The following is a 57,671-nucleotide window of genomic DNA, read 5'->3' as shown; positions in this document are numbered from 1 at the left end:
CGAGCGGCTGCCGGAGCTGCGCGTCCGGGTGGTCAACGTGGTCGACCTGATGCGGCTGCAACCGCAGGACGAGCATCCGCACGGCCTGCCCGACCTCGAGTTCGACACGCTGTTCACCCGGGACCGGCCGGTGATCTTCGCCTTCCACGGCTATCCGTGGCTGGTGCACCGGCTGACCTATCGGCGCACCAACCACGGCGAACTGCATGTCCGTGGTTACAAGGAGCGGGGCACGACGACGACGCCGTTCGACATGGTGATGCTCAACGACCTGGACCGATATCACCTCGTCATGGACGTGATCGATCGGGTGCCCAGTCTGCGTGAGCGCGCCGCCGGGCTGCGGCAGGAGATGGTCGACGCGCGCTGGACGGCTCGCGCGTGGACCAGGGAACACGGTGCGGACATCCCCGAGGTGGCCGACTGGAGCTGGCCCCACCGGAGTGACCGCGAGTAAGTACGATCGACCGTATGGAAAGTGGCCCGCGCACCGCCGAGATCACCGACAAGCGACTGCTGCGCGGTGCGCGAACTCGCGCCACGGTGCTGCGGCGGGCGGTGGACATCGCCTCGCTGGACGGATTGGACGGCCTCAGCTTCGGCAGGCTGGCCGCCGACACCGGGCTGAGCAAGGCGGGCATCCAGACCCTGTTCCGCACCAAGGAAGCACTGCAACTGGCCGCCGTCGACCACGCGCGCGACCGGTTCGTGGAAGCGGTCGTCGAACCGGCCCGTTCCGCGCCGCACGGTGTCGCCCGGCTGCGAGCCTTGCTCGACCACTGGATGGTCTACGCCGAGACACCGATGTTCCCGGGAGGCTGCTTCCGCGTCGCGACCATGGCCGAATGCGACAGCAAGCCGGGCCCGGTGCGCGATGCCCTGTTCCGCGATCAGCGCGCGTGGGTAGGGCTGCTGGCACGGGAGCTGCGCTCCGCGGCGTCCGCCGGTGAGATCGCCGACCTGGACGCGGATCTGGTCGCGTTCCAGATCGATGCGGTGCTGTGCGCCACCAATACCGCGCTGCGACTCGGCGATCCGGAGGCCGCCGACCGCGCTCATCGCATCGTCGAAGGCTTTCTGCGACCGCTCTGAGCGAGCGCCATACGTTTCGGGTATGACACGGACCAATTGGTCCCTACTCCAGCGCATTCGGAAATCTCGGACAGATGGCGCCGGCACCTTGTATCTTGCGGACAACGCGTTCCACCGTTTCCACAGCAGTCCCCCATCCGTCGCCGTTGCCGGAGGGCGCGCAGAAGGGCGGTTCTCATGAACCACACAGCCGAAGCGACCGGGTCGGAAATCCTAGGTGCGATCTTGATGGTGGCCTGGATGGTCGTCATGTGGGCGGCCGTCGGCGTACTCGTCGTCGCGTTGCGTAAACCTCTGCGACCGTGGATGTTCCGTACCGCACTCGGTGTCGTCGCACTGGGCGTGGTGGCCCAGATCGGACACTTCCAGGAGCACGTGGCACAGGTCGGGTACTGGATCCAGCACCCGAACTCACCGGCGTGGATGACCCCGTGGGGCACCGGCCTGGCCAACGGATTCGGGCAGGTCGACCACATGAAGCCGGCGCTCGGCATGGAACTTCTGCACTTGGTGGGCAATTTCCATTTCCTCGCCGGACTGGTCGGCGTCGCCCTGGTCACTCACCACGCCCTGGAGAGCAAGGCGCGCAAGTGGGGTCGTATGGGCGTGCTGATGCAAGGCATCCACGGGCTCGAGCATCTCGCGCTCACCCTGACGGTCGCCTTCGGCACCAAGGCGATCGGGCTGTCGACCATCTTCGGCCTGCTCGATCCCGGCCCCGGCGCGGCGACGTACCGCATCTGGTGGCATTTCCTGGCCAACGTGATCGGCACGACCATCTTCGCCGTCGCGTTGTATCACCTGTGGCGCGAACGCGCGGTGATCGAAGCCCCATTCCGCGATCCCGCCGCCGCGAAGCAGAAGCGCGCCCTGGCCGAGGGTTCGGGGGCTCCGGCATTCGCGGCGGTGACCGAAGCCTGATAGACAGACCGATCTCGCACGCCTCGACGCGGCGCACCAGCGGCGTAGCGGCGTAGCGGCGTAGCGGCGTAGCGGCATTCAGACCCCGAAGCAAAGGGCGTCCGCCTACCGGCGGACGCCCTTTTTCGCGCATAGAGCAGTCCTCTGGGCCCACTGCCGACCCGAAGCGAGGAGCGCGGCCACCGAAGCCCGTCCTGCGCACGTGCCGAAGCCACCTCTCCGGTAATCGCCGACCCGGAAAAGTCTCAGCCTGAAAATTCTCCGCGGACCGAGCGGTGCGCAGCGGCGCCGCCGCTGGTCAGGCGCCTGCTCCTTCCCCAGGGAGACAACAACTCTTCCCATACATGGGAAAGCACTCGACAAGATATCGACCCGTCGATTAATGTGACGTTATCCAACGGCACGATAGACAGGGACCCGCGGATCGGACCACACCGGACCGATCCCGATCCCGAGGTGGCGAGATGAACGGACGCGAACGATGACCGGCATCACGCCGCACCAGCGACGGACACAGACCTGGCTCGTCCGCCCGCTGATCGTGAGCGCGATAGCGGCCACACCGGAAACCCCGGCGTCGACCGAAGCGCTGGCCGGGCCCGACACGACCGTCGCCCCGCGCCCCGCAGCAGACCCGGGCCGCCACGGATACGACAGGCCGGGCTCTCCCCATTCCGACAACCGGGACCGAGCCGATCGGCACCGCCCCGCGGACGACATGTCCGCGACGGATGCCACCCCGATCCCCTCCCCGCCCCCACCTCGCGCGGCAACCCCGACCACCGACGTTCGCCGCACCGCCGCAGCTCGCGCCGTACCGCCGTGCACAGCGCGAAATCCGAACGGAGACTTACCATGACCGCCAACACCACTCATCTCGCCGCCAGACTGCTCGCTTGTGCCGCGATCGTCGGCACGCTCACCGCGGGCGCCGCGGGCATCGCGGGAGCGGAGTCGCATTCGGGTCCGTCCAACCCGCGCAACGGCACGGGTGACACCACCGGCTGGCGTCACATCGACCCCATGGGCTACCACCACCGCAACAGCGACCGGCTGGACGCCGATGAGGCCGACCAGGCCATCCGCGACTACCGCCAGCGGCAGAACCAGGCGGCACCGGCCGACGTCCCCACCGGCGACGAGTCCGACGGCTCGAGCTGGTCGCGGGTGGCCCGCCCGGACGGCACCGGCTACACCGTCTGCCGGGCGCAGGCCACCTGGTGCCGGTGACCGCAGGACCGGCACACCCTCTCGCACTCGAAACCTTCCGTGACGTCCCTCTGGACTGATCGTCCCGCTACATAGCGGCACATTACTTGAAGTATCACCATTCCCGGAAATCCACTCCGACCGGGATGACGCACGAAAGAGAAACACTCATGATCAAGATTAGCGGGCTTCGCCGGCCGACCGCGTGTGACGACAAGCGCGGCGGCACGGTACGGACGCTCACCCTGCTGGCGGCGGCAGCGGTGGCGGCGGGCGGCCTGAGCCTCGGCGCGGGCACCGCCGAGGCTCAGGGCGCTGCCTGCCTCTGGGCGGGGGGCGCCTACGGCCAGGGCACCACGGTCGTGGCAGGGGGCTGGACCTTCGCCTGCGGAACCGACGGACTGGGCGCGCCGTACTGGCATCGGGGAGCCCCCGCGCGGCAGGCCAGCACCGTGCCGAACCCGGGCGCCTACGCCCACCCCGCGGGCCTGTTCAGCCCCGGCGCACGGCAGTACGGCACGGAGTACAACGACTACTGCGTCGGCAGCCAGCTCATCGAGGGTTCCGAGGACGTCTACCAGGTGGTCTCGGACGGCCGCGGATCGCTGTGGTGGAAGGCCGCCGGCTCGATCGACCAGTGGTCCTTCGATCCCGGTAGCGGCCCACAGCGGTCCTGGCGGTCGTCGAGCCTGTGCTACGACGGCTCGCTGACCTGACCTGACCTGCCCGATACCGGCTACCGCACGCCCGTGACCGTCACGACGGTCACGGGCGTGCTCGCGTTCGCGCGGGCCGCCGCTCCGATTCCAGCCGGATCCGCTCGGCGAGGTGATCCGGCACGTGCCAGCTGATGTCGGCCCTGGTGGCCGCCATCAGTTTCCGGCGCACGGACGCCACCTGGGCATCGACCGTCCGGATCGAACTACCCCGGCGCGCGGCGATGGCGCTGTTGGCCCAGCCCGCCGCGGCCAGCACCGCCACCTCGCGTTCCGCCGGCGTCAACTCCTCCCAGCGCGAGGCGGTGGACCTGGTCTGCGGACGCGGGTTCGGCAGCTTGTCGACCGGCAATCTGCCGAGCAACAGCAATTGCAGCTCGTCGCGTTCGGGACGCAACCGGGCGCCGCGCTGGACCGCCGCCGCGTGGGCCTCGGCGCCGATGACCGCGGTGACCGCCGCGACGGCTCGAGCGGTGCCGCGAGCCACCAGCGTCACCCGGTCGGCGACGATGCCCATCGAGCGGTGCAGGGTGGCGATTCCGCCTTGCAGATGGGCGATCTCGGTGGCGGCGGCGATCGCATCGGCGCTGCCGGTGTCGCCCGCCTCGATCCGGGCGGACAGCAGATAGGTCAGCGCCATCATGCTGAAGTGCGCGACCCAGCCCGCCGTCCAGGTGTCCCCGGTGATCAGCAGGCGCTCCAGGGTCGACTGCCCGAGTTTCACCGCCTCCCGCGGATCGCCGTGCCGGGACACCGCGATCATCCAGGCCAGCTCCGCCCAGGAGGTCGCCCAGCCCGCGTCGGAAGCCACGGCCCGGTCCAGATGCCTGCGCGCGGCCCCGAGCGCGACGTCCGCGTCGCCCAGGTTCGCGTAGGTGAGGGCCTCGAACAGTTCGCTGCGCTGCTCCCCCGCCCGGTCGCCCAGAACGGCGAACTTCCGGCGCGCCCTGGCCAAGACGTCCACCGCTCGCAGGTCGAGGTGGATCAGCAGGAGTTCGAGGCCCCAGGTGAATTCCACCGCGGCGGGCAGGCCGAGGTCGGTCGCCGTCGTCGCGCGCCAGCCCGCCCGCAGTTCCGAGGGCAGGCACTCCGCGGCGCATTCGTCCAGCAATTGCGCGGTGTAGGCGTGCCTGCCCTGCCAGATGGCGATCCAGCCCACCAGCGCGGTCGCATTGATCCGCAGCCGGGTCGGCGGCGGCTCGACCTGCGCGGTGACCTCCAGGGCCTGCTCGGTCAGACTGGTGATGGCCCGGTTCGAGCCGGTGATGAACGGCACGCGCAGCGCCATCAGCGTCGCGGCGGTCTCCAGTCCGACCACCGCCTCCTCCGGATCGGTGAGGCTGGTCTCGACGGCGATGAGAATGTTGTCCCACGCCGCTCGCGCCCACGCGATCCACTCCTGCTCTCGCGGGCCGTACCAGGTGGCGGGCCCCGCGGCGACCCGGTCGCGGTAGTGCCGTCGATGCCGGGCGAGCAGTCGCGCTTCGTCCAGGTGGTCGCCGCGGCTGGACAGCCGGTCGCGCACGAAGACCCGGACGCTCTCCAGCAGGTAGTAGCGCACCGTGGCCGCGGTGATGTGGGCCGACAGCAGCGAGCGTTCGACCAGGCGCTCGAGCAGCCCCTCGATCCGCTCGGGGGGTAGCGCCGGGTCCGCGCACACCGCCACGATCGCGTCCACTTCGGCCCCGCCGGACTGCGTCTCGTCGTTCTCGGCGTCGCAACCGGTGGCGAAGACCGACAAGCGCTCCAACAGCAACTGTTCGGGCGCGGTGCACAGACCGTAGGACCAGGCGATCACGTCGCGCACGCTGCGGTGCCGTTCGCCGACACCGCCCCTGGCGCCGTGCGTCCATTGCAAGCGGCGATCGTCGGTGTCGCCGGACAACTCGCGCAACACGATCGCGGGTGGCCGGTGCAGCAGCCGCGCGGCGGCCAAGCGGATGAACAGCGGGTTGTTGTCGACGTGCCCGCAGATCCGGGTGGCGATGGCCAGTTGCCCGGGGTCCTCGGGAATCGGCCGTCCGGTGCGCTCGGCTCGCCGCCGGAACAGTTCCAGGGCGTGCACGCTGGACAGCGGCGGCACTGTCACCAGCTGCTCATCGATCCAGCCGACCGGCTCCCGGCTGGTCACGACGATGGTCAAGCCGGGGATTTCCTGCAGCAGGCCGACGACGAGCGGACCGACGCCGCCCAGCACGTGTTCGCAGTTGTCCAGCACCAGGATGGTCCGGTGTGTCTCGTCCTCGGCGCCGGCATCGGTGAGGGTCTCCAGCAAGCCGTCCCATGCGGAGCGGCCCACTATGCCGTTCTTCGCGACGGACAAGAGCACTTCCTCGGCGACCGCTCCCGTCTCCGCGCCGGGCGCGAGACGGGCCAGGCGCGTCCAGTACACCGTGTGCCGTGCCCCGCCGCGGTATCTGCGCACGGCTTCCACCGCCAGCGTCGTCTTGCCGATGCCACCGGGCCCGACCAGGGTGATCAGCCGGGCGCTCGACGAGTTCAGCAAGGCGTCTATCCGCCGCATTTCGGCATGCCTGCCCACGAACTCCGCGGGCGCGACGGGGCCGTTGCCGCCGCCGCTGCTCACCTCCGACATGCCAACGCACCTACCGATCCGGAAAACCACTGCTCGAGCAGCCTAATGGGCGCGTCCCGTCCTGCCTTTGCGGCTACGGCTGGGCCGCCGCTCGGATTCGTACCGGACCCGGTCGGCGAGCTCGTCGGGAATGTGGGCCGCGATGTCGGCGCGGGAGGCGATCATCAGCTTCTGCCGGATGGCGGCCACCTGCGCGTCGACCGTCCGGATGGAGCTGCGCCTGCGGTCTGCGATGGCGCTGTTGGGCCAGCCCGCCGCCGCGAAGACGGCGACGTCGCGTTCGGCCTCCGAGAGGTCGCTCCAGCGTGTGGCGGGCCGCCGCGACACCGGCCGGGAAGTGGCCTGCCGGTCCGGCCGCCGGGCGGGCGGCGCCGGATCCGGGGCTGGAGACCACAGCGCGTCGAGCTCGGGACGCAGCCGCGTCCTGCGTTCGGCGGAGGCGTAGGCGCGGTCGCCGAGCACCGTGCGGGAGACCTCCGCGGCGCGGCGCATCTCGGCGGCGATCAGCGGAACCCGGTCGACGGATATGCCCACCGATCGCTGACGCGTCTTGAATCCGCCTACCAGATAGGCGATTTCCCGCGCGGTGTCGGCGATCGCGGCGGGATCACCGCCCTCGGCCCGCTGCGCGACGAGGACCTGGGCCAGCGCGACGATGTGCGCGCCCACCGCCCAGCTCGCCGTCCAGGTGTCCGGTTCGCCGCGGTAGCGGGTGAGCACCCCGTGGGTCAGCGTCAGCGCCTCGGTGGCGGACCCGTGTTTGGCCAGCGCCACCGCGCGCGCGATCTCGGCCCAAGCGCGCGACAATGTCGAGCCGGACGACACCGACCGCTCCAGGAATCGCGCCGTGTTCTCCAGCGCCTGCCGCCGGTCGCCGACGAGCGCGGAACAGAACGCCGCGAACACGTCGCTGCGTTCGGCGCCGATGCGATCGCCCTGTTCGGCGAATTTGCGGCGGGCCCGAGCAAGGACGGTGACGGCGCGCGCGTCACCGCGCACGAGCATGAGCTCGAGCCCCCACAGCCACTCGACCGGGGCGGGCAGCCCGAAATCGATGTCGGTGTAGCGCGGCCCGGCTCCCGGGGGGTGGGTGGCGCAGTCCGCGACCAGTTGCGGGATGTGATCGGTCCGCCCCTGCCACAGCGAGATCCAGCCGAGCAGCGCGGTGGCCAGGTCGGCCAGCCCGGAAGTGCCCAGCCCGGAGGCCCTGGTGGCCTCCAGCGCGCGTTCGGTCAACCGGGTCAGCGCGCCCGCACCGGACTTGACGTACGGCACCTTCATCGAGAGCAGGACGGTGGCGATCTCCAGGGCGACCACGGCCTCCGCCGGGTCGGCCAGACCGGATTCGATGCCGAGCACGATGTCGTTCCACGCCGAGCGCGCCCACGCCAGCCAGGCCTGATCCTGCGGTCCGAGCCAGATGGCCTGCCCGGCGACCACCTTGTCCCGGAAATACCGGCGGTGGCGCGCGGCGAGCCGGTCGAACTCCCCACGGTCCCGGCGGCGCAGCCGCTCCCGGGCGAACACGCGGACGCTTTCCACCAGATACCAGCTCACCGTGGTCGCGGTGAGATGCGCCGACAGCAGCGACTGCTCGGTGAGCCGCTCCAGCAGGTGTTCGATCGCACTCGCGGGCAGGGCGTCGTCGGCGCACACCGCGATCGCGGCGTCCAGCTCGATGCCGCCGCGCAGCGACTCGTCGTCGGTCTCGTACCCGGCGGCGAAGACCGACAGCCGCTCGAGCAGCAACTGCTCGGAGGCGCCGCACAGCGCGAACGACCAGGCGATCACGTCGTAGACGCCGCGGTGGCGCTGCTCGGCGCCCGCCCGTGCGCCGTGGGTCCAGTGCAGGCGTTTGTCGTCCGCGTCGCCGGTGAGCTCGCGCAGCACCATGACCGGCGGCTGGTGCCGCAGACGCGCCGCGGCCAGGCGGATGAACAGCGGGTTGTGGTCGACCCGGCGGCAGATCCGCGCGGCGACGGCCATCGCCTCGCGGTCGTCGGGGATCGCCCGCCCGATGAGTTCGGCGCGCTGCCGGAACAATTCGAGCGACTGCCGCGGCGACAGCGGCGGCACGGGCAGGATGTACTCGTCGGCCCAGCCGATCGGTTCGCGGCTGGTGGCCAGGACGGTCAGGCCGGGTGCGGATTCCAGCAATTCGGCGATCATCGTCGCGACCACGCCGAGCAGGTGTTCGCAGTTGTCCAGGACGAGGACAGCGCGCTCGGTGGAACGGTCTCCGCTGGTGAACGTGCGTACCAGCGCGTCGCGGGTCGGTGGCGAACTGAGGTCGGTGCGCACGGCGGACTGCATCACGTCCTGCGCGGTGGCGGTGCTGTCGGCCTCCAGCCCGGCCAGCCGCGCCCAGTAAACCGGCCTGCGCCGGGCGTGCGCGCCGCGGCACAACGCCTCCGCGGCCAACCGCGTCTTGCCGATCCCGCCCGGGCCGACCAGGGTGATCAGGCGGGCGCCGCTGTCCAGCAGCGCGCCCAGCCGGTCCAATTCCGTTTCCCGGCCGCAGAATTCACTGGTGGATGCAGGCAGCACGTCGCCACGTGCCTGAACCAGGGACATAAAACGAAAGTTAGCCGACGACGCGGCAACGCGCTCGACAATCAGAGGTTACGCAAAGGTCAAGCCCCTGTTTACCCGGGCAGCGGACCCCGTTTCCGCGCCGATTGCTACCTCGCGGAGGCCATCTGCTGGTAGTGCATCTGGACGACCGCGCTGTCGAAGGTCATCACGTCGACGAGTTGCAGCCCCGAGACCACCGCGGGCGTCGGGAACAGCGGAATCCCGCCACCGAGCAGGATCGGGTGCACGAACAACCGGTACTCATCGATCAGGTCGTGCTTCATGAACTCCGACGCCGTCTCCGCGCCGCCGAACAGGACCATGTCGCATCCCGGCTGCGCGCGCAACGCGGTGATCTCCTCGACGAGGTCGTCCCGGACCACGCGGGTGTTCCAGCCCGCGGAGGACAGGGTGCGGGAGAAGACCACCTTGGGCGTCTGTTTCCAGCACCGCGCGAAATCCACGTAGAACTCCGAGATCGCGGGATCCACGTCGGCGGTCGGCCAGAACGACGCCATGATCTCGTATGTTTTGCGGCCGTAGAGGAACAGGTCGGCCGAGCGTAATTCGTCCAGGAACGACTCGCACAGTTCCTCGTCCACCACCGGCCAGTGGATCTCCTGATCCGGCCCCTCCGCGAAGCCGTCGAGCGACATCTGCATCCACAGCGTCACGCTTCCCATGTGCCCACACCCATCTGCTGCCCTTGTGCGACTTCCAGATTGTCGGGGAGAGCGACACTTCGGCGCATCGGTAGGTCGCCGGAAGACATACTTAAGTAGACGAGCGTAGGTAGCCGCGGCACGCGAACGCGCGCCGGATGACTCCAATATACCGTTGATCAACGGCACGTTACTGCTACGTATCGCCAATGATGGGAATCTGAAACGTAAATATTTCGACCCAAGGGGTGCGCGACGCCTCCGGTCAGCTCTCCGGCAGCGTCTCCGCCAGCTCGGCGTCCTGGTCGAGATACCTTGCGATGAGCCGATTCACGAGTTCGGCGGTGGTCTCCGCCGGGACCGCCCTGGTCGCCTCCAGCCGCTGCGCGAGTTCGGCGACCTGCGCCGGGCCGCGATCGGAATCCTGGAACGACGCCCACGCGGTCCGCCGGAACAGATCCACGTAGCGCCGGGCGATCCGCTCGGCGTCGGCGCGCAGCTTCTCCAGTTCGCCGAGCACCTCGTCGGCCGGGATGCCCACGGCCGCCATCTGCTCGAGGCTGTGCGCCAGACGGCGATCCGCGATGCGGTAGGTCGCCGCGTCGACGGGTTCGTACAGACCCGCCGCGACGACCCGGGCCAGACCGCTGGGCACGTCGCGATAGCGCTCGGCCAATTCGGTCGCCGCGATCGTTTCACCCGCGTCGACGGCGGCCGCCTCGGGCGAGCCGGGCTCGGCGACACCGAGGATGTCCCCCAGATCGTCGCCACGATCCCAGGCGTTGAGCAATTCCCTGATGCCGTTGAGTTTGATCCCGCGATCGAGCAACCTGCTGATGGTCCGCACCCGGTTGAGGTGGTCGGCGCCGTAGAAACCGGTACGCCCCTTGACCTGCGGGGGCGGCAGCACGCCCCGTTCGTGGTAAACGCGCAGGCTGCGCACGGTCGTACCGGCCTCCCGCGCCAGCTCGTCGATCGTGTACTCCACACCCGCAGTCATACCTCAAGGAAACCACATCGCAACACGGGACGGCCGCCGGTGCGCGGCCATTGTCGGGGCGACCGACCGGTCCATAGCGACATTTCAGCAAACATCGTCCGCGCGGGGCGTCGCCGCCTTCCGGGCGCACGCCCGCCACCGGTCTTCCCGCCTCTGGAAATCCCCTCGATGCCGGTTCCCGCCGCCGCGCCTATCCTTCCGGCATGGGTGAATCCGCGGGCCTTCCGGCCAGTCTCGCCGACCGCGAGCGCGCGATGCGCGAGCTGACCCACCACCTGGGCACGGGCCGGCTGAGCCTGGCCGAATTCGACGAACTCAGCGCGGCCGTCGCTGCCGCGACCCAGCGGAGTCAACTGGCCGAGTTGTTCGCCGACCTGCCGGGCAGTACACCGCCCCCGGCCGAGGTGACGCCGACCAACCCGCTGCCGCGCCTGGTCGTCCTGGCCGGCGCGGCCGTGGTCTTCTCGGTGGTGCTGGCGGTGACCACCGGCAACTGGCTGTGGCTGCTGGTGATCCTGGCCGCGCCCGCGCTTTTCATGCTCACCGCGCGCACCACCTGAGCCCGGTTCACCACCTCGACTTCGGCCGCACGTAGTTGGCCAGGTCGACCAGGCGGTAGCGGTGCAGACGATGCGGGGCGATCCGGGCCAGCGCCCGCAGGCTGGACTCCAGCCCGCGTTGCAGACCGAGCAGGGTGAACGGGAAGCCGAGCAGGGTCGCGTCCGGATCGGCCGACCGGCCGCCGCCGCGCACCCATTCCAGCGCCGCACCCACCACGATCACCTGCAACTGCAACGCCCTCGGTTCGTCCGGCGCTGCGTCCAGCCGCGCGGCCGCCTCGAGCAGGTCCGCCTCGGTGGTCTCCGGGATCGGCTGGGAGACCAGCAGCAGGCATCCGGTCATGCGCGCCACGCTTTGATACCGCGATGCCTCCGGCACCTGATCGAGGACCTCCACGGCCTCCAGCAAGCCGCCGTCGGCGGCGAGTCTGCGGGCCAGTCCGAACGCCGCGCTCACCACGCCGTGATTGGTCCGCCACACCGTGCGGTAATACTCCTCGGCGAGCCGATGCCAGCGGTCGTCGGCGCGGTCGCCCAGATGCTGCAGGGTGAGTTCGGCGGTCGCCGCCAGCGCCAGCGCGGGGGCGATCTCGCCGGGCAGCATGCTGTGCACCAGATCGAAATACTCGTAGGCGCGCTCGTACTGGCCGTCCAGCAGAGCGGCGACCGCCGAATACCACTCCAGGCGCCAGTCCGTGCCGTAGTCGGGCCGCAGATCGGCGAGCCGATCGCACGCGGGCACCACCTCACCCAGGTCCAGATGCGCGCGCACCGCCGTCAGCGTGCCCTCCAGCTCGAACGTCTCCGGCTCCGGAATGGTCCCGGAGACGATCCGATCGGCGGTGCGGCGCAGGGCATCCAGGGCATGCCGGGGATCGCCGTGCAGCAACGTGGACAGCAGGTCGGCGCTGGGGTCCTCGCCGTCGATCATCGGCACCGGCAGGGCCGCGACGACGCTCGGCGCGTCCAGCGCGGGCAGGCGATGGCGTCCGTCGGTCATGCCGTCGGTCTGCCCGATCAATGTCTCGATGCCGAAATCACCGCGCATGGCGCCGAATTCCAGCGACGCCTGCGGATGTTCCTTACCGGTGTCGTAGGCGAGCACCATGCGCAGGACGCCCGCGAGCTGGCCGTACATCGCGTAAGCGGTGGGGAAGCGGCGGCGCGGCTCCGGATGGGTCGCGCGGCACAGCAGTCGGTGCAACGCCGGATAGTCCCGTAGCAGCGGCTCGTCCTCGGGCGAGGGAATGCCGGGCAGCTGATGTCCGTCGGCGTTCTTGGGCATGTCCAGCACGAGGGCGGCCAGCGTCCGCCCCACGGTGTAGATGTCCGAGGCGACCGTCGGGCCGGTCTCGGTGATCTCGGGCGCTTGATAGCCCGGAGTGCCGTAGATACTGCCGTAGGACTCCATCGCGGCGACCGCGCCGAGATCGATCAGCTTGACCTCGTCCTCGCTGACCATGATGTTGTCCGGCTTGAGATCGTTGTAGGCCAGCCCGAACGAGTGCAGGTAGTCCAGCGCGGGCAGGATCTCCATCATGAAGGCGATCGCCTCGGAGACCGGAATGCGTTCGGGCGCACGCAGATCCAGCATCCTCTTCAGCGAGCGCCCGCCGACGTACTCCATGACGATGTAGCCGTCGGCCACGTCGCGCCCGGAACGGTGCTTGACGAAGTTGTGGATCTTGACGATGCCGGGATAGGCCACCTCGGAGAGGAATTGGCGCTCGGCGAGGGCGACCACGTGCGCTTCGAAGTCGAGTGGGTTCTGCAACCCCTTCAGCACCACCCAGCGATCGCTCACATTGCGATCGACCGCCAGGTAGATCCATCCGAGTCCGCCGTGGGCCAGACAGCCCTGGACTTCGTACTGGTCGGCGACCATCTCCCCCGGCTGGAGCAGGGGCCGGAAGTTGAACGGCGAGGCGCAGCGGCCGCACTCGCCTTCCACGGCGCCCGACCCGGCCGCACTGGTGCGGCCGACCGGCTGCTGGCATTTCCAGCAGAACCGTTTGTGCTCGGGCACTTCCGGGTTCTGCATCACCGCGGTGCGCGGATCGAGCGGGCTCACCTTGGGCATGGACACCAGCCCGCCGCCCAATCGTCGCGCGCTCGGCCGCGAGCGCGCGCTGCGCCCGGAACCGGGTTCGGACTCGGCCTCGAGTGCGCCGAGCAGCAGCCGCTCGGCGGTGCCGATGGTCTCCTCGCCGACGACGGCGGGGCCGGTCGGCGGTCCGCCGTCGTTCGGCGCCGGGTCGACGGCGCCGGCACGTGGTTTATCGACGTACCGCGGTGTTGACCACGGATTTGGTAGTCGTGGGGCCACCTCGGTTTTGAGCAGATGCCGAGTGGCCCAAGGGTGGGAAGTTCGCCGAGGCACCTCGGTGCCGCGCATGCGCCGATTCGCCCACGGATGCGCAAGTGGACGGTCGGATGCGCTGGGGTGCTCCGGCATACGAACCTCTCAGACCCGCCGTTGAATCGCGGTTTCATTCTGGTCCGCCGCCTGTCGATGCGCGCGTGTATTGTTCCCGACATTGGGAATATATCCGCCCCGGGCGAATGGCCCGGGGCGGATACTGCTTCACTCTTCGTCGGGCTTGTCGAGGATCACCACCGGGTCGCCCGATTCGCGGCGCGGCCGCTCGGCCAGGACCGGGAACTGCCCGGTGATGCCCTGGCGGATCTCGGCGATCTGCAGCACCCGCTTGCGGGCGAGGAACCAGCCGCCCACCAGTGCGGGAACCATGATGACGACCATCGCGAGCACCGCACCGCGCTGCACATGGTCATCGCTGCACGCCATCAGCACGACCACGGTCGCGAGGAACACCAGCGTCGCGAAGCTCGTGTACGGCGCGCCGATCAGCCGGAAGGACGGACGCTCCGCACGGCCGGTGCGCGACCAGCGCCACAGCTGCAGCTGGCAGACCACGATCGCGGTCCAGGCGAAGATGGTGCCCAGCGCCGACATGTTCAGCACGATCTCGAAGGCCTGCTCCGGCACCACCGCGTTCAGTCCGACGCCGATCAGCGCCACCGCGCCGGTGGCGAGGATGCCGACGTAGGGCACGCCGCCGCGGGACATCCGCGCCGCGATGGTCGGCGCGCTGCCGTTCATCGACATCGAGCGCAGGATGCGGCCGGTCGAGTAGAGACCGGCGTTCAGGCTGGAGAACGCCGCGGTCAGCACCACGAGGTTCATCACGGAACCGGCGCCGTCCACACCGAGCCGCGAGAAGAACGTCACGAACGGGCTCTCACCGTTCTTGAACGCGGTGTAGGGCAGCAGCAGGGCGAGCAGCACCAGCGAACCCACGTAGAACAGCGCGATCCGGGCGATCACCGAGTTGATCGCGCGCGGCATGATCTTCTCGGGGTTCTCCGCTTCACCGGCTGCCGTACCGACCAATTCCACTGCGGCGTAGGCGAACACGACTCCGGTGGTGACCAGGACCAGCGGAAGCAGCCCGGCCGGGAACAGCCCGCCGTGATCGGCGATGACGCTCGGGCCGGTGACCTGGCCGTCGATCTTGAAGCGGCCCGCGAGGAACACCGTGCCGACGATCAGGAAGGTGACCAGGGCGATCACCTTGATCAAGGCGGCCCAGAACTCGAGTTCACCGAACCACTTCACCGAGACGAGGTTGATGCTCACCACGACCGCGAGGGAGACCAGGGCGATCAACCACTGCGGGATGGCCTCGAACGCTCCCCAGTAATGGACATATGTCGCGATGGCGGTGATGTCTACGATCCCGGTCATGCACCAGTGGAAGAAGTACATCCACCCGACCGCGAACGCCAGTTTCTCGCCGTAGAACTCGCGGGCGTAGGAGACGAACGATCCCGAGGAGGGGCGATGCAGCACCAGCTCGCCGAGCGCCCGCAGGATGAAGAACACGAACACGCCGCAGATGGCGTACACGATGAACAGGCCGGGGCCCGCGCTGGCCAGCCGGCCACCCGCACCCAGGAACAACCCGGTGCCGATCGCCCCACCGATCGCGATCATCTGCAGCTGACGCGGGCGCAGCGACTTGTGATAGCCCGAGTCCTCGTCTTCGAGCGCGGCAGCCTGCGCGGGCGCATCCGCTGGTGGTCGAACTGTGGTCATGGCGATGGCCTTTCAGGTGACGGCGATCATAACTTCGCTCAATGTACCGTTACATAGCGGCACGTTCAATAGCGATCGGCATGTTGTAACACGCTGGACATCAAGAACTTTGAGAAAAGGGCATCCGAGCAGCGGCGATCGCGACGAGATTCGTTGATCGTGCCACCAGATATCGGTACGCTCAGTGGGACAAAACGGGACGAGGGAGCGCAGATGGCCTGGTTCGAACGGGAATTCATCGCGGTCCCAGAGGACCGCAAGAATCAGCTGGTCTATAAGTGGCCGGACGTCAACATCCGGCGCTACAGCCGCGCGATGGTCAACGCCGACCAGCTCGCCCTCTTCGTCAAATCCGGGCGGGTCGTGGCCGCGATGGGCCCCGGACGCCACCGCATCGACGCCGACGAGCTCCCGGTGCTCGGTGCGCTCGTCGACACCCTCACCGGCGGCAACTACTACCGGGCCGAACTGTATTTCGTTTCCACGAGGGAGTTTCCGGGCATTCGCTTCGGCGGCCGGCTGGACGACATCCTCGATCCGGTCAGCGAGCAGGTGGTGACGCTGCGCGTCTTCGGCGAGTTCGCCCTGACCGTTCGCGACCCGGCCGAGCTGCTGACCGCGCTGGCGGGCACCGCCGATCTCACCGACCCGGACCGGGTGCAGAGCTGGTGCGCCGACCTGCTGCTCAAATCCATGAAGATGGCGGTGACCCAAGGGGTCGCGCGCCGCGACTGGCCGGTGCTCGGGCTCTCGGCACAATTGCAGCCGATCGAGCAGGCGGTGCTGCACCAGACCAACACCGCGCTCTACGAATACGGGCTGCGCATCCCGCGGATGGGTAACTTCGACATCAGTCTGGCGCCGGAGGACGCCGACCGGCTGAAGCGACTCGCCAAGGACGTCAAGTACATCAGCCTCACCGGCGATTTCCAGCGCTACGCCGCGGGCGAGCTCGCGCTCGGCGCGAGCCAGGGTTTCGCGCGCGGACACCACGGCATGGAAGGCGGATTCCTCGGCGCGGCACTGAGTCTGAACGCCATCGGCCACCAGGTCGGCAACCACTCCCCCGCCCCGCAGCTTCCCGCCGCGGCGCCGGAGATGGCTCAGACGTCATGTGCCGCTTGCCAGGGCGCGAATCCGGCGGGCGCGAAGTTCTGCATGAACTGCGGGGCGCGCCTGGCGACGCAACTGAGGCACTGCACGAGCTGCGGCGCGGAGTCGAGCCCCGGCGCCAAGTTCTGCGGCGAGTGCGGAACGCCGATGCCCGGGGGCTGACGCCGAGCGCCTGCCCCCGGGCATCGTGTGGTCGATCAGCCCGCGACCGCCGGTGCGACGGCCGTCGCATCACCGCCGCTCACCATGCCGCGGACCTGCCGCGCCGCCACCGAGAGCGCGGCGAGATCGTGCGTTTCGGCGGCGAAGATCTGCGCCAGCGACGCACCCGCGCGGGCCAGCCGCGAACGGTTGGTCGACTCCCAGTACGCGATCTTCTCGACCGTGCTGTCCTGCGGCTCGGTGGCGGTCAGCACATCGAGGGTCAGCGACCGCAGCGAATCGTAGAGATCCTCGCGGACCGCGAGCCGGGCCAGCGCCCGCCAGCGCCCGCCGCGCTCCAGCTTGCCGACCGCGGTCAGCAGCCGCTCGATCTGGAAGTGCTCGTTGAGCGCGTAGTACAGCACCGCGACCTCCGCCGCGTCGCGGTCGGCGATGTCGGCCAGGTCGAGCACGTCCAGCAGCGGGAAGCGGTGGATCAGCCCGAACGCCTCCTCGGCCAGCTCCTTGGGCGCGCCACGGCTGATCGACCGCCGCGAACGCTCGGCGAGATCCTCGGTGAGGTAGCCGGTGAGCCACGTGGGCACTCGGCCCGACAGGGCGCGCACGCCGTCGCGGTACCTGGCGATGTCGGCGCCGATCGCGATGGGCTGCGGCCGGTTGGACAGCAGCCAGCGTGCGGCCCGGTCCAGGGTGCGCTTGGTCTCCAGCTCCAGTTCGTTGCGCGCCGCCGTGGACATCGGTGTCTGCCTGATCCGCTGCCAGAGGTCGTACAGGTCGAAGATCTCCACCGCCGCCCGGTACGCGCGCACCGCGTCGTCGGTTGTCGCGCCGGCCTCTTCCGCGAGCCGGAACGCGTAGGTGATGCCGCCGTAGTCCACCATCTCGTTGACCACGACGGTGGCCACGATCTCGCGCCGCAGCGGGTGCCTGCCGATCGCCTGCGCGAACCGCTCCCGCAGCGGCGCGGGGAAGTAGGCGGGCAGCACCGACGCGAACGCCGGACCGTCGAGCAGATCACCGGCCAGCAAATCGGCCTTGAGCGAAAGTTTCACGTGCGCCATGAGATTCGCCAGCTCGGGCGAGGTGAGACCGGTGCCTTCGGCGGCGCGGCGGGCCAGTTCCGCTTCCGTCGGCAGTGCCTCCAGCTCACGGTCGAGACCGCGACGCTGTTCGAGGTCGTTGATCATCCTGCCGTGCACTCCCGACATGCCCGCCGCGTCGGCCCGCGACATCCCGAGCCGGAAGTTCTGCGAGATGTTGTCCCGCAGCACCAGGTCGGAAACCTCGTCGGTCATCGAGGCCAGCAGCGGATTGCGCTCGGCGACGGCGAGTTCACCGCTGGAGACGACGGCATCGAGCAGGATCTTGATGTTGACCTCGTGGTCGGAGCAGTCCACGCCCGCGGAGTTGTCCAGCGCGTCGGTGTTCATCCGTCCGCCGTTGCGGCAGAACTCGATGCGGCCGAGCGCCGTCGCACCGAGGTTGCCGCCCTCGCCGATCACCTTGACCCGCAATCGGTCGGCGTTCACCCGGACCGCGTCGTTGGACTTGTCGCCCACCTCGGCATTGGTCTCGCTGCTCGCCTTGATGTAGGTGCCGATCCCGCCGTTCCACAGCAGATCGACCGGGGCCTGCAGAATGGCCTTCATCATCTCCGGCGGCGAGAGGGTGGTCACGCTCGCGGGCAGGTCGAGTGCCGCGCGCACCTCCGGAGTCACCGGGATCGCCTTGGCGGAGCGGTCGTAGACGCCGCCGCCGGGGCTGATCAGCGACGTGTCGTAATCCGCCCACGACGACCTCGGCAGCGCGAACATCCGCTGCCGCTCCCGGTAGGAACGCGCCGAGTCGGGAATCGGGTCGAGGAAGATGTGCCGGTGGTCGAAGGCGGCCACCAGGCGAATGTGCTCGGACAACAGCATCCCGTTACCGAAGACGTCGCCGCTCATGTCACCGACGCCCACGACGGTGAAGTCCTGGGTCTGGGTGTCGAGTTCCATCTCGCGGAAGTGGCGTTTGACGCTCTCCCACGCACCCTTGGCGGTGATGCCCATGGCCTTGTGGTCGTAGCCGGCCGAACCGCCGGAGGCGAACGCGTCACCGAGCCAGAAGCCATAGCTCTGCGCGACGTCGTTGGCGATGTCGGAGAACGTCGCGGTGCCCTTGTCGGCCGCCACCACCAGGTAGGTGTCGTCACCATCGCGGCGCACCACCTGCGCGGGCGGAAGCACCTCCCCGGTCGCGCGGTCCACGTTGTCGGTGACATCCAGCAGGCCGGAGATGAACGTGCGGTAGCAGGCGACGCCTTCCGCGCCGAGCGCCTGCCGGTCGGCGGCCGGATCGCCCGTTGCTGCCGGCGGTTGCTTCACCACGAAGCCGCCCTTCGCGCCGACCGGCACGATCACCGCGTTCTTCACCGCCTGCGCCTTCACCAGACCCAGGATCTCGGTGCGGAAGTCCTCCAGCCGGTCCGACCACCGCAATCCGCCACGGGCCACGGAACCGAATCGCAGGTGCACGCCCTCGACTCGCGGCGAGTACACGAAGATCTCGAACTGCGGCTTCGGTTTCGGCAGTTCGGCGATCGCGTGCGGATTCAGCTTGACCGACAGGTAGTCCAGCGCGTCGCCCGCCTCGTCGCGCCGGTAGTAGTTGGTCCGCAGGGTCGCCTCGATCAGGCCGAACAGGGCGCGCAGGATGCGGTCGGTATCCAGGCTGACCACCGCGTCGATCTCGGCCTGCAGCCGTTCGGCGATCTCCGCCGCCCGGTCCGCGGCCTGCGCGCCGACGCCGTCCGGGTCGAAGTACGCGGCGAACAGGTCGGTGCACGACCGCGCCGTCGCCGGATGGGTGAGCAGGACGCGGGTGATGTTGCCGAAGGTGTAGGCGAAACCGGCCTGCTGCAAGTACTTCGCGTAGGCGCGCAGCAGGGCCACCTCACGCCAGTGCAAGCCGGCGCGCAGCACCAGTTCGTTCAGGCCGTCGACTTCGGCGCGGCCGAACCACATCGCGGTCACCGCATCCGGAAAGCGCCGCCGCACACTGGTTTCCGGCAGCGACGCCGCGTCCATCGAGTGCCCGAGCTGCTCCGCCGGCTCGCTGTCGAGCGCTTCGCGCAGCGGCGCGGCGGTCACCCGAAGCCCGAAGTCGTAGATCCAGCGGTCCGGCCGGTCGGCCAGCGTGATGCGATAGGGCCGCTCGTCGACCACTTCGACGCCGAGGCTGTGCAGCACCGGCAGCACCCGGCTCAGCGAGACGCCCTCACCCGCGACGTAGAGCGTGAATCTCCATTCGGCGGCGCCCGGGTCGCCCTGCCGGTAGAGGTCGGTGTCGATCGCGCCGTCGGACAGCCGCTCGAGGCGGCGCAGATCGCTGAGCGCGTGCGCGGGCTCGTGCTCCTGCTGGTAGCTCGCCGGGAAGGCCGTCGCGTACTCGGTGACCAGCGCCTGCGGCACGTCGGAGGCGCCCGCCGCCTCGGCGACCAGACGGTCGCTCCAGGTCCACGTCGTCGCCAGCAGCAACTCCTGGATCCGCTCGCGATTCTCCTCGGAGATGTCGGCCGCCTCGGCGCCCGGCTTGCGGTGCACCGTGAAGTAGACGACGGCCAGTTCCGATTCGGTGGCCCGCGCCGAGTACGCGATCTGCTCGGCGTCGAATTGCTCGCGCAGGATGTCGCCCATGCGCACGCGGACCTCGGTGGAATAGCGGTCGCGCGGCATGTAGACCAGGCAGTAGATGGTGTCGCTGCGCGAATCGCGCCGGATGAACAGCCGCACCTGGCGCCGCAGGCCCAGATTCATGACCGCGGAGACGGTTTCGAACAGCCTGCGCGCGTCGGTGGAGAACAGCTCCACCCGCGGGAACGACTGCATCATCTCCAGCATGGCCTGGCCGGAGAACGAGTCGAGGCCGAAGCCCGCCCATTCGATGACCTGCAGCACGCGCCGCGAGATGACCGGGATGTCGAGGATGTTCTCGTGCAGGCCCGCCACGGTGAAGGTGCCGACGAAGACGTGTTCGCCCTTGACCATCTTGACGGTGTCGCCCCAGGCCGCGCGGCCGCTCGGGTCGCTCGCGCCGTAGTCGGCCACGCTGATGAAGTACAGGTCCCGAGACCCGGGCAGCAGCGAGTCCACCGACCCGTTGGCCATCCGCAGGACCGTGCGCTTCGCGCCGACCACGGGCACGCTGATGTCGGCTTCGGCGCCGTTGCCGAGGACGCCGAGCCCGGTGCCCGGCAGCTGCCACGGTTCGAAGTCGGCGTTCGCGCTCGGCGCGGAGCGGCGGAAGTGGTAGTAGCCGTAGCCGAGCGGCGTGAAGTGCCCGTCGGACAGCCAGCGCAGCAGCCCGGCGGTCTGCGGGATCTCCGCGTCACCGGCCCACTGCGCGGCCTGATCCAGCTGGTCGGCAACGGTATTGAGCACCTCGACCATGGTCGGCGTGTCATCGGCGACCCGGCGCAGGTCGGCCAGCAGCGGTGGCAGCGCCTGTTCGATCCGGTCCACCAGTTCGTCGGACAGGCCCGCGCCCAGCTGCACGTGGATCCACGACTCGCGCAGCGTTTGTCCGTCCGCCTCTCCGGCCGGCTCGGCGACGCCGTCACGCGGCGCGATGGACAACACCCGGCCGTCGGCATCGCGCGAGACGTCGAACACGGGATGCACGACTTCGGTGACCGTCGCGCCCAAGCGCCGCAGCGCGGCGGTCACCGAGTCGACCAGCAACGGCATGTCGTCGTTCACGATCTGGATCGCGGCGCCGACCCCCGCGCTGTCGTCCGGACGGTAGACCCTGGTGGTCGCCGAACCGGGCGCGCGGGTGGCCGCCAGCTCCAGATGCTGACGGAAGATCCGCTCGGCCCGGTCCGTGATCGCCGACGCCGAGGGACCCGGCTGGATCCACCGGAAATAGGCCGCCTCCAGGTCGGTCGGATCATCGCGGAACCGCTTCGGTGAAATCGTCTGCTGGGTGGTTGCCACCATCGATCCGTTGCCTTCCCGAGAACTGCGCTCGTACGTGTTTCGTACTTCACATAACGTACCGCTGGATAACGGCACAATCAACAGTGTAACAATAATTTGGCAGGACGGACATGGGTAACGCCGTCCGGATCAGGGATTTTCTGGAGTCCGGCGGAAGAGGCGCGATCAGGTCAGCGGACCAGTCCCGCCCGCGACATGAAGGTCTGGGCGCCGGCTCGACCGGCGAAGGTACCCGTTTCCAATCGCAGACCCGTCCGGGTATCCGCGTACCAGACGGTTGCCGAAGGACCGATCGCGGCGTAGACGGGTCCGTCGACGAGGGCGGAACCGCCCGCGCCGCGCCATCGAGAAATGCTGTCGGCCAAACGATCCTGCGCAACCAGTTCGGCGTAGAAGGTCACGTCCCTGCCGCCCGCGATACCACCGAAGAGCATCGGGTCCGTGGCGGCGATGACGCACTTCTCCCGCTGGCCGCCGGAATCCAGCGGCTGACAGGTCGCCGCCGTGCGCAGCAGATCCGGCATGGCTCGCACCGGCGCGGTGCCCTGGAGATTCGAGGGCAGCGATAGCGAACAGGACCGAACCGCCAGAACCGCGGCGACCACCATCACCAGCGCGATCGCCCCGACCGCGTACCACTGCCAGCGCGGATAAGCCTTATGCACAAGGCTTTTCGCCTCACCGCCGACCTTTTCCGCGATTTCGGCGACCTGAGTGGGCAGCTTCTCCGCGACGGTTCGCGCCGTGTCCACGGCACTGCGCAGCGGCGCTCCGCAGTGCCCGCAGCGGGAATCCGCGCCGGTGTTGCGATGCGAGCAGTACTGGCAGACCAGTTCGGGCAGCGTGGACACTTCAGCGCCCCGTGATGACGATGGAGGAGATCGCGGTGGTGTTGATCGACGGATCGCCCTTGGACTCCAGGACGGTCAGCACAATCTTCGAGGCGCTCACCGCCGGCTCGGTCTTGGTCACCACCAAGGTCCGTTGATCGAGCGTCGGCTGCGTGTAGACGGTCTTGTTGCCGTCGTCGAACTGGTACGAAACCCGGCTCACCGTGCGGTATTTCGCCCACTGGTCGCTGCCGTCCGCACCGATGTGATCCCAGCCGGGCACGATGCCGATCGAGTCGATCTGATAGGTCTTGCCCAGGTCGATGGTGATGACCTGGCCGTCGACCTTGTAGGCGCGCACACACGACCACGCCTTGCCCGTCTGGCTGCCGAAAGCGTCCATCGCCGACGTGCTGCCGGGCGGGCATTTCGACGTCGCGGACTTCGGCTGGATGATCGAACTCGCCGGCGGTGCGGCCGAGGTCGAGGGCGCCGCCGAGGTCGGCGGCGTCGTGACGACCAGAAGCTGATCGTTCGCCGTGTTCTTCTCCTGGCCACCGGTGGTGACCAGCAGCAGCACCAGCAGTACGGCGACGACGGCGGCGACGATCAGCGCGACCCGGGGTTTACGCAGCTGGACGAGCACGTCCTTGGCCACCTGCTGCACGGGCGCGAGCCGCTCGGACGGCGCGGCGGACGCGCGCGAGGGTTCCGGTTCCGGTTCGGCCTGCGCGTTCGATCGGGCGGCGACCGAGGAGTAGTCGTTCCCCAGTTCCATCGCCGGAGCCGATTCCTGGGCCTGCCCGTTCAGCAGCGCGAGGATTCGCTCGCTCGCCTTCGGGCCGTCACCGGTCCGACGCCGCGGCGCGACCTGCTGCGGCTCCGAGTCGAGGTCGGGCAACCCGAGCGACGCGGTGGCGAAGTCGACGCCCTCGCTGTGCTCGGTACTGCCGCTGAGCTCCATGCCACCGGTCGACGGCGCGGCGGAAGACCCGAACGAAGAATCGGAGAGCAGTGCGTCGAGGACCGCACCTCGATGACGGAGAAAAACATCTCCCGGGTCCTCGGCGGGCATGGTCCGGATCGTATCCGGACCGACACGGCCGCCGAGCCGATGCTATTCCCGCTGGAGAGAACAGCCGCCCGGTCGGGTCAGCGCTTCTTCTCCTCGGTCACGAAGTACTCCGGCGGCACGTCGAACACCCGGGCCAGCGCGATCACCAGATCCAGCCGCGGGATCGCGTCACCGTGGATCAGCCGGTACAGGCCGGACTGCGACACCGGCACGTCCGGGTAGGCCAACTCCAGGTGCTGCGCCAGCGAGTAGAGCGTCAGCGACCGCGTCGACCCGTCCTCGGTCGACACCACGGATTCGGCGATCAGCTCCGACAACCGGCTGGAGAAGATCGCCGCCGCCGCCTGTCTGGGGGTTAGCGCGTCCCCGGCGTCCTGATGAGTCAGATCGCCGCCATCGGAATGGGTGTCCGCTACCACGGTGATAGACATTAACCGACCGCTCCCATCAGCTCACGCGACGGCCACCGGGTTGCGGAGGTGCAACCACGGGTCCCGATGCTCCCGCGTTGTGCGCGGGCGGTCCGTCGACGGTTTCGAAATATCGTGTTTCGCCTCTCGGCTCGATCAGCTCGACACGCACCGTGCGCATCGGAATGCTCACGTCCACCGCGGTCGCGCTGACCTGGTTGATCGCGAGATCGACCGCACGCCTGCGCGGACCGCCGGGCTCGCTGATGGTGACCGTCGTGTGCGCGCTCGACGCACGCGGCGGCAGGTGATCGAAGACCGCGATGGTGGCCGGTGTCTCCGCCTCGGTGGTTTGCGTGCCGGTATGCCCGTCACCCGGATCGGCCAGGCGCATGGACCGCGGATCGCCGACCGCGCTCACCAGTTGGCGCCAGCTGTCCGGACGCGCCGAATGGATCTCCACGTCCGCGCCGACCACCATCGCCCGCAGGATGATCTGCTGGGCCACGGGCAGCCTGGCGTGCACATCGATGGTGCGCCTGCGCGGGTTGAACCGGGCCGGATCGAACAGCGGCAGCGCGAGAGTGTGGCGCGGCTGGCCGCTGATCGCGCCGAGGATCTGGCCGTTCGGACCGATCGCGATGGCCAGATCGGCGACGAGTTCCTCCGGTGCGATGTCGGCGCCGGACTCGAAGCCGCGCAGCGCTCGGATGGAGGAGCCGGTCGGCAACGACGCCAGCAGGGCGTCGGACTGGTTGCCGCGCAGTAGCCGCAGATAGTCCGGCGGTTCGGTGGTGACCGCAGGGCCGATGAACCGGACGATGGCGCGCGGCCCCCCGGTGTCGTCGGTCAAGCTCACCACGAGAGTGGTGCGGCCGCGGTTCCAGGTCCAGCAGTCATCGAGGGTCTCCCCGCCCAGCCGGGTCCAGTCGATCAGGAAGCTCGTCACACACCGGCCCGGCACCGACGACTCCAGATTGCTCCAGGTTTCCCGGAGGTCGGACAGTTCGACGCCGGCGTGCAGCAGGCGCGTCGCGTCCCGCAAGGCGGCGGCGGGCAGCGCGTGCGCGGCGATACCCCGCTCGCGCAGGCGGCTCGCGATCCGGTGCGTGGCGCTGGCCAGCGCTTTGGGGGCGACCACCGCGCACGGACCGCGCTTGCTCAGCGCCGCCAGGTTGCGTTCCTGGTCGAGCCGGACAACCAGCCAGGTGAGCCGGTCCCCGACCACCGGGTGGGTCCCGATCAGCTGGTCGTAGAGCATGCTGTAGCTGCCGGTGGAGCGGACCCGCTGACCGGTGGTGACGATGTCGATGTCCACCGCGATGCCGAACTGATCCAGCATCGGGAACAGCACGTCGACCGAGATGGTGTCCTCGGTGTACAGGGTTCGCTCGGCGATGACGGTGGGCAGGTCGAGGTTCGGCGCGAGCTGGATCATCGCGATCAGCGTGCTGCCGGCCTCGTTGATGCCGCACACGCCGGCGGCGACCTGCACGTCCCGGATACCGGCGACCTGTGTGCGTTCGCGCGCCCGGGCGGTCCGGCCTTTCCGGTAGGCCGCCCAGTCGAGCAGCCAGCGAACAGGGGTCCGTTCGTTGACCCGGACGGTCACCGTCACGACCAGCACCGTGACCACCGCCGCGCTCACCCACCACGGCGTCTTGGCCGACAGCCCGACCAGGAGCGGGCTGCCGACGACGACGAAGGTGGCGAACGGACCACGCTCGACGCCGGCGACCCGTACGCTCGGAAAACTCACCGGCGCCTCCGCATCACGGAGTTCATGTGACTGCCGACGAGGCCGAGCAGCACCGCGGCGAGGATGACCACGGTCGCGGTGATCGCGGGCCGCAGATCCTTCGGGCGCGGCGGAGGGGGCACGGGCAGTTCCGCGGACCGGAACAGGCCCGTGGGTTGCTGCGGCGGAGTGCGGTAGCTCAGGGCGGCGAGCGGGTCGATCATGCCCGCGCCCACCACGTTGTCGATGCCGCGCGCGGGCGCGTGCGCGCTGGCCTGCAGGCGGGCGGCGATCTCGCGCGGAGTCTCGTTGGGGAAGCGCGACCGCAGCAGCGCCGCCACACCGCTGACGTAGGCCGCGGCGAACGACGCGCCGCCGACCGGCACGAGTTTGTCCGGTTCACCGACCCCGTTGATCAGGCCACCGCCACTGGGCCCGAGCGATTCGATGCCGGTGCCGGGGGCGGCGACCGAAACCCACGGCCCGGTGAGCGAATCCTGCATGGGGGCGCCGGTCGCGGTGGTGAATCCCACGGTGAGCACGTCGGCGCCGAACCAGCCGGGCGTGGAAATGGTCTTCACGTCGCGCCAGTTCCGCGGGTCCGCGGGCCGGGTCGGGTCGATATCCGGATTCTGCGCGCAATTGGCGCCGCCTCCGGCGTTGCCCGCGCCCGCCACGATGAGCGCGCCGCGCACATGGACGGCGTAGCCGATGGCCGCCGACAGCATGGACTGGTCCACCTGCGCGTCCACCGGGAGGCAGACGGGCAGCGACACGGTGATCACACCGGCGCCCTGGTTCGCCGCGCGCGTGATCGCCCGGGCCAGCGTCCGGATCTCGATGGCGGTCCGCTGGCTCGGATCAGAACTCGGCCGTTCGGGACTGAACGCGCCGGAGCGGGTCCGGATGGAGATGATCCGGGCTTCCGGCGCCACCCCGGTGAATCCATCACCTGGATCGGGAGTGGCCCCGATGATCCCGGCGACCAGCGTGCCGTGCGCGTCGCAATCGGACAGTCCGTCGCCACCCGCGGCGAGATAATCGCCCCCGCCGACCAGGTTGGGCAGGCGCGGGTGCGGCTGCACTCCCGTGTCGATGACGGCGACGGTCACTCCGGCGCCCCGGCTCAGCGCCTTGGCGCGGCGCAGATCCAGCGCGAGTTCCGCGGGTGGAGTGCGGGTCAGGTCGCTGTCGGGCAGCGCACCCGCGGCCAGACAACCCTTGTCCTGCTTCATCGGCTGCTCGGGCCCCGGCGGGTCGTCCGCGGGCGGTGCGCCGACCACGACCTGGGGCGGCTCCAGCGCGACCGCGGGAGCGGCGGGGACGGCCAGCATCGCCCCGGCGAGAACCGCCACAGCGGCACTGCCGACCTTCATCAGATCCCTCGCATCGCGGTGTAGACGCCCATGATCCAGAAGGCGATCACCGGAACCACCAGGATCAGCGCGTATTCCACCAGGTCGATGACACGGCGGGTGACCGGGGAAAGCCGTTTGCCCGGCAGCCGCAGCGCCGCGACGCAGGCGAGACAAGCCGCCGACGCCACCGCGAGGCCGACCACGAGACGCGCGGCCGGGCTCTCGTACGCGCCGACCAAGACGAAGCCGACGCCGCAGACGGTGACCACGGATCCGGCGACCAGCGCGATCGCCTGGACCCGATCCGGGTGCCAGCGTGCGCGCATCGCGAGCAGGCCGCCGATCGCGGCGGCCATGACGATCTCCCGGATGCCGCCCGGACTGACCGCGGCCGCGATCACCGCGGCGACCGCGAGCACGGTGGAGATCGCGGCCATCAGACCGCGCAGGCTGGTCACCGCCAGTCGGGCGCGTCCCTCGATACCCGCCTCGGCGGCGGTGCGCTGCTGCTCACCGACCGCGGTGTGCTCGTCGCCTTCGCGCACCGTCTCCGCGTCGAAGATATCGGTCAGCGTGGTCGGCGAGACCTCGTTGCCCGGGTCCGGCAGATCCGGCGGCCGGATGCGGGCGATGACAACGGCCAAGCGCGGCGCCGCGGTCAACAGCACGATCGCGACGAACACTGTGCCGCCCGCGACCTGCCCGACCGACAGATCCGCGTAGGTCACCGGCAACGCCGCGATGGTGAGCATGATGCCGAGCACCGTCACCGCCATCAGGGTGGCGATGCCCATCTTGCTCAACCGCATCATGGTGGCGGCGGCTACCGCCGCGACCACGGCTCCGGCCGCCAGATTGGCCGCGGTGAGCGGGCCGGGCTGGTCGTAGGCGGGCGGCACCAGCATCGCGCCGCCGGCGAACAGCAGCGGCGTCGCGGTCAACGTCAAGCCGAGGGCGAGCTTCGCCGCGGCATTGCGCCGATGGGCCTGCGCGGCGGCCGCCCAGCAAAGCCCGCCGAGCAGCAGGGCGGGCAGTCCGCACCACAGGGTCGAACCGGTCATCGTCCACGACCAGGTCAGCATGGCGGCCACCACCGAGGCGCCGATGCCGAGGACGGTCAACCCGACGATGGCTGCGGTGTTCGCGTCGAACTCGGCGAACTCGCGCTCGTTGATCAGGGCGAGCGCGTCGGTGATGTCCTCGACCACCGGCGTGAAGACCTCCGCCGATTCGACGACCGACAGCATCAGCACGGTGCCGTCGGTGACGTCGTGGTCGGCGAGACTGCGCCAGCGCGGAATCGGCGCCTCGCCCGGGCGGCCCAGGCTCCACTGGCCCTGCGGCGGGGTGAAATCGACGCTCTCGTCATCGATGGCCGAGGCCAGCACGACCAGCAGATCGTCGATGAACGTCTCGATGGTGAACTTGGTCGGCACCACCACATCGACCTGATACGTGGAGACCATCACGGCGATCCGCGCTCGTGCGACCTCCGCCGACGGCTGCGTCCCGGCAGGCGCGGGCGCGACGGCAGTGCTCATGCCTCCGCCTCGCTGACGCTCGGCTCCGGCATGACCACTGGGGTGGCTGCACCGATTGCTCGCTCGCTACGCTCGCTCATGCCTCCGCCTCGCTGACGCTCGGCTCCGGCATGACCACTGGGGTGGCTGCACCGATTGCTCGCTCGCTACGCTCGCTCATGCCTCCGCCTCGCTGACGCTCGGCTCGCTCATCGCCACCCTCCGCGGTCACCGTGGTTGTCGGCGCCACTGGAGAGGTATCCGGGGAATCCATCGGCCAGCCAGGCGGCCAGCTCCTCGAACGCGAGCACGGTCTCCTTCTCCAACAGCCGCAGGTCGATCTCGCCGCCTTCGGCCAGATGCGCGTCATAGGGCAGCACGCAGGTGGGGCGCTGCGCGGTTTCGAACAGCTTCTCGATCGCGTCCACGTCGACGGTCGGCTTCAACGGCTGGTGATGCACGATGCCGACGATCGACTTCGCGATCAGATGTTGCAAGCCGTGCGAACTGAGCCAGTTCAAGGTGGCCACCGCGCCGGTCACGCCGCCGACGGTGGCCGGGGTGACGACCACGACGGCGTCGCTGGTTTGCAGCACGGTCGCCGTCGCCGAATCGAGCACGCCGGTCCCGCAGTCCACGACCAGCAGATTGAAGTGCTTGCGCAGAGTTTCCACGGCGGTGCTGTATTCGCGGCCGGACAGCGCCTCGGTGGCCTCGGTGGACCACGGCGAAGCGATCACGGCGAGGTCCGACGAATTGATCGAGGTGAACGACTGCACCGCGGAGAACGCGTCCAGGTTCTGCGCCTGCGCCAGATCGCGCAGGGTCAGGCCGTATGGATGCCTGCAGGTGCGGGTGGAGAGGTCCCCGAAGTCCGGGTTGGCATCGATCGCGACCACCCGGTCCGGGCGCAGGCCCGCGAAGGTCGAGCCGAGCGTCGCCGCGGTGGTGGTGCGCCCGACGCCGCCCTTCACGCTGATCACCGCGATCTGATAGGTCGTGGTGAGCTGGCGCCGAATGCGCGTCTTACGGTCCTCGGCGCGCTGCTCAGCCGGCGAAAGCCCCAGGTTGAAGCCGACTTTGTTGAGCGCGCCGCGCATGCCGGAGCTGGAACGCAGCTGCGCCCGCTTCGCGGCGGAGATGTCGGCGAGCAGGTCGATCGAGCTGAGCGCGGCGGGCAGCACCTCGATCCGCGGGGTCGGCTCGTACGCCGAGTGGTCGACACGTTCGGGGACCCAGGGTGTCGCGGATCCGGACTGCCACTCCTCGTTCGCGGATGCGGCATTGGTCCGCGCGATCGCCTGAGACACCCGGGCGGCCGCCTGCTCCGCGCGGTACTGCTCGGCGGACTGCTCGTGTGCCGAATGATCCTGCGCCGCGTGCGGTGCCGCAGGAGGCGCTACGGAGTAGTCCGGCGGAGGCGTGCTCGCGGGCGGCGGAGGCGCGCTCGGCTGCCGCGGGGGCACGTTCGCCTGCGGCGGCGTGCTCGGCTGCGCCATCTGCGCATTCGCCTGCCGGGGCGGCGTGCTCGCACTCGGTGGCGGCGTCACCGCCGCATGCTGCGTGGGACGGGGTTCGGATTCCCCGGCGGGCGCCTGCGGCTCACGAGGCGCACCGATCACGGGGTCGGCGTGGGAGAACTTCTCGGCGTCCTGCCGGGCCTCGGGGGCCGGGCCCGGTGCGACGGCCGCGTCGGTCAGCTCGTTCGTCGGTGCGAAGTACGCGTCATAACCGCCGCGAGCGCGCGCGGATTCGGCCGAATGACCGTTGATGCTCGGTGCTCGGTTCATCTCCGTCGTCCTCTCCACAACCACGGTCCGACGTTCAGTTCAGTCTGCTGGTGTCGAACCAACTTCGACCGGGTAACAGGTCGATGAGCGCCCCGATGCCCGACCGCAAGGCCGCATCGTCGCCGGGGGCGAACGTGGACCATATCTCTCCATCCATCGCCCTGCTCGGGGTAACGATCAGCCGCCCCGACAGCGTGTCGAGCACGGTCACCGACACATCGGTCTCGGGCGGGCTGCCGTCCCGGTGCTCGATCACCAGGATCTCGGCCCGGCGCGCCACCTCGTCCAGCGCCCTGGTGAGCACCGTCGCGGTGTGCGGCTGGGCACCCAACTCCAGCAACGCCTGTCGTCGCTCGTCCGGTTCCGACGGTACCTCGCGAAGCTGCTCGACCGTGGTGGTCATCGGCGTGAACCGCAATGCCTCCGCGGGACCGAGCGCGGCGGTCAGCGCGGCCGTCACCGTGTCCAGATTCTGACCGTCCTGATACATCGTCTGGATGACCACGTTGTCGTCGCAGCGCAGGGCGAGTACGTGCGTGTCGCCGCTGCGCACCAGCGAAAACCGCAGCATTCCTTGCGGTTCCCCGTCCACTCCGGTGGCCAGGATCCTGGCCACCAGTTCCATGTCCGGCCGGTACAGGCACCGCAGCCAATGCTCGACCACCGGGTGCACCCTGTCACCGTCGATGACGCCCACCTCGGTGAGTTCCTGCGCGACGACGGCGTGTACCCGTTCTCGATCCTCGGGCCGATAGATATTCGGCAGCAGCGCCAGCACCGGAGGATACGAGTCGATGCCGACCAATTCTTTCAACAGAAGAGCGGCATCGACATTGAGATCGATCGCTACCGGATCCGCTTCCAGGGGACGAGCCTCCTCTCCTTGGACTGGAACTCGACCACGGTGGACCTCACCGCGCGGGTTCCGGGTCTGCGGTCGCCGACTCGTCGACATCGCTCCCGATGACACCGACCAGGAGCAACTGCTCGTTGTCCGACTCTTCGAGCTCTTCGAGTTCGTCTCGACGGTCGGCGTCGCCGTATTCGATGACGCCGATGACCGGGGGTTGCTCGAGGACAGGAACATCTTGCGGTTCGCCGGGTACGAACACCTTCGACTTCTCGCGGTCCTCGTCGCGCCTGCGCCGGCGCATCTGCGCCTTCGGCGCGGTCGCTCCGCGAGGTGCGGTCGGACGCGAACCCGCCCCGCCGCCCGTCGGATTCGGCGAGGCGCCGAACGCGGTGCCGCGGCCCAGGGACCAGTTGGACGGCATCCGGAAACCACTCGCAGCGCCGGGCAGGGCACTCAGCCCGCCGCGCGTCATGCTCAGCGCGACCATGCTGCCCGAACCACCGTACAGCCCGGCCAGCGTCGTCGAATCCTGCGATGCTCCGATCAAGCCCTGCTGGTCCATCGAACCGGTACCGGAGCCGTCCAGCGAGGAATTGCCGAGCGAATCCGACAGCGACGATGGGTTGTCCATATCGGGCAACTGCTCGGTCGGTTGGGTGGTGTCCACCGGCTGCGTGGTGTCCGCCGGTTGTGTGGGATCCGTGGTTTGTGTGGGATCAGTCGGTTTGGGATCGGTGGGATCCGGGTTGGTCTTGGCCGGATCACCGCCCGGATCACCGGTCTGATGATTCCCCACGTCGTTCTGAATCGTGTGGGTGTCGTTGTCCAGCGGGTTCTTGATCTCCGGCGAAACGAAGTTGTACGTCGTTCCATCGGGGATCGGACCACCACCGTTGACGATCGGCATGGGCACTTCCGGCGTCGGCAACCCGGCCAGCACGGCGGTGGCCGCCCCGTCGTAGCCGAGCATCACCGCTGCTGCCGCCGCTGTGATGGCCAGATACTCGAGTTCACTCAGCGCCATCGCCGCCAGCGTGAGCGGAGCCAGTTGCGTCGTGCTGGCTGCGGCGAGAGCGGCTTGCTTCGCATACCATTCCGCGAGCCACGCCTCCACCCCGGTCATGGCTTCCGACGCGCTGCCGAAAATCGCTCCCAGCTCCGCTACGGACTTCGCGGCATCCGCCGCCACCGCGGCCTGTCTGTGCAACCAGCCGGCGTGCTGACGGAACGCCGCTTGAGCGCGATCAGACGACGGCCCTTGCCATGCCCCGCCCATCATGGTGGTGGAGCCGTCCGTCCCGCTCGCGGCGGCGGCCAGTGCCGCGGCCAACTCCGTGTAGGCGGCCGCGGCGGTGTCCAGCGCGAATACGCCGGGCCCGGACAGCAGCCGGGCGATATTCACTTCCGGTGGCAACGCAAGGTAATCGACCATGGCATCGGCCTTCGCTCGACCGGCTCCGGCTACTCGCCGAACGCTACACGTTTGGCGGAGATCTGACTGTCACCAGCGGCATCCGCCGCGCAGTAGCAGGCGTCCACCTCGGGCAGGTGCGGCTCGGCGTTGATGCGATGCCCCACTCCCTGCGTCGTCTTGTCGAAGAGGTTGGTGGCGAAGCCGAAGAATGCCTCGGTGATCCGTCTGCTCACGTCGTCGCAGCCCGGCGGAAGCGGCACACTACCCGCCGCGGACGCGACCATCGTCCCGGCTAGATCCGTGGTTCCGGTGCTCATTTGCGCGGCGATAGCGGGAAGTTGCCCTGGAGTGAGACTGAAGTACATGGAGAGCTCCTAACGAAAGGGCGCCGTGCTCGCATCGAGCGGTGCAATCAGAACGTTAAGCTATTCCCAACAGTGGAGATAGCGATTCGAACCACATCCATCGAGCTCGAGCCGCCTCGTCGGCGCCCATGGAAGACCCTCTTCCGCACGCCGACCGAACGTCACGTGACACGAATCGCCGGCCCTGCCAACGACATCCCTGAAATGCGATCGCCCTCGACGATGTCCGCGAACGGACTCGTCGAGGGCGATTGCATCGGATTTCCGATCGGCCGCGGCACCGGCACAACGCGGGCGCCGCGACCGAGTTCGATCGACCGTCACCGGGCCGGCTCGTGTCTCACAGGACGATCCGCTCGAACCGGGATCGCGATCCGAACCGGCGTCGTCACAGCCCGATCTGCGAGAAACGCATGGCCTGACCAGTGTCGACCACGCGGAACTGCCCGTCGATGCCGGAGACGGCCTTGGTGGCCGACTTCAGCTGAGTCAGTGCCTCGTTGTACTGGTCGATCTGCTGCTTGACCCGAGCCTGCAGGTCGCCGTTCGAGGTACCGGCGTCACCCTGGAAGTTCTCCGCGAGCAGCTTGGCCAGCGTATCCCGCTCACCCGCGTCGAGCATCATGGTGTTGAGCACCGCGTCGGTGCGGACTGTCAGGCCCTCGACGGCATCGTAATCGTTCTTCAAAGCCATTTTCCGAAACCTTTCGCTATTGTTTCTGCCGCAGATCCGGCATCAGAAATTGAGGTTGTATTTGTTGACCTGCGACGCGTTCTCCTGGTCCTGGCTGTCGAAGTTCGCGCCGGAGGAATTCAGCACGTCGACGATTTCCATGAAGGTCGCGTGCAGCTTCGAGCCCTTGTCGAGGGCACCCTGCAGCGCCGCCTGGATGGCATTTCCGGTCGCGCCCTGAACGGCGGGCGCGTATTCCTGCTTGATGCCATCGAGAATACCCTGATGGTTCTTGAAGGTATCAGCATGGTGGTGAAACTTCTTGGCGGCGGCATTGATTTCGGACGGGTCGCCGGTGTAGCCGATGGGCATATCTGTTCCTATCCTATAAGGCGTTTACCTTGCCTCGGACGGATTCGCCGAGGACGTTGACAGCGTGTGCGTCGGAATCGTCGATGCCCGGGTCGGGCCATCGACGTCATCGACCACACCGATTACAGGGGGTTTCTCCAGTACCGGCACCTCCTGGCTTCCTCCGGGAACGAACACCGCCGCTGGATCTCGGATTTCCTGTCGTTCCGGTGGCGTCCGCCTCATTCGCGATGGCGTCGCACGGGCAGACCTGTGCCGACACACCTCCGGCGGCGCGTTGCCGAGATCCGGGAGTGCCATGGTGAGACTCCAATCGAACGCGACTACCAGCTCGGAACGAGCGGCTGCTAAGGAAAACGGTAATTTATTCCCAACCTTGGGATGGACGCTCGAAGTCAGATCTGCTGGGGTACCCAGGCCACCTGGACGAGATCCCGGCGAGAGTTCATGGGCTCCACCAAGATTCCCCGGCCGGGCGGTTGTTTGGCAGCTCGGACGTCACCGATCAGCACACCGTCGAGCTTCGAGCCGTCCATGATCAGTCCCGAGGAGTTGAGGTTCTTCATCTGCCCGATCACGTTGTCGTAGAGCGCGGTATCCGCCTGGGCGATATTACGGGCGGCGATCACGTGCAAGCCGGTGTCGCGGCCATCGACGATGATGTCCTTCAACGGTTCCAGGGGGTTCAGCGCGCCACGCTGCGCGATCATGTGATAGTCGTCGATCACGACGAAGACCTCCGGCCCGGTCCACCACGACCGCTCCGCGAGCTGCCGAGGGGTCACGTTCTCCGGTGGGCGCCGCGAACGCATCTTCTCCACCAGCGCCGGTAGCGCATCGCGCACGTCGCGTTCGTTGGTCACGTGCCCGATGAGCATTTCCTGCGGCACCGTCTCCAGATGCCGCCTGCGGTAGTCGATCAGCAGCACGCGGGCCTGCGAGGGGTCGAACTGGCGCCGGATGGACTCCAGCATCGCGGCCAAGGTGGTGGACTTGCCGGACCCGGTCGAGCCGAGCACGATGAAGTGCGTCGAGACACTGAAATCGATCGTCGCGGGCCGCAGATCGGATTCCCGGAGACCGAAGGGCACGATCAGACGCTGAGCGAGCGTTTGCGGCGCCGGCCAACCGATGCGCACTTCGTCCATGCCAACGCGTGGAGGAAGCAGTTTGACCTGCGGCGCCCGCCGGTCTGTATAGCGTTGAGCGACTTCGGCGGTCGCGGCGGCGAGGCCCTCTGCGGCCGAATCCGATTCTCCCACCCCGTCGATACGTGGTAACGCCGTCAGCATGTGCAGGCCGTCGGTCGAGATGCAGCGCCCAGGCCGATTGGCGGGGATCGCCGCGACCACAGCGCGGTGGACATTGAAGGTCGTGTCGGCCAGGTCGCCCAGACGCATCTCGAGGCGAGTCTGCATCAGGTCCTTGATCGCGGGGCGAATAGCGATCCAGCGTGAACTGCTCACCACCAAGTGAATGCCGTAGTTCAAACCCTGCAGGGCGAGGGATTCCATCACCGGGGTGTACTCGTCGTAGTACGGGCCGTTCGTACCGAACCCGACGTCCCATCCGTCGATCACCAAGAAGACATCACCGTAGGGATCACGGTCGAGCCAGGGCGCCCCACCCGGCCCGTCACGCACCGTGCGGAACTTCCGGATGGTGTCGATACCGAATTCGGCGAACAGCGACTGCCTGCTCTCGAGCAGGTTCGTCACCAACGCGATCGTGCGCCGGATGCGGTCGCCGTCCCTGGCCGCGGCGACCGATCCGACGTGCGGGAGATTCGCCAACGCCGACAAGCCGCCGCCGGAGAAGTCCAGGCAGTAGAACTGCACCTGTTCGGGAGTATGAGTCAGCGCCGCGGACAGGATGAACGACTGCAGCGCCGTCGATTTGCCGGACTGCGTACCGCCGACGATGGCCATGTGGCCGCCACCACCGGACATGTCGACCGACCAGACGTCCTGACGCTGTTGACGCGGCTTGTCCACCAGCGCCAACGGCATCTGCAACGCTCCCTGGGGCACGGCGCGAATCATCCGCTCCAAGGTGGGCGGCGTGACCAGCGGCGGCAGCCACATCTTGTGAGCGGGATTTCCGTGCCGGGCCAGTTGCTGCAACACCGCTTCCATCACGGTGATCGACTCGCCGTCGGCGGCCTCGGTCGCTTCCTGGACGACCACAGGCTCGACCACCGCGGGCCGAGTGTCGGCGATATGCCCGGCGGTGAAGCGTTGCGGCGGCCGGTATCCGCCACCGGGCCGTCGCGCGCGTTGCGCGGAGGCCGCCGACACCTGCGCGGGGGGAGAGTATTTCTCGCCCACGTACGCGGCCTGGAACCGCTGGAGGTCGCCGGAGCCGACCCGCAGATAACCCGCACCCGGCTTCTTCGGCAGGTGATAGGCGTCCGCGGTGCCGATCGCGTCGCGGGAGTCACTGGTCTGATTGGTGCGCAGCGCGATGCGGTAGGAAAGGTGCGCTTCCAGCTCACCCATCCGGTTGGCCGGCACTTTCTGCGACGCGAGCAGCAGGTGGATGCGCAGCGATCGACCCAGTCGGCCGATAGCTACGAAGAGCTTCGAGAAGTTCGGGTACTGCTCGAGCAATTCGGCGAATTCGTCGAGGATGATCAGCAGCGTTGGCAACGGCCGCAGATCCGCACCCTGCTCTCTGGCGCGCTCGTAGTCGGCGACGCTGGCGAAATTGCCGGCGTCACGCAGAATGCGTTGCCGCCGCGCCATTTCGCCGTTGATGACGTCTTCCATACGGGTGACGAGGTCGGCTTCCTCTTCCATGTTCGTCACCACGGCCGTCACGTGCGACAGCCGGTCGAATCCGAGGAAGGTCGCGCCGCCTTTGAAGTCGACGAGAAGCAGGTTCAAGACATCAGGGGAATGTGTCGCCACCGCCGAAAGCACCAGCGTACGGAGGAATTCGGACTTACCCGATCCGGTCGCGCCGATGCACATGCCGTGCGGGCCCATGCCTTCTTCGGCCGATTCCTTGATATCGAGATAGACGACACCGCCGGCCGGGTCGTGACCGAACGGAATGTTGAGACGTGCCCGGTCCTCGTCGCGCCGCCGGATCCACACTTGCTCGACGCGAATAGCGCCGGGGTCGGCGACGCCGACCATCTCCTCCCAAGACGTACCGCCGCTGGCCTGCTCGGCGGCCACCGCCTCCACGACGGTCGACAACCGGTACGGCGAAAGACTGCGCGCCATCGACGTCATGGACGCCACGGACAGCGAATCGGCCACTCCGACCCGCCGCACCCCGCGCGGGGACACCTCGTTCAGCGAGCGGTCCTCGGTGACGGTGAAGCGCAGCGCGCGCGGGAGATTCTGCTCCGAGGCCCCCAGCCGCAGCCACGTGCACCCATCGATGCCGGAGATGTCGCGGTCGCTCGCGGGTCCGGCGACGTCGACGATCAGCAGGTAGTGCGTGCGATCCAGAGTGGGTTGCGAATTCGCCGAGAACGGACCGCGATTGAGCCCCGCGAGCACCTTGGTACGCAGCTCCGCGACGGTGCGGTACACCATCCGGCTGGAGCCGATGGCGTCGGTCTCGTTCGGATGCTGGGTGTGCGGCAGCCATTTCAGCCACGCCCATTCCGGCGCGTCCGGATCCGACAGCACTGCCGCGACGGCCACCTGGTCCGGACCGTGTAGCACCGCGACTTCGGCGATCATCGCGCGGATCAAGCCGGTGACCAGTTGCGGGTCACCGTCGATGCCGACCTGCGGCGCGGACAGCAGATTGATCGCGACGGGCATGCCGCCGACCGTGGAGTACGCCTTGGCGAAACGGGTCAGTTCGACGACGCCGACCGGGTCCAGATCGGAGGTGGGCGCGGCTTCGGGAACGATGACGCGCACCTGGTTGGCGATGCGCCCACGGCCGACTCGCACCCGCAGGAACTGCGGACTCGCGACCTGCACCTCCCACATCCGCTTGCCGCCGATCAGCCGGGCGATCTCGTCGGGGCCGGGATGGGTGTAGCGCAGGAAGGCATACAGTTCGGCTTCCGCCGCGTGCACCGTCTTACGGTTGTCGGTGAGGCTGCGCAGGTAGTCCTTGCGTTCCTCGTTGAGGCTCGCCGCGCCGCCGGAGTTGCCCCCGAGCGCGCCGCCCATCATGCCGAACATCGACACCAGCATCATGGCCGGGAACATCAGCATCATCGGGTTCATGGTTCCGCCGCCGCGGAACATCATGACCATCATCCCGCACATGGCCGCCACCATGACCACGGGCATGATCATCCGAAGCCGCGATGCCGGAACCGGTTTGGGCAGCTCGGTCGGCGGCTGCAACCGCAACTCGGTCACGGCGGGGGCCTTCGGACCGCGCACCGTCCGGGCGGGCCGGACGAATCGGCGAGTGCTGGTCACTACGAACCACCCAGCCCGGCAACGATCTTGTTGTTCGGAATTCCGTCGTGTTGAATGCGCGCTTCCTTCTGGGACAGAGCAGGTCCGACCGCGAACAGGGAGATGATGCTCCACGGCGCCGGGACCGGAGCCCGCAGCCCGAGGGCGATCAGGGAGGGATCGGTACCGCCGCTGCTGCTCGGATCGGCGATGATGCCGTAGCGGACGCCGCTGTCGGAGACCCAGTAGAGCGATTCCCGCAGCGGAGACCCCGCTTCGGCGCCGGTCACCTGCACGAAACGGCCGGTGTCTCTCGGCAGGTACGCCGCGTCGGCGGTGGTGCCGCGCGACGCGGCGGAGGTCACCAGGTCCACCGCGCGCCCCTGCTCGTCTTTCGTGAGCGGTAATTGCCTGCCCACCAACAGTTCCGTCATCGCGTTCGGATCGCTTCCGGTGCGCGCCCAGTGCAAGCAGGTCACGCCGGACCGTTCGGGATCGACCAGGCGAATCGGACGGACCGGGTAGGACGCGGTGCCGGGCCACTGTCCGGGGCGCAGATTCGACGCGATCACGTCTGGCCCTACCGCGCGGGTGGACACCGAACCTTGCGAGTCCGCGTTCCGGACCATCGCCGCCAGCACGGAGCTGATCCGCACCAGCCCGGTCTGCGAGACGAGATAGTACGAAGCCCCCTGATCCGGCGCCGACACGGTGAGTACCGACCCGACCGGCGTGGTGAATCCGTTGTTCAGCGTGATCGACTCGCCCTTGCCCGGCACGTCGGGCACTCGCAGCGGAGGCGCTTCCGGAATCGCGTTGACCAGGCCCTTGGAAGCCGCCATCACCGGAGCGGTCGAATCGATGCCGAGCGCCATGGCCACCGCGGTGCTCGCGAGGTCGATCGCGGCGCGCACCACGCCCTTCTCGGCATCGCCGTACACCAGCCAGGTCGTGGTGTCGTCGCGCAGCAGACGGGCCTCACCGTCACCCAGCGGGCGGTTGGCGTCGCCGTCCACGGTCAGCGGACCACCGATGGCCGTGGTCCGCACCGCGGAGCGGCTCAAGGTCGGCAGGCCGGTCGAGGGGTTGACCGGCGCGGCCGCACCGGTTCGCGCCGTGTCACAGACCGTCCACGACGAATCCCTCTCGTCGGTGTCGACGATGCTGCCGGGCGCACCGGGAATGCCGACCCACGGCCCGCGCGGGTACTTCGACAGCTCATCGCGCGAGACCTGCACGGGCTTGTCGGGAGAACCGACGATCAGCCGTGCCGAGGTGAGATTCAGTGCCGGGAACAGCCGGTTGTTCAACCGCACGAACAGCGCGCCGGTGTCCTTCTCCGCCACGATCTTCGAGTCCCCGACCTTCTTGGCGGGTTTGAAGAAGGCCAGCACGGCGGCACCCGCGATGAGCACGCACGCGAGCGCGATGCCGATGGACAAGGCGGTCGAGCGACCACGTTGCGGATCATCGATCATCGACGCGTCTCGACGGACCAGCGCATGCTCTATCCGGCGCAGCAGAAAACGCCAGCCGGAAATCTGGTGTTTCGTCACAACCCGGAAGCGCGCCACCGGTTCCCGTTCCTTCCGCCGCCCTGCCAACCACACCGTAACCAGCGGTCACAGCATGAATACGACCCCTATTCCCAACTCTGGGAATCGGATCAGCGGACGCCTCACACTCGCGTGCTCGGCGCCAAGCCCTCCAGCGCCGCGCTGACGTCGAACGCGTCGATCGTCATGAGCTCTTCGTCGGTCATCGCGGCGATGTCGGCGTTCTCCCTGGTGAAGCGGTAGTCACGCTCGGCTTCGGCGGCCTCGATCACGTTGCGCACGAACCGGCCGTTACCGGCCAGATCGATCAGCCGCCGTCCGTTCTTGGTCTGCCCCGCCAACTCCTCGCAGCGCAGGCGCAGCACCTCGCGTGCCTGCTCGGACAGGATGGAGTCCTTGTTGCGCGCGATGTGCTCGGCGATCTGCACCAACTCGTCGGCGCCGTAGCTGGCGAAACGGATGCGCTTGGTGAATCGCGAGGCGAGGCCGTCGTTGGACGCGAGGAACCGGTCGATCTGGTCCTCGTATCCGGCGATGATCACCACGAGTTTGTCCCGATCGTTCTCCATCCGCGCCAGCAGCGTGTCCACCGCTTCCTTACCGAACGCGTCGCCGCCGGAAAGACCCTCCTGGATCAGCGTGTACGCCTCGTCGATGAAGAGCACACCGCCGAGCGCCGAGTCGATCAGCGCGTTGGTCTTGGGCGCCGTATGGCCCAGGTGCGTGCCGACCATGTCGTTGCGGGACACCTCGATCACGTCGGCGTTCTCCACGACACCCAGGCCGGCGAAGATCTTGGCGATCACGCGGGCGATGGTCGTCTTGCCGGTACCGGGCGGACCCGAGAAGATCAGGTGCTGCGACTTCGAATCCACGGCGAGCCCGCGCTTGGCGCGCACCTGGTCCATCAGCACGCCGGACTTGAGCCGGTCGACCTGTTCCTTGACCGAATCCATGCCGATCTGCGCCTGCAACAGGTCCGAGGCCTCGGTGAGGAGACTCTCGCGCTCCGCCCGCGCCGCGGTGGCGGCCGCCTCGCGCGGATCATCACCCGTCTTCGGGTCCCACCTGTTGGTCCGGGACGCGATGAGTTCCGCGGTGGCGACCTCGAATCGGTACGACTTGTCCCGCACCGCGCGCTGCCATTCCTCGCGCTCGGGCCACAGCGCCGAACCCTGGAGCCCCTTGAGGACCTTCTCGGCGGCGTCGTGATCACCGTTGTGCCGCATCAGCATGCCGAGCAGGAAGTGCGCGTCGGCCCAGATGTAGGACAGACTGCCCGAGGAACTGTCCTCCACGATCCGCTGCGCGCGCGGCATGGCCTCGCCGAAGCGGCCCAGGTGCGCCAGCGACTGGGCGGTCATCAATTCGGCGGCGATGTCGAGGAGGCCGTCCTCCAGTGACGGTCGCGCGGTGCGCAGGGAGAGCACCTCCGGCCACTGCTTGGTCCGGAAGTACAGCGACATGCGCACGAAGTCGGAGACGTCGTCGCGGGGGACCTCGTCGAGAATCGCCGCGGCTTCCTGCCATTCACCGCCTTCGGCATACGAGCACGCCTGCGCTATGGCGATCTGGTCGCGGTCGGCCATGGCGACGCGCAGTCCGTACATGCCGATCTCGACCTGGCACCACAGCGCGCGATCGACCAGCCCGGCCCGCTGCTGGTCGCGGTAGAGATTGTGCACCGAGCGGTAGGCGCCGTAGATCACCTCCGAGGTGACCTCCCCCGCCATGGCGCGCCCCAGCCAGGCGTCGCACATGTCCGGGTCGAGATCGGTGGCGGCCCGAAACGCCGCCGCCGCATGCTGCTCGTTGCGCACGCCACCGGCGACCAACCCAAGATTCTGAACACCCGTGTAGAACGCGTCCTCGGCCGCTGACACTCGGACTTCCCTTCCGCCGATCTAGCCTGCTCGAACGATAGATTCCGGCGGTCACGCTCCGGACTCGGCAACTTCCCAATGATGGGAAGACTGGAGGCGCCGCTCGCCGCCGCCCCCACATGCCAATTTTGAACGTGCCGTCAGTTAACGGTATGTTTACCTCGGGGTCGGCAATCATCCGCCTGCAGACGACCCCTTCGGCGGCGGCTGGCCAGCCGCGATCCGGTCCCCCAGCCGCCGCGCAGCAGGTCACAGGGCTTCCGCAAAATTCTTGCCGCTATTTAGGTGCACGCTATTGAACGTTCCGACAGAAGAGGGTACTGTCTGAACACAGATCGCCGGTCCCTCATCCCGACGATCTGAACCCAAAAGCAACGGCCGGTGGCACCGGCAGGCCACCGGCCGTTGTGGGGGTTGGACACCAGAGCCGCAGCCTCGATGGTCTACGTCTACCACTGCCAACCTTCGGACTCAGCAACCCATTCCCGCATCTGGGAATGGGTTTTTCTGCGTCACGGGCATTTCCGGTCAGGGAGCGGGCGGGTCGATGCGATCGGACGCCGGAGCCGTTACCCGCGAGGGTGCCGGGGGCGCGTCGGCGACACCGGCGCTCACCGCTCCGTTTCCTTCGGAACCCTTTTCCGGCACCGAACGCAGCGGCGACCTCGTGGACGGCGCCTGCACCACGGCGGGAGCCTCCCGCGTCCGGCGCTTCCTGGCCCACGGAGTGGTCGCGGGCCGACGTACTTTCGGCGCAACCTTCACGGGATGTGCCGGCTTCGGAACAGGATCCGACGCGACCGGCGGTTGCGCCGCGCGTCCCCAAGGAGTGGCCGGCGCGCCGGTCAGCGGACCTCCCATCTCGGCACTGTCGGGGGCGCGCGTGTCGAGCGGGGGCACGTCGACGGCCGCTGCGGCAACGCCCGACTCGGAGCCGACCGGGCGAACCTCGGAATCGAACGCTCCCCGGCCCGGAATCTCGGGCGCCACATCGTGGGCGGCCGCCTTCGCGGCGTCCGCGGCGTCCCGCGCGGATACGGCACGGGGGCTCGCGACTTCTGCCGCCCGGTCCGCGTTCGGGTTCGCGTCGTTCGGCGCGACGCCGGCGACCGGCGACATCTTCGCGGGATTTGAGCCAGGATCACGAGGTCCGGTCCCGGCGGGTGCGGCCGACCGGTCGCCGGTCCGGTCCGGCGCACCCGCGCCGCCTCCGTCTCCGTTTCGATCGGCCGCTCGTTCCCCGGCCGCTGCGGGGTGCGCGGCCTCGCGCATCGCGGCAGGGACGCGCGCATCACCGGTTCCGTGTCTGTCGAGGACGGTCGGCGCCGCAGCAGCGGCGGGGCCGAAGCGTGCCTCGGGCTGTTCGCCGTGCCGCCGAATCAATTGCTCCGGAGTCGGTACGGGTCCGGGGGGAGAGCCGTCGGCCGTCACGGTGGGCGGCACCGCGTCATCGAACGGGGTCGATGTCGTGAAGTCGAGTGTCGCGACATTCTCCGCGAACGTCGCCGCGTGCCGCATGATGTCGTCGGCGTGATCGTCGAGCACTTTCGCGAAATGCTGCACGGCGTCCGGGTCGATGCGCAGCGGAGGGGGTTTGCCCGACGACGGGATGTCGAGCGCGTCGCGGGTGGCGTCGTAGACGATCCCCTTGACCATGTCATCGATGGCCTGCTCCAGCGGTTCGATCGCCTTGCCGATGACTTCGGCGACGATGTAGCCGATCAGGTACTGCGCCATCTGCTCGCACAGCTTGCGCGCCGCGGCGGCGACCAGCGGCGCGGAGGGAGCGAGCGGCGGTGTGATCATGATCGAGGCGTAGGTCGCGGCCAGGGCGGCGAGTTCGGCCAGTACGGCCACCTTCACCGCGGTGATCACCGTCGCCGCCACCTCGAGTGCCTGCCCCACGAGCTTGCACGCACTCTCGAGTTGCCGCATGTGGGTCGAACTCATGGTCGCCCACGTGGCGACGAGCTGCTGGTAGGACTCCCCCGAGTAGAACGCCCCCATCTGGTCTATCACGCCGGTCGCCGAGTCGTGCGTGCCCTGCACCTGCTCGGCGAAGGTGCGCACATGCCCGGCGAGGGCGCGTACGTCGTCCTCGTTGATGTCCGGGTACGGGACGCCGCAGATGTTGAGGAAGAGCGCGACCTCGCTGGGGATGTCTATAGCCACGCTGCGCTCTCCTCCCCGATCATCGGCTCACAGCACGCGCACGACGACGGCTTCGCTCGGCATACGCGACCACTTCACCGTCGAGCCGGTGTAGGGCGCCTCGATGACCATGCCGTTGCCTGCGGCCAGCTGCACGTGCTCGGGCCCGCGCGTGCTGAACGATCCGGCGGGGAACACCAGGTCACCTGGGCGTACATCCTCGGGGTGCACGCGGACGCCGCTGTAGATCTGCTCGTACGTCGTTCGGGGCAGCACCACTTCGCCGTGACTGGCCTGGGCGATGGCGTACTGCGTCAGACCCGAGCAGTCGAACCCGCCGCCGCTGGGTCCACCGGCGCCGCCCCCGCCCCAGACGTAGGGCGTACCGAGCCAGTCGCTGGCGGCCAGCACCGCGTTGCTGCCCTTCGTCCCGTCGGAGCGGACCGTGTTGTTGCGGCGCAGCCGGGAAGCGGACCTGGACCTCGAGCGCATCCGTCGCCGCCTGCGCGGCGCACCGCCGTGCCGGGCCTGCCTGGTCGCCGGCGTCGCGGGCGGCATGATCTGCGCGGCCTGTTGCCGTGCGGCGGCGACATCGGCGTCGACCTGCTTGGTGGCGTTGGAGATGGTGGACTGCGCGGCATCCAGCAGCGCGGGACCGCTGAAGCGGGTATCGCCCACCGCGGCGATCGCCTGCATCCGGCTCTGGAAATCCGCGATGTGATTGGTCAGGCGGCCGCGGCCGTTGACCGTTCCGTCACCGGACTCGCCGACGGTCTTGCCGACGATGCTGTCCTTGCCCGCATGCGATTCCGCGATCGACAGCTGCATGCCCTGCGCCTCGCCGTAGCGTACGGCCACCGCCCCGGACGCGACCCGCAGATCTGCGGCGAGCGCTTGGGTCGCACTCGCCGCCTGGCCGGCGGGTTGGCCGTCGCCGTACAGCTCGAGCAGCGATCGGAGCACTCCGTCCAGGTCGTTCGTCAGTGCCTGCGCCATTCGACCGACTCGCCATCGCTCATCACCGACCGCCTCTCACACTCTGCAGCTATTGTGTCGCCCCGACCGATCCGGTCGTATTCCCATTCCTGGGTGGGTAATCGAACTATGGACCACTTCCCATAATCGGGAAGCGGAGACAATGGGAGGACTTCTGAGAGGCGGTGGCGGCGGCATGGTGACGACGGCGACGAATACCGAAGCCAAAAAGGCGGCGGTGTCGGCATCCGCCCCCCTGGGGAGCTACGCCTCCGAGGCCAAGCACTTCTGGCTGGTCGATTTGCACTGCCCGGCCGGTGCGTCGGAAGGGCTGCGCGCCTTCATCGCATTGGCCGACACGGCCATTCAGACCGCCGTGGACCTGCTCGGCCGTGGCATGACCGCTCCCCCGCCGAAAGTCGACGACCTGCTCAAGCCCGCGATCTACGAAACCCTCGGCAAGGGCGAGGCGGACGACGAATACCGCAAGACCGTCGACAAGGTCGAGGCCAGGCAGCTGAAATTGCTGCAGATGGACGATCAGGTGGTCAAGACCTCCGTCACGGTCGCCGCCGAACAGGTGCAAGCCCTGCGGTCCATCAAAACCATCGTGACCGAGTTGAATACGAAGCTGAAGGCCGCGGGCAGCGCCAAACTCAAGCCCGCTCAGGAACTTCCCTTGCTGAAGGCGGTCGCCGCCGCCGTAGAGGCGGTCTACGACAAGGTCACCGCGATCGCCGACCTCAACGAGGACATGGCCAACGGCAAAGGAAAGGGCAACTCGAACGGCGGTGGTCAGAACGGCGGAGGGGGCACATCCGCGGGCAGCAGCGGTAGCGGCGGGGGTGGTGACGGAGGACTGTCGTCGCTGCTGCCGATGCTCGCGATGCTGCCGATGGCGGCGATGCCGCTGATCTCGCAGATACCCGAGATGATGCATAAAGCCGACGAGGACAAGGCGAAGAAGGCCGAGGAGAACGAGCACAAGGGCGCTCCGGGACAGCCGGGCCAGGCACCGCCGCCCGGCAATCAGGCCACGCCCGCTGCCGCGCCGCCCCCGGGCGATCCGAACGCGCAACCGCCCGCCGCACAACCGGCCACCGCGGAGCCCGGCGGCGTCACCGCCGCCCCGGCGGCGAATACCGCACCGGCCGACGATCCGAACGCCACTCCGACGGTGACCACGGCACCCGCCGTGATACCGGTTCGGCTGACCAGGGACCGCGCCGCGTCCGACCGGCCCGGCGGGGAGCCCACACAGGGTGCGGCGGTCGTCGACGAACAGGAAGCCGAAGCGAGTCCCGTCATCGAGACGTAGCCCGATCCAGCGCCTTTCCGGTCGGCAATTCACTGCGCCTCTCGCCGATTCGGCGCCAAGGGAGGCGGCCGGCGCGCTACCGGCGTCGTACCGATCCGCGCACGTCGCATGGGTGGAGCCGGGCGCGACAGCCGCTGCCCGTCTCGGTCGGTGGCTGTCCGCGAGCTGCCGGGACTCGTGTCGTCGCCGCTCACGCGTCGCATCGCCTCGTCGAGCGCGCCCCCGATAGTTCGTCGTCGAATTGAGAAAAGCGCTGCCCGGGGCGCGGCAGGACGGGCCTGCCGCGGCCCGGACAGCGCCGGTCCCTTACCGCGGAACGTCTTTCACGATTGCTCCGAAGGCGACACCGGCGGCGGGGGCGTCGAGGGCGCGGCCACGACGGTAGGCGGCGGCCCTCCGGCGACTTCCGGCGCGCTGACCGACGGAACCGAGGCGGGCCGGGCGACGCGCTCGGGCTGCACGGCGGTGGAGACGGGTGCCGGGGTCGAGACGAACTGCGGGTGCAGCGTGACCTGTTCATGGGCATAGACGGCGTCGCGCAGCGTCTGCCTGCTCGGCTCGTTCGCCAGCAGCAGCACCAGTTCGTTGCAGCGCCGCTCGAAGACCATGCCGCGCAACGGCGAAACCCCGGCGTCCAGTCGCAGCTGCCCGATCTCCACCCGGCCCACGTCGACCCGCTGCCCGAGCATCGACGCCACCAGCAGGTCGTCGGCGTCGCGCAGTTCGTCCCACAGCTCGCGCGGCACCGGCCTTCCGGCTTGCAGGTCGGCCAGGATCCGTTCCCGGACCCGGCGCGACGCGACGGCTTCGGCGGGTACCGATCCGGACCGGCCGACCTGCCCGTGGGCATCCGCGGCCAGTTCCACACAGCGCGACCGCACCTGGGTGTCCGGTACCGACGAGACGTGTTCCAGGCCCGCGATCGAACCGGTCAAGCCGAGACGGTCGGCCGTATCCGGGGTGAACTCGCGCAGGTCGACGTCGTAGGACGGACTGACGAGCCCTTCCATCGCCGCTTCTCCGAATCGTGAGCGCAAGCCGGGATCGATCGGCCCGGACGAGACGAGGGCCGACAGATTCGCGTTCGCCTTCGCGCCCCAGGCGAGGCCGAATTCCGCCAATACCCGGGCCGGGTCGGTGACGCCCTCCCATGGCGATCCCGCGCCGTCGTCGGCGGCGAGCAACTCGTCCCAGTTCCACGGAGTGGAGACTTCGCGTGGCAGGAACAACCCGGCGGGCAACCAGCCGCGGCCTTCGTTCGACGTGATGAAGACGCCCGTTCCCCCGGGACCCCGCATCACCGCGACCGCCCAGGCCATGCCCACCGGCGAGTCCACGGCGGCGAGAACGCTGCCGAGCAGCGTCTTGGCCAGCACCAGGTCGTCGTTCACCTGGCCGCCGACGACGTACACGGGTTCGGCCTCCTTGTCCTTCGCCGAGGCGACGGCGGCGGCGAACGGGCTCGCGACCGGCACCGGCATGGGCGGCATGTCCGTTCGTCCCGTCGCGCCGCTGGGCGGCTGCGTGGCGGCTCGATCGTCCGGGGTCGCGTTGAGCGGGCCGACTCCGGCGGGCGGCACGCCCGCCGTCGCCGGCGCGGTCACGCCGGTGCTCGACGGCCCACCGGGTGTCGACGTTCCGGGCGCGTTCGGCGTGCCCGCGCCATTGGTGCTCCCCGGCTCTGCCGAAGCGGCGGTCGCGCCGGGCACACCGGGCACACCCGTACCAGCCGGGGATGCCCCGTTGGGTCCGCCCGGCGAAGTCGCGAGCGGATTGTCCTCGGCGGTGCCGGGGCCCGCCGCGGCGGGATCGGTGGACACCGGCCTGGCCGAACTGGGGTCGGCCGTCACCGGGCCATCGCCGGGCGCGGAACCGGGTGGAGTGATCGGGCGGTTCGAACCGAAGGGATCGGTCGAGGTTCCGGGGGGCGCCGTCGGGGAGGACGGCGTATCGGTCAGGCCGCCTGCCTGCCGGATGTGGCTGGCGAAATCCTCGTCGGATTGTTCGTAGGCGTTCGCGGACGCGCGCAGCGAGTCAGCGGTGCGATCGTGTTCGCTGGCCAGCGCCTCACCCGCCCGCTGCCGGGCGTCGTAGTACCGTTCCAGCGCTTCGTAGACCGGATAGGCGATCTTGCCGTAGGTGGGCAGGAAGTTCGCGAGCCATTCCGTGGGCGGTTTGGCCCATTCCCTGGTGTCGTGCGCGACCCGGTCGTGCTGGTCGGCCAGCTGACGCAAAACGGCAGGGTCGATTTCCATGCTGTTCGGCATGCTCGATCAAATCCTTTCCCACCACACGTCCCCCTATTGTCGATTCTTCCCAGAGATGGGGAGTGCGAGACGGTTGCCCGGTGCGCGGTCGCTCCAGGGTCGGTATGCGGCGACGCGTTACTCGACGCGGCATTCGGCTTCCGCTCAGCGGCCCGGCCCCGCCGTGATGGTCGGTCGCCGAGCGGGCGCGGCGGGGGTGGGAGCCGGTGCGACGAAACCTGGGTGACTCACGATCTGCGCGTGCGCGTACACCGCGTCGCGCAGAGTCTGCCGAGTCGCCGCCTCGGCGAGCAGCAGCACGAGTTCGTCGCACCGCCGCTCGAAGACCATGGCGCGCAGCGCGCTCATCTCCGATGCGTGCCTGCCGTCGGCCTGGTCGGCGCGCAGCTCACCCAGCGCAACTCTGGACACATCGGCGCGGTGCGAAAGCATTGTCGCGGTAAGCAGGTCGTCGGCATCCCGAAGCTCCTCCCACAACTCCTGCGACACCTCGCGGCCCTGCCGCAGTGCGCCGAGGATCCGCTCGCGTGCCGCGGGCGCGCCCAGCGCGGCAGGCGAGCCGAGACCGGCCTTGTGGACGCGAGCGTGCGCGTCCGAGGCCAACTCCCAGCATCGCACTCCGATCTCCGACTCCGGCGTGGCCGCCGCCCGCCGCACCAGCGCCGCGGCCCCGACCAATTCGAGGCGGTCGGCCAGACTCGGCTTCGGTGCGCTGAAATCCATCGCCGACGAGGCGGCCACTTCGCCCTCGATCGGCACGTCACCCAGCTGCCGTCGCAGATCGGCATCGACCTCCGCCGAGGAGGCGATCGCGGTCAGCCGTGCGCCGGACCTGCGGCCCCAGGCGATCCCGAATTCCGCCAGCACGCGTGCGGGATCGGCGACGCCCTCCCACGCGTTCTCGGCCACCTCCCACACCCACGGGGTGGATAGCTCACGCGGCAGGTACAGCCCGGCCGGTATCCAGCCGCGACCCTCGTTCGAGGTGACGAACGCGCTGATACCGCTGGGATGGCGCATCACCGAAACCGCCCAGCCGAGCCCGAGGACGGCATCACCGCCCGCCGCCAGCACCCCGCTCAACAGCGTGCGGGCCAGCACCAGATCGCCGTCCACTCGCTCGCCGAGGACGAATGCCGGAGCGGCCGCCGACGTCATGGCCGCACCGACCACAGTGCGCATCGACTCGTCGCTGTCGTCCGCGCCGTCCTTACCCGCGTCGGTGCGCTGCTCGGTCCGTTCCGGTGGCTGCGTTTTGGCGGCGCCGCCCGCACCCGGTGGCGGTCCCGCGCTCGCCGCCGTGATCTTGGGGGTGGCGACCGGCCCACGCGATTCGCTGGGCGGAGGCGCCGTCTGCTTCGCCTGAACTTGCGGCGGGGGGACAGAGCCGGCCTGGGCCGCCGGAGCGGAGACCGCCGGTCCAGCGGGAGCGGCCGAGGCAGCCGGTGCGAACGGTGCGAACGGTGCGGTGGAAGCAGGGGCAGCGACCGGTGGCGGAAGGATCAGCGGCGGTGGCACCGACGTACCGGAGTCGGCTGCGGACACCGAGGAACCGGTGAACTGCTCTGCTGCCGTGTCGTGCGATTGCTCCGCCGAAACGGTGCCGGAGCGGTCGGGAGTCGCGGACTCGACCGGCTCGGCCGCCTCGGCCGGGACATCGGGATCGCTCCGACGGGAATCCCGCGCGTCCGGACCGGCCGAATCCTGAGCATCGCTGTCCACCGGGGCATCCCGGCCCGGTGCCATGTGCTCGGTGCCGGTGACCTGCCCGCGCGGTGGAACGCCCGCGGCGGGCAGACCGTGGCCGTCCTCCAGGCCACCGCCGGGCGCGGTGTTCACCGGGACGGTCGTCGGTCCCCCGGGGATGTACTGATCCGGCACCGGGCCGGTCGACGGCGGACCGGAGGTGTCCTCGGTGGCAATGGGACCGGGTCGTTCCCCGAGCTCGTCACCGGGCAACAGCGGGCCGAACGGATCGGTGGTCACCGGTCGGTCGTCGGCATCTTGCGGGAGCACCGTAACCGGGAAATCGTCTTTCGGCCGATTCGTCCGCTGCGAGCCGTCGTGCCGTGGATTGCCGGAGTGGTCCTTCGCGGGCCGGTGCTGGTGATGGACGTCCCCGCTGTGGTCGTCCGCACTGCGGTGGCCCGGCTCCCAAGGCCCCGGCTGCCCCAGCGCGTCGGCGATCAAGCCCAAACTGGGCAGGCCCTGCGGGCTGATCGAACCGAGCGCCGCGCGAACGACATCCTCCACGTCGTCCCTGGCGGCGGCGATCATGCCGGGGATCCGGCTACGGAGGGCCTGGGCATCCGATTCGTCCTCTTCCGCCGCGGCCGCGCGTTTCGTCGCGTTGATCCGCGAGGTGGTCTCCTCGACGATGTCCAAGATCTTGTTGCGGGTCCGATACACCAGGTCGGAGAAATCCCGGAAGGTGTCCGCCGCGGCCTCGAGCGCGTCGGCGAAAGCCTGCGGGTTCATCCGCTGGCGCAGCATGTCGTCCTTGATCGGTTGCAGACCGGCACTGGAGCGGGCATGTTCGTCGAAGCCGCGGCGTTTGCTCTCGGCGTCGAGCAAGTCCAGCGCCCCCGCACCGTCTCGCGCGAGACGTTCCAGCGCACTCCAGTCCCCCGGCGAGATCGCCGGCCAGTTGTCGCCGACGATGGCGTCCCAGTACGGACTGTGGCGCTCCGGTTCCATCAGCGAGTCAGATGGATTCGGTGCGGCGGCGCACCGCGGCGGCGCCTGCGCGATCGGCGTCGGCGTGCGTGTAGGACACTTGGGCGGTGACCTGTGTCGTCGCGTCAACGCGGCGGCCGTTGGCCCGAACAGCGCGCTCGAACGTCGTCTTGATCCACTGCGTATGCGCCACCAGTCGCCGGTCGATCTCCGATTCCGGTCGCCGTGGCGCGACGAAACCATCACTGATCTGCCCGACTTGGCCGCCGATCGTGGCGATCGCGGTCCGGAACTTGTGCGCGGCGGCGACCACCTCGTGCGGGTCGTCGGTATCGAATGCGTCGGTCATGTCGCTGTCCTGTCTCGCCGTTGCGGCGGTCGGCAACTCAGGTGTCGCGTCGGAACTCGGATTCCTCCATGGCGCGATACGACGCCTCGGTCGGAAGATCGAACGAGTCGATCGTGTAGGAACGGGTCCCCTTGTACTCCATCTCGGCCCGCAGCCCCACGCGCGACTTCGCGTGCGCCAGCCGCGCGAGCTTCACGATTTGGGACGCCAACCACTCGTCGCCGTTGTCGCGGGCGTCATCGGTGATGTACAGGCCGATGATCTCGCCGTCCCGGTCGCATCCGACGCCGACGGTGTGGTCGGGGTTGAACACCTCGTAGGTCATGTTCCGCCAGTCCGGTGCCGCGGCCTCCGGCTGGTCGTCGTCATCGAAGTCGTAGTCGTCCACCTGGATCGGGTGCATGTCGGTCATCGGCTGGTCTCCGAGAATCGTTCGCCGGGGCGGGGATCGGTCAGGTAATCGGAATCGTCGGTGACCGATTCCAGGCGCGCCGCCAGCGCGGACCAGGCGGCGTCCTCGATACGCATGATCTGGCGCAACTGCCAGAACCGGGCACCGAGATACAGCTCCCCCGTGCCGTCCGGAGCCACGTCCAGATGGTCGGGACCTTCGGTAGCCGGGTTCAACGTCACCGCCGTCACCGGCGGGCGGGTGTCGTCGACGTTGACCAGGGTCGCGCCGCCGCCCGGAATGAAACTCTGCCGCAACCGGGCGCTGCTGCCGATGGCGACGTCGGCGCTGTTCGTGGTGATCGTGACCTCCGGGTTCAACAGCAGTTGCAGCACCCAGGACCGGGCCGTCTGCTCCGGGTGGTCGGCGTTGATCGCAATCGTCAGGGTCGCCGCCAAGTCGACCACCAGTACCGCGTCCGTGGTCGTGACGCCGGCGATCACCAGACGCCGGGCAGTGCCGACGGGGTACGGAAGGTCGTCGGCGGCCAGCGACACCACGTCCGCGCCGACTCCGCCGCCGGTGGCGGGATGCGCGGAGACGGTTCCGGTGGCGACGTCGATCGTGTAGGCGACGATCGTCTCCGAGATGCCCTCCGCCACCCCGGCCAGCCGGACCAGCCCCTCGTCGTGCAGCCACCGGACGGTGTCGGCGACGGTGACGTCCGGGGCGGGCTCGGTCATCCGGACTGCCCAGAAGCGGTGGCGACCGGCTCGGTTCCCTCGATGGGCGTCTCCATGACACTTTGGTACTGCCGCGCCGCATCGGCGGTACTCTCCCGGATGGCGGCCATGATCTCGGCTACCAGTTCCGGGCCGGTGAGGCGCGCGGCGGTCCCCGGAGCGAGGTAGAGATCGGTCAACTTGCCCATCGCGTCGACCTCCGGGATGACCGCGCCGCTCGGCGACGGCCTGCGGGCCCGGATGTTGTCGATCTTCTCCCGCATCTCGGCGATCCGGTGCCGGAGATCGCGGGCGGCGTCCAAAGCCGCCTGCACGTCCGGGTGGATGGAACTCACGACTCCACCTCGCTGTGCTCACTCATGCGTTACCTCCGGATTGGGAAGGGGTCTGGTTGCTCGGTGTGGGCGTCGGGGGGGTGACGGTCGGGGCGATGGTCGGCCGTTCGCCGATCACCGCTTCGGTGTGCGGCGTGTCGTCGACGTACATCAAGCGGTCGGGATGCCACGCCACGACCCGGTTGCGGTCGTTGTTGCTGCCCGAGTTGCCCATGCCCGGCGACATCGGCATGTACGGCATCATCGGCGAACCGCCGCGCGCCGCAGCGGCGTTGGCGGCCGACGAGGTACCGAGGGGTTCGATGACCGATGCCCGCGGCATGCCCGACCCCAGGGTGGCCGCCGCAGCCACCGGCAGGGCGGTCGCCGCGACGGTTTCCGCCTCGATATCCGGGATGCCGAGGCCAGGGCTGCCTGAGGGCATCCCGCTCGGGCTGCCCGTACCGAGCCCACTCGGGATGCCGAGATCGTCGTAGCCGTACTCGTCGAGGCCGTAGTCGTCACCGATGTCCGACGTGTCCGACTGCCCGAGCTGACTCAGCGGCATTCCGGCCGAGGCCATCGCGCTCATCAGGGCGGGCAGCATCTGGGTCAACGCGCTGGAGTCGCCGCTGCCGTCGCCCTTTCCCGCGCCCTCACTGGCACCCTCACTCGCTCCGACCTTGGAGCCGACTTCGGTGGAGTAACCGGTGATGGTCTCCGCCGATCGAGCGTTCTGCTCGTTGAACTTCGCCAAGGCGGCCTGGATGCCGAGCTCGTTCTTGGAGCGCATCGCCGTGATCAGCTCCTTGCGCGCGGCGATGATCTCCTCCGGTGTGGGATGTTTGGCCTTCGCGGTGCGGAACGCGTCACTGTAGGTGTCGATTCCGTCGGCCAGCATCCCCAGACCGGTGCCGAGCTGGTCGAGCCACCCGCCGCGCTGGCCGAGTTCGGTCGCCGCCGCGGTGCCCACAGGCTCCCAGTGCTGCATCGACTTCGCCGCCGAATTCACTCCCTCGATGGCCGCCAGATGGGGGCCCGCGGTGAATTTGCGCAGCGCGTCGGCGAATCCCTTTGCCGCACCGGGCCCGGGGCCCGAGTGCAGCTGCTGGGCGAAGGTCAACGGGTCGACCGCGCCGCCCGCGACAGGGAACCGCAGCGCGGGCGGTCGCCGCTGGCCGATCTCCTGTACATCGCCTACCGGATTGGCGAGGAGCTCACCGCCGCTGCCGTTGATGGTCCGGGCGCCGCGGTCGTCGGCCGCGGTGTAATCCGCGGCTGCCGCGCCGATGTTGTACGCGGTGCGCTGGATATCGGTGAGAACACCGGCCATTCCGTTGAGCAGCGATGCCGCCTGCGCGTTGAGCTGCGGCACCGCGGCAGCCGAGATCGGGTCAGCGCCCGCGGGCACAACCCATCCGCCGGGGATCGCGGCCCCGGTGTCGCGCGCCATCGCGGCGAGTTTCGATGCCGCAGCGACGAGTTCCTGCGGATCCACATTCAGCGCCATCGCGACCTCCTCTCCTCATCCGCCGCTGTCACATTGCTCGCACGATCAGCCCGCCGCGACAACCGGCATTGCCGCGGCCGCGGACTGATCGGCCGAGCCCGGCGTCGTCGGGGGCGCGCCCCCGTCTGCCGGCGCGGTCATTTCGATGCCCTTCGGATGCACGAACCCGGTGAAGCTACCGAATTCTCCTGCCTTATCGGTCATCTCCGGCGGGTTGCACGGCTTGAGCTCGCCGTCGATGATGGCCTCCAGCGTGCCAGCACCATCCTCGGAGGGGAATACCACGAGGATCGCAGTCCGCTTCTCCCATACGGCGACGTCTCCGGTCATCAGCTGGTACGGGTCGACCGGAGTGCCGATCTGTTTCTTGTCCGACCACTTCGCCGACGTCTTCTCGTACGCCTTCTGCGCGTCGGTGGCGCTGCGGTTGCCGAACGCCGCGTCCAGGGCTTGGGCGACCATCGCGGAAACCTTCTGTGTGCGCCCGTCGGGGAAGGTGTATTCCACGCTGCCGTCGGCGCCCGGGGTACGGCCCGGCGCCACCGTGGGTTGCGTGGACGACGTCGTGCCGGTGGGCGTCCCGGTGTGCTGCGTCGCCGGAGCCGTCGTGGACGGCTGCACGACCGCGGGCTGGGCCGTGACCGGCGGCGTGACCGGCGGCGGAGCGACCGCATCGAGTTCGTCGTCGTAGCGGCTCGGATCCAGGTCCCTGCGACGGCTGTTCAGGTCCTGGTCGGCCATGTTCCGCATCATCGCCTGCTGCATCATCATCGGCAGCATGGAACTCATCATGTCCATGCCGGAGCCCATCGGCGACGCGGCGGGGGTTTGCGGCACGTTCGGCGTCGTGGGGGTTGTCACGCCCGGCGTGGTCCCGCTGGGGTCGAGGCTGCTCGGCGTCTGACCGGTCGAGCCGGGGCCACCGGGGGTGTCCAGATCGGGCAGCGTCGTGCTGGGACTGGTCGGGTCGTCGAGACCGTCCAAGCCGGGGGGGAAGTCACTGTTGTCCACGGCCGGCGGGATCGTCGGGTCGGGCGTGCCGGGAGTGCCGGGGGTCGTCGGCCAGTTCGACGTATCGACGGGAGGCGGAGTGCCCGCCGGGTCGGCCTGCGCCGCCTCCAGTTTCTTTATCTGATTTTGCAGGTCCTTGATCATCTTCGTCTGATCGTCGATATCCTTGGCCACGCCGCTCTGCCCCTGCCTGACGGCATCGATCTCGCTCGCGAGGGAATCGTTGGCGGCGCTGACCCAAGTCAAGATATGGCTGTCGATCTGGATGCCTTGAGGTGGAGCAGTAGGGGCCTTCGCGACGACTTTTTCGTCGATTACCTTGTTGGTCGCTTTCTGCCCCGCCTCGGACCATTTTCCGGATTCGCGTATCGAGTTCACGAGTTCGGTGATGTTGCCGTTCAGGTCGGTGTACGACCGCTGAAGTTGTACCGCTACTTCCGCGTAGTTCGTGAAACTGCCGACGTTCGCAGGGGGGACCTGCGGCACTTCGGGAGCTTTGGGGGGATCGCCCTTGGCATCTTTGCCGAGAATCTTCCAGATCCCGTCGAAGTTTTGATACAAGGTCTTGAAGCAGGAATCGGTGAAGACCGAGAAGACCCATTCAGGGGGGTAGTCGCCCTCCTGAATCTTCTTTCGATCGGGCATCAGCATCGGGTGCATGTCGGCCATAGCGCCACCCCTCAGCTGGTGCTAAACGTCGTCGATGCATTCAGTGGCTTGGTCGGCAGCGTCGCAGGGTACGACTGCCCTTGTCCCGGAGCCGAGCCCGGCCCTCCCGAATGCGAGACGCCCGAAAAACCGGCACCCACGCCGGCGCCGGTCAACCAACCGCGAGCCGCATTCAACGACACGCCGCGCGCGGTCCACGCGGCTCCGATGTTCGCGGCTGGGTTGCGGATACCAGGGTTGAACGCGCCTGTAGCCGCCCGCGTAAGCAGGCTTCGCCCTCCCGCGTTCGCCATGGCCCGGGCGGCACCACCGGCCCCGCCTCCGAGCAGTGCAAAGGCGCCGGTTTCGGCGCCATTACTGAGAGACTCTCCCCAGCTTTTGTCCTCGACCACTTTGTCGTAGAGGGTCTCTGTCGCGAAGCCGGCCAGGGCACTGCCCGCCGCAACGCCGAACGCCGTGCCGACACCCGGGACGACCGACCCGAGCGCGCCACCGGCAACGGTGAGGCCGGTGGTCAGCGCGAACTTACCGACACTCGACCATGGAATGCCGAAGAAGCCCATGAGATCACCTCCCGGATGCTAGGCGGAACGCCGGTGCACGGCGGTCGACCGGTCTTCAGTTGCGTCCATTGCGGCCGACACCACCTGGGTCAGAGGCTCGCAAGGCTGGTGCCTCACCACGGCAAAGTCCGCCTTTCGATCGAACTCCCCATCGTCGACCAGAGCGGTGTACGCGACGATCGACCATGAGTGAGACCTACTTTCGACGTCTTCATTGTCGAGGCTTCCCAACTCCGGGAAGCTCAGCGCTGGCAGAACCGGGGAGGCCGGTCCGAATCCAACTACACTGACTTGCGCGAATTGTCCAGGCTGCCAGATCAGTTCACAGCGACTTGTGAGGATGGGTTGGATGAACGTCTGCGACCCACTGCTCGAACCTACCGCTCGGGCATCCTCCACCTGCCGATGGCACCGACAACCGGGGGACGATCATGACCTCTGCTGAAATCTGGCCCACCGGGGTCGAGGTAGCAGCGCAAGAGCCGGAAACGGCGGAAGACCAGCAGACCGGACCGGTGACGCCGTGGTCGAGCCGGGCGGATCAGCAGCGGTCACGGCCGGGTGCGGCCGTACCGGGACAACCGGGCGTTTCCGCTCCGCCGGGTCAAGCGGGCGCTCCGGCACCCGGTCAATCCAATGGCGCCGGGCAGCCGGGGCAGTCTAATTCGCCGAGCGTTTCGGCTCCGTCGGGTGTGCCGGGTCAGGTCGTGCCTGGGCAGGTGGGGCCGCCCGCTGGTGTTGCGCAGCCGCTGTCGGGTGAGGGTGTGCCGGGTGGTGTGGTGGCTCCTCGGGTGGAGCAGGCGCCGGGGCCGGGTGC

At 68.8% G+C, this 57,671-nt stretch carries 41 protein-coding genes (1 of these 41 running past the window's edge); 8 read left to right on the top strand and 33 right to left on the bottom strand.

Annotated features, from left to right (window positions below; translation table 11 throughout):
• The 5 genes from ON29_RS07745 to ON29_RS07725 form a co-directional block, all read left to right on the top strand.
• Window positions 1–457 carry the end of a phosphoketolase family protein gene (locus ON29_RS07745; protein WP_217999108.1) on the top strand. The gene continues 2,018 nt to the left of window position 1, outside the view, so the window shows 457 of its 2,475 coding nt (coding positions 2,019–2,475); its start codon lies off the left edge, out of view; it ends in the stop codon at window positions 455–457.
• A 14-nt stretch (window positions 458–471) separates the two neighbouring features.
• Entirely contained in the window at window positions 472–1,092 is a 621-nt protein-coding gene (locus tag ON29_RS07740; RefSeq protein ID WP_040865478.1) for a TetR/AcrR family transcriptional regulator, read from the top strand.
• Between the two features lie 177 nt (window positions 1,093–1,269).
• Window positions 1,270–2,013: a DUF6008 family protein gene (locus ON29_RS07735; protein WP_040865477.1), complete on the top strand. Its 744-nt coding sequence runs from the start codon at window positions 1,270–1,272 to the stop codon at window positions 2,011–2,013.
• An 855-nt stretch (window positions 2,014–2,868) separates the two neighbouring features.
• Window positions 2,869–3,243, top strand: a complete 375-nt coding sequence (locus ON29_RS07730; protein WP_040865476.1) for a hypothetical protein — start codon at window positions 2,869–2,871, stop codon at window positions 3,241–3,243.
• Window positions 3,244–3,392: 149 nt separating this feature from the next.
• Complete coding sequence (locus ON29_RS07725; RefSeq protein WP_040865475.1) at window positions 3,393–3,938, top strand: hypothetical protein; 546 nt, start codon at window positions 3,393–3,395, stop codon at window positions 3,936–3,938.
• 49 nt (window positions 3,939–3,987) lie between these two features.
• On the opposite strand, the gene ON29_RS07720 is transcribed toward ON29_RS07725, so the two are convergent.
• The 4 genes from ON29_RS07720 to ON29_RS07705 all read right to left on the bottom strand — a co-directional run bounded on the left by ON29_RS07720 (window position 3,988) and on the right by ON29_RS07705 (window position 10,770).
• Window positions 3,988–6,534 carry an ATP-binding protein gene (locus ON29_RS07720; protein WP_040865474.1) on the bottom strand — a complete coding sequence of 849 codons (2,547 nt, stop codon included), beginning with the start codon at window positions 6,532–6,534 and terminating at the stop codon, window positions 3,988–3,990.
• Between the two features lie 42 nt (window positions 6,535–6,576).
• Window positions 6,577–9,108 carry an ATP-binding protein gene (locus tag ON29_RS07715; protein ID WP_040865473.1) on the bottom strand — a complete coding sequence of 844 codons (2,532 nt, stop codon included), beginning with the start codon at window positions 9,106–9,108 and terminating at the stop codon, window positions 6,577–6,579.
• 107 nt (window positions 9,109–9,215) lie between these two features.
• Window positions 9,216–9,791 carry a dihydrofolate reductase family protein gene (locus tag ON29_RS07710; protein ID WP_040865472.1) on the bottom strand — a complete coding sequence of 192 codons (576 nt, stop codon included), beginning with the start codon at window positions 9,789–9,791 and terminating at the stop codon, window positions 9,216–9,218.
• A gap of 244 nt (window positions 9,792–10,035) precedes the next feature.
• Window positions 10,036–10,770, bottom strand: coding sequence for a MerR family transcriptional regulator (locus ON29_RS07705; protein WP_040865471.1), 735 nt, complete (start codon window positions 10,768–10,770; stop codon window positions 10,036–10,038).
• Between the two features lie 203 nt (window positions 10,771–10,973).
• On the opposite strand from ON29_RS07705, the gene ON29_RS33685 reads away from it, so the two are divergent.
• Window positions 10,974–11,330, top strand: coding sequence for a DUF1707 SHOCT-like domain-containing protein (locus ON29_RS33685; protein WP_051174972.1), 357 nt, complete (start codon window positions 10,974–10,976; stop codon window positions 11,328–11,330).
• Between the two features lie 7 nt (window positions 11,331–11,337).
• On the opposite strand, the gene ON29_RS07695 is transcribed toward ON29_RS33685, so the two are convergent.
• A complete protein-coding gene (locus tag ON29_RS07695; RefSeq protein WP_245548857.1) occupies window positions 11,338–13,725 on the bottom strand; it encodes a serine/threonine-protein kinase in 2,388 nt (795 codons plus the stop codon).
• Between the two features lie 189 nt (window positions 13,726–13,914).
• Window positions 13,915–15,447, bottom strand: coding sequence for an amino acid permease (locus ON29_RS07690; protein ID WP_040865469.1), 1,533 nt, complete (start codon window positions 15,445–15,447; stop codon window positions 13,915–13,917).
• A 213-nt stretch (window positions 15,448–15,660) separates the two neighbouring features.
• Here ON29_RS07690 and ON29_RS07685 point away from each other — a divergent pair, with 213 nt between their 5' ends.
• Window positions 15,661–16,722: an SPFH domain-containing protein gene (locus ON29_RS07685; protein WP_040865468.1), complete on the top strand. Its 1,062-nt coding sequence runs from the start codon at window positions 15,661–15,663 to the stop codon at window positions 16,720–16,722.
• Between the two features lie 35 nt (window positions 16,723–16,757).
• Here ON29_RS07685 and ON29_RS07680 read toward each other — a convergent pair whose 3' ends face one another.
• The 18 genes from ON29_RS07680 to ON29_RS07595 all read right to left on the bottom strand — a co-directional run bounded on the left by ON29_RS07680 (window position 16,758) and on the right by ON29_RS07595 (window position 45,064).
• Window positions 16,758–21,701 carry an NAD-glutamate dehydrogenase gene (locus ON29_RS07680; protein ID WP_051174971.1) on the bottom strand — a complete coding sequence of 1,648 codons (4,944 nt, stop codon included), beginning with the start codon at window positions 21,699–21,701 and terminating at the stop codon, window positions 16,758–16,760.
• Between the two features lie 170 nt (window positions 21,702–21,871).
• Window positions 21,872–22,552, bottom strand: coding sequence for a hypothetical protein (locus ON29_RS07675; RefSeq protein WP_040865467.1), 681 nt, complete (start codon window positions 22,550–22,552; stop codon window positions 21,872–21,874).
• Window position 22,553: 1 nt separating this feature from the next.
• The gene (locus tag ON29_RS33680) at window positions 22,554–23,606 is read right to left on the bottom strand and encodes a discoidin/SUN/FTP domain-containing protein (protein ID WP_157172688.1); all 1,053 of its coding nucleotides are present in this window, start codon (window positions 23,604–23,606) and stop codon (window positions 22,554–22,556) included.
• Window positions 23,607–23,683: 77 nt separating this feature from the next.
• Window positions 23,684–24,037: a helix-turn-helix domain-containing protein gene (locus ON29_RS07665; RefSeq protein ID WP_040865466.1), complete on the bottom strand. Its 354-nt coding sequence runs from the start codon at window positions 24,035–24,037 to the stop codon at window positions 23,684–23,686.
• A 16-nt stretch (window positions 24,038–24,053) separates the two neighbouring features.
• The gene (gene eccE, locus ON29_RS07660) at window positions 24,054–25,775 is read right to left on the bottom strand and encodes a type VII secretion protein EccE (RefSeq protein WP_040865465.1); all 1,722 of its coding nucleotides are present in this window, start codon (window positions 25,773–25,775) and stop codon (window positions 24,054–24,056) included.
• Entirely contained in the window at window positions 25,772–27,130 is a 1,359-nt protein-coding gene (mycP, locus tag ON29_RS07655) for a type VII secretion-associated serine protease mycosin (protein WP_051174969.1), read from the bottom strand. Before mycP ends, eccE begins: the two co-directional genes overlap by 4 nt.
• A complete protein-coding gene (gene eccD / locus ON29_RS07650) occupies window positions 27,130–28,653 on the bottom strand; it encodes a type VII secretion integral membrane protein EccD (RefSeq protein WP_040865464.1) in 1,524 nt (507 codons plus the stop codon). The genes mycP and eccD overlap by 1 nt, the downstream gene beginning before the upstream one ends.
• A gap of 188 nt (window positions 28,654–28,841) precedes the next feature.
• Window positions 28,842–30,422, bottom strand: coding sequence for a MinD/ParA family ATP-binding protein (locus ON29_RS34260; RefSeq protein ID WP_040865463.1), 1,581 nt, complete (start codon window positions 30,420–30,422; stop codon window positions 28,842–28,844).
• Between the two features lie 34 nt (window positions 30,423–30,456).
• Complete coding sequence (locus tag ON29_RS07640) at window positions 30,457–31,266, bottom strand: ESX secretion-associated protein EspG (RefSeq protein WP_281032519.1); 810 nt, start codon at window positions 31,264–31,266, stop codon at window positions 30,457–30,459.
• A 67-nt stretch (window positions 31,267–31,333) separates the two neighbouring features.
• Window positions 31,334–32,707, bottom strand: a complete 1,374-nt coding sequence (locus ON29_RS07635) for a PPE domain-containing protein (RefSeq protein WP_083863294.1) — start codon at window positions 32,705–32,707, stop codon at window positions 31,334–31,336.
• A 29-nt stretch (window positions 32,708–32,736) separates the two neighbouring features.
• Window positions 32,737–33,054, bottom strand: a complete 318-nt coding sequence (locus tag ON29_RS07630) for a hypothetical protein (RefSeq protein ID WP_217999105.1) — start codon at window positions 33,052–33,054, stop codon at window positions 32,737–32,739.
• Between the two features lie 388 nt (window positions 33,055–33,442).
• Window positions 33,443–33,748 (bottom strand): hypothetical protein, encoded by a 306-nt coding sequence (locus tag ON29_RS07625; RefSeq protein WP_040865460.1) that lies wholly within the window; start codon window positions 33,746–33,748, stop codon window positions 33,443–33,445.
• 42 nt (window positions 33,749–33,790) lie between these two features.
• Window positions 33,791–34,099: a WXG100 family type VII secretion target gene (locus ON29_RS07620; RefSeq protein WP_040865459.1), complete on the bottom strand. Its 309-nt coding sequence runs from the start codon at window positions 34,097–34,099 to the stop codon at window positions 33,791–33,793.
• Between the two features lie 395 nt (window positions 34,100–34,494).
• Window positions 34,495–38,499 carry a type VII secretion protein EccCa gene (eccCa, locus tag ON29_RS07615; RefSeq protein WP_051174968.1) on the bottom strand — a complete coding sequence of 1,335 codons (4,005 nt, stop codon included), beginning with the start codon at window positions 38,497–38,499 and terminating at the stop codon, window positions 34,495–34,497.
• Window positions 38,499–40,034, bottom strand: coding sequence for a type VII secretion protein EccB (gene eccB / locus ON29_RS07610; protein WP_245548855.1), 1,536 nt, complete (start codon window positions 40,032–40,034; stop codon window positions 38,499–38,501). Before eccB ends, eccCa begins: the two co-directional genes overlap by 1 nt.
• Before the next feature lie 122 nt (window positions 40,035–40,156).
• Window positions 40,157–41,917, bottom strand: coding sequence for a type VII secretion AAA-ATPase EccA (gene eccA / locus ON29_RS07605; protein WP_040865457.1), 1,761 nt, complete (start codon window positions 41,915–41,917; stop codon window positions 40,157–40,159).
• Between the two features lie 528 nt (window positions 41,918–42,445).
• Window positions 42,446–44,089 carry a WXG100-like domain-containing protein gene (locus ON29_RS33675; protein WP_051174967.1) on the bottom strand — a complete coding sequence of 548 codons (1,644 nt, stop codon included), beginning with the start codon at window positions 44,087–44,089 and terminating at the stop codon, window positions 42,446–42,448.
• 27 nt (window positions 44,090–44,116) lie between these two features.
• Window positions 44,117–45,064 carry a C40 family peptidase gene (locus ON29_RS07595; protein WP_040865456.1) on the bottom strand — a complete coding sequence of 316 codons (948 nt, stop codon included), beginning with the start codon at window positions 45,062–45,064 and terminating at the stop codon, window positions 44,117–44,119.
• A 142-nt stretch (window positions 45,065–45,206) separates the two neighbouring features.
• On the opposite strand from ON29_RS07595, the gene ON29_RS07590 reads away from it, so the two are divergent.
• Complete coding sequence (locus ON29_RS07590; RefSeq protein WP_157172687.1) at window positions 45,207–46,361, top strand: hypothetical protein; 1,155 nt, start codon at window positions 45,207–45,209, stop codon at window positions 46,359–46,361.
• Between the two features lie 323 nt (window positions 46,362–46,684).
• Here ON29_RS07590 and ON29_RS07585 read toward each other — a convergent pair whose 3' ends face one another.
• The 9 genes from ON29_RS07585 to ON29_RS35660 all read right to left on the bottom strand — a co-directional run bounded on the left by ON29_RS07585 (window position 46,685) and on the right by ON29_RS35660 (window position 56,854).
• On the bottom strand, window positions 46,685–48,628 hold the full coding sequence (locus ON29_RS07585; protein ID WP_040865454.1) for a type VII secretion target: 1,944 nt from the start codon (window positions 48,626–48,628) through the stop codon (window positions 46,685–46,687).
• A 144-nt stretch (window positions 48,629–48,772) separates the two neighbouring features.
• Window positions 48,773–51,325 (bottom strand): hypothetical protein, encoded by a 2,553-nt coding sequence (locus ON29_RS07580; RefSeq protein WP_040865453.1) that lies wholly within the window; start codon window positions 51,323–51,325, stop codon window positions 48,773–48,775.
• A gap of 7 nt (window positions 51,326–51,332) precedes the next feature.
• Window positions 51,333–51,653, bottom strand: a complete 321-nt coding sequence (locus ON29_RS07575; protein ID WP_040865452.1) for a hypothetical protein — start codon at window positions 51,651–51,653, stop codon at window positions 51,333–51,335.
• Window positions 51,654–51,690: 37 nt separating this feature from the next.
• Window positions 51,691–52,065 (bottom strand): hypothetical protein, encoded by a 375-nt coding sequence (locus ON29_RS07570; protein ID WP_040865451.1) that lies wholly within the window; start codon window positions 52,063–52,065, stop codon window positions 51,691–51,693.
• Window positions 52,062–52,787 carry a hypothetical protein gene (locus ON29_RS07565; protein ID WP_063825259.1) on the bottom strand — a complete coding sequence of 242 codons (726 nt, stop codon included), beginning with the start codon at window positions 52,785–52,787 and terminating at the stop codon, window positions 52,062–52,064. The genes ON29_RS07570 and ON29_RS07565 overlap by 4 nt, the downstream gene beginning before the upstream one ends.
• Window positions 52,784–53,122, bottom strand: a complete 339-nt coding sequence (locus ON29_RS07560) for a YbaB/EbfC family nucleoid-associated protein (protein ID WP_040865450.1) — start codon at window positions 53,120–53,122, stop codon at window positions 52,784–52,786. The genes ON29_RS07565 and ON29_RS07560 overlap by 4 nt, the downstream gene beginning before the upstream one ends.
• Before the next feature lie 22 nt (window positions 53,123–53,144).
• A complete protein-coding gene (locus tag ON29_RS07555; protein ID WP_040865449.1) occupies window positions 53,145–54,611 on the bottom strand; it encodes a PPE domain-containing protein in 1,467 nt (488 codons plus the stop codon).
• Between the two features lie 45 nt (window positions 54,612–54,656).
• Window positions 54,657–56,291 carry a hypothetical protein gene (locus ON29_RS07550; protein WP_040865448.1) on the bottom strand — a complete coding sequence of 545 codons (1,635 nt, stop codon included), beginning with the start codon at window positions 56,289–56,291 and terminating at the stop codon, window positions 54,657–54,659.
• 11 nt (window positions 56,292–56,302) lie between these two features.
• Window positions 56,303–56,854 (bottom strand): hypothetical protein, encoded by a 552-nt coding sequence (locus ON29_RS35660; RefSeq protein ID WP_157172686.1) that lies wholly within the window; start codon window positions 56,852–56,854, stop codon window positions 56,303–56,305.
• Window positions 56,855–57,671 lie beyond the last annotated feature (817 nt).

Origin of the sequence: Nocardia exalbida NBRC 100660 (genome assembly GCF_000308575.1) — a bacterium.
Classification (GTDB): domain Bacteria; phylum Actinomycetota; class Actinomycetes; order Mycobacteriales; family Mycobacteriaceae; genus Nocardia; species Nocardia exalbida.
The sequence above is the reverse complement of the archived record's forward strand: the minus strand, read 5'-3'. Positions and strand labels throughout refer to the sequence as shown.

What these genes read in the sequence shown, in the direction of transcription:
- ON29_RS07635 (WP_083863294.1), bottom strand. Translation starts at nt 32,707, where the DNA reads ATGGTCGATTACCTTGCGTTGCCACCGGAAGTGAATATCGCCCGGCTG.
- ON29_RS07625 (WP_040865460.1), bottom strand. Translation starts at nt 33,748, where the DNA reads ATGGCTTTGAAGAACGATTACGATGCCGTCGAGGGCCTGACAGTCCGC.
- ON29_RS07575 (WP_040865452.1), bottom strand. Translation starts at nt 51,653, where the DNA reads ATGACCGACGCATTCGATACCGACGACCCGCACGAGGTGGTCGCCGCC.
- ON29_RS33685 (WP_051174972.1), top strand. Translation starts at nt 10,974, where the DNA reads ATGGGTGAATCCGCGGGCCTTCCGGCCAGTCTCGCCGACCGCGAGCGC.
- ON29_RS07555 (WP_040865449.1), bottom strand. Translation starts at nt 54,611, where the DNA reads ATGGCGCTGAATGTGGATCCGCAGGAACTCGTCGCTGCGGCATCGAAA.
- ON29_RS07715 (WP_040865473.1), bottom strand. Translation starts at nt 9,108, where the DNA reads ATGTCCCTGGTTCAGGCACGTGGCGACGTGCTGCCTGCATCCACCAGT.
- ON29_RS07685 (WP_040865468.1), top strand. Translation starts at nt 15,661, where the DNA reads ATGGCCTGGTTCGAACGGGAATTCATCGCGGTCCCAGAGGACCGCAAG.
- ON29_RS07720 (WP_040865474.1), bottom strand. Translation starts at nt 6,534, where the DNA reads ATGTCGGAGGTGAGCAGCGGCGGCGGCAACGGCCCCGTCGCGCCCGCG.
- ON29_RS07730 (WP_040865476.1), top strand. Translation starts at nt 2,869, where the DNA reads ATGACCGCCAACACCACTCATCTCGCCGCCAGACTGCTCGCTTGTGCC.
- ON29_RS07705 (WP_040865471.1), bottom strand. Translation starts at nt 10,770, where the DNA reads ATGACTGCGGGTGTGGAGTACACGATCGACGAGCTGGCGCGGGAGGCC.
- ON29_RS07550 (WP_040865448.1), bottom strand. Translation starts at nt 56,291, where the DNA reads ATGGCCGACATGCACCCGATGCTGATGCCCGATCGAAAGAAGATTCAG.
- ON29_RS07565 (WP_063825259.1), bottom strand. Translation starts at nt 52,787, where the DNA reads ATGACCGAGCCCGCCCCGGACGTCACCGTCGCCGACACCGTCCGGTGG.
- ON29_RS07735 (WP_040865477.1), top strand. Translation starts at nt 1,270, where the DNA reads ATGAACCACACAGCCGAAGCGACCGGGTCGGAAATCCTAGGTGCGATC.
- ON29_RS07620 (WP_040865459.1), bottom strand. Translation starts at nt 34,099, where the DNA reads ATGCCCATCGGCTACACCGGCGACCCGTCCGAAATCAATGCCGCCGCC.
- ON29_RS35660 (WP_157172686.1), bottom strand. Translation starts at nt 56,854, where the DNA reads ATGGGCTTCTTCGGCATTCCATGGTCGAGTGTCGGTAAGTTCGCGCTG.
- eccD (WP_040865464.1), bottom strand. Translation starts at nt 28,653, where the DNA reads ATGAGCACTGCCGTCGCGCCCGCGCCTGCCGGGACGCAGCCGTCGGCG.
- ON29_RS07665 (WP_040865466.1), bottom strand. Translation starts at nt 24,037, where the DNA reads ATGTCTATCACCGTGGTAGCGGACACCCATTCCGATGGCGGCGATCTG.
- ON29_RS07580 (WP_040865453.1), bottom strand. Translation starts at nt 51,325, where the DNA reads ATGGAACCGGAGCGCCACAGTCCGTACTGGGACGCCATCGTCGGCGAC.
- mycP (WP_051174969.1), bottom strand. Translation starts at nt 27,130, where the DNA reads ATGAAGGTCGGCAGTGCCGCTGTGGCGGTTCTCGCCGGGGCGATGCTG.
- ON29_RS07690 (WP_040865469.1), bottom strand. Translation starts at nt 15,447, where the DNA reads ATGACCACAGTTCGACCACCAGCGGATGCGCCCGCGCAGGCTGCCGCG.
- ON29_RS07595 (WP_040865456.1), bottom strand. Translation starts at nt 45,064, where the DNA reads ATGGCGCAGGCACTGACGAACGACCTGGACGGAGTGCTCCGATCGCTG.
- ON29_RS07740 (WP_040865478.1), top strand. Translation starts at nt 472, where the DNA reads ATGGAAAGTGGCCCGCGCACCGCCGAGATCACCGACAAGCGACTGCTG.
- ON29_RS07585 (WP_040865454.1), bottom strand. Translation starts at nt 48,628, where the DNA reads ATGCCGAACAGCATGGAAATCGACCCTGCCGTTTTGCGTCAGCTGGCC.
- ON29_RS07695 (WP_245548857.1), bottom strand. Translation starts at nt 13,725, where the DNA reads ATGCGCGGCACCGAGGTGCCTCGGCGAACTTCCCACCCTTGGGCCACT.
- ON29_RS07570 (WP_040865451.1), bottom strand. Translation starts at nt 52,065, where the DNA reads ATGACCGACATGCACCCGATCCAGGTGGACGACTACGACTTCGATGAC.
- ON29_RS34260 (WP_040865463.1), bottom strand. Translation starts at nt 30,422, where the DNA reads ATGAACCGAGCACCGAGCATCAACGGTCATTCGGCCGAATCCGCGCGC.
- ON29_RS07630 (WP_217999105.1), bottom strand. Translation starts at nt 33,054, where the DNA reads ATGTACTTCAGTCTCACTCCAGGGCAACTTCCCGCTATCGCCGCGCAA.
- ON29_RS07680 (WP_051174971.1), bottom strand. Translation starts at nt 21,701, where the DNA reads ATGGTGGCAACCACCCAGCAGACGATTTCACCGAAGCGGTTCCGCGAT.
- ON29_RS07710 (WP_040865472.1), bottom strand. Translation starts at nt 9,791, where the DNA reads ATGGGAAGCGTGACGCTGTGGATGCAGATGTCGCTCGACGGCTTCGCG.
- ON29_RS07590 (WP_157172687.1), top strand. Translation starts at nt 45,207, where the DNA reads ATGGGAGGACTTCTGAGAGGCGGTGGCGGCGGCATGGTGACGACGGCG.
- ON29_RS33680 (WP_157172688.1), bottom strand. Translation starts at nt 23,606, where the DNA reads ATGCCCGCCGAGGACCCGGGAGATGTTTTTCTCCGTCATCGAGGTGCG.
- ON29_RS07725 (WP_040865475.1), top strand. Translation starts at nt 3,393, where the DNA reads ATGATCAAGATTAGCGGGCTTCGCCGGCCGACCGCGTGTGACGACAAG.